The sequence below is a fragment of the Spirillospora sp. CA-128828 genome (assembly GCF_050945415.1).
GTDB lineage: Bacteria > Actinomycetota > Actinomycetes > Streptosporangiales > Streptosporangiaceae > Spirillospora.
The window spans coordinates 887,963-942,186 of sequence record NZ_CP191986.1 but is presented as its reverse complement, the minus strand read 5'-3'; the positions used below and the strand labels follow the sequence as shown (position 1 = coordinate 942,186).

The window sequence follows — 54,224 nt, the reverse complement described above, 5'->3', positions numbered from 1 at the left end:
ACTCCTTGGCCGGCGGAGCCGCGCGCGGAGGTTTGAAGGGGCTGGTGGGCAGATGCCGCCGCCCCGCAGGTCCAGAGGATTTCATTACCGCAGTATGCGCTGGAACCGGCCGTTGCAGAAAGCCTCACCGGCACCCGATATCAAAATCACAGCTGTGCTCGACCGGCCACCGCCCGAATCCGGTTCCGTGTGGTATTCTGCGAGGAGTTGCGGTTCCCTAAGACATGTGCGTGCGCCTGGTGGATCTGACCTCAGGCGCATTTTTGTTGTTCTGGATCTTCCGGATGGGCCATCGCGGCATCCCCGGCCGCACAGGGTGTGCGGCCGGGACCGACCGAGTAGGAGACGATCATGGCCACCGGCACCGTCAAGTGGTTCAACGCGGAAAAGGGCTTCGGCTTCATCGAGCAGGACGGCGGCGGCGCCGACGTCTTCGCCCACTACTCCAACATCGCGGCCCAGGGCTTCCGCGAGCTCCAGGAGGGGCAGAAGGTGTCGTTCGACATCACCCAGGGCCAGAAGGGCCCGCAGGCGGAGAACATCGTCTCCGCCTGATCGTTTGCGTGACGCGGCGGGCGCCTGAAGCCGCCCGCCGCGTGTGCTGCCCGAGCCTCCACCGCTCCGGCCCGCAGACCCCACGACCACCGATTCGTTTCCAATACGACCGCACCCGCCGGTCGTCACCGGTTCGTTCTTGAGAATCCCTCCACGCCCTCGGGTCAGCGACCCGGCGCGGCGGAGCACTTCCTCGACACGCGCCGTCTCGAGGAAGGCTTCACCATGCCCCGCGATCCCCACCAGACCGGCCGAAGGCGTCCCTCCAAGTCCCGTCCCGGCTCCGACCATCGTCGTCCCGCACAGGGCCACCGCCCCACCGCGGAGTTCACGCGGCCGGGGACGTCCGCCCCACCGCTGCCCGCCATCGAGTCGTTCTCCGACCTGCGAATGCCGGCACCGCTGCTGACGGCACTGACCCGCCGCGGCATGACGACCCCGTTCCCCATCCAGGCCGCGGCCCTGCCGAACGCCCTCGCCGGACGTGACGTCCTCGGCCGCGGCCGCACCGGCTCGGGCAAGACCCTCGCCTTCGGGCTGGCACTGCTCACCCGCACGGCCGGCCGCCGCGCCGAGCCTCGCCGGCCCCTCGCCCTCGTCCTGGTCCCCACCAGGGAACTCGCCCAGCAGGTCACCGACGCGCTCGCACCATACGCCGAAGCGGTCGGCCTCCGGCTGACCACCCTCGTCGGCGGCCTGCCGATCGCCCGCCAGGCGAACGCCCTCAAACGCGGCACGGACGTCCTGATCGCCACGCCCGGACGCCTCATCGACCTGATCGAACGCGACGAATGCCGGCTCACCGACGTGGGCGTCACGGTGCTGGACGAGGCCGACCAGATGACCGACATGGGATTCCTCCCCCAGGTCACCCGGCTCCTGGAACAGACCCCGCGCGGCGGACAGCGGATGCTGTTCTCCGCCACGCTCGACCGCAACATCGACCAGCTCGTCCGCCGATTCCTCAACGACCCGGTCACACATTCGGTCGACCCGCCGGCCGGCTCGGTCACCGCCATGGAACACCATCTGCTGCACGTCACCGACACCGACAAGCACGAGACGACCGTGCACATCGCGGGCCGCGACAGCCGCGTGATCATGTTCGTCGGCAAGAAGCACGCTGCGGACCGCCTTGTCCGCAAGCTCACCGCCCGCGGCATCAGCGCCGCCGCGCTGCACGGCGGCAAGACCCAATCGCAACGCAACCGCGCACTGGACGGCTTCCATAGCAAAGACGTCACAGTGCTCGTCGCCACCAACGTCGCCGCCCGCGGCATACACATCGACGACCTCGACCTCGTCGTCAACGTCGACCCGCCCGCCGACCACAAGGACTACCTCCACCGCGGCGGCCGCACCGCCCGCGCCGGACGGACGGGAACCGTCGTCACCCTCGTCCTCCCCGACCAGCGCCGCGAGATGAACGACCTCATGGCAAAGGCCGGCATCACCCCCAGCACCACCCGTGTCCGTCCCGGCGACCCCGACCTGACCCGCATCACCGGCGCCCGTCCACCGGCCCACGCCGCCCTCCCGAACAACGCCCCGCCCCGGCGACGGCGACCCGCCACCCCCGACTCTCAACGCGGGCATGCCCACGCCACCACCCCCGAACGCAGACCACGACGCCGGACGTCCCCCCTCAACACATGACCCAGGCCAAAATGCAGCTGAATCTCCTGCAAATGTAACCGCGTCCTGGTCGCACACCTTCGACACCGCGATCGTCTCGGCACCCGATGGCACCGTCCACGACGAACCGGCCTTCGCCCTCCTCGCCTCCCGCGAAATCATCGCCAACGCTAGCCGCCGCCCGCGAGCGGGAACGCATCCGCGAAGAAGCCCGCCACACCCCCACCGCCCAGGCCGTCCGCTGCGGGCTCACCGCCACCGGCCGCGTCATCACGACCGACGGACTCGTCCTGGCAGGCACCTTCGCCGCCCTGCAGATCCCCGACGTCACCGTCGCCGAAGTCGGCATCGCCGTGGCCCTCGGCGTCCTGATCGACACCCTCCTCGTCCGCGCCCTCCAAGTCCCAGCCCTGGTCACCCTCCTCGCCGAACGAACCTGGTGGCCCACCCGCCGCCGCACGACCCCACCACCGCCATGACCAATGCCAGCCAAGAACACCCTGTTCCACCGACGCACCTGAACCGGGCCGCCGAAGGGACACGAACCGACCGGCGCACCCGAGGAACACTCGAAGAAGCACAATCCAAACTCATGATGCGACGGCACCAAGCCGGCCAGCACGGCCAACTTGCTTCACGGCTGTGGACCGCCTGGCCGGTCCCGGTCGATGCGGCCGGGACCGGTGGAGGCGGCGTCAGGATGCCGCGATTCCCTCCATTCCGATGCCGTTGGCGAATTTCGGCAGGCCAGTCGCAATGGTGACCAGCCTCAGGGATCCGTCGTCATTCACGGCGTAGCCCTGCACGTTTCCTGCGGTCGCGTTCTGTACGTAGAGGAAGCGGCCGCTCGCGGTCATGTCGATCGTTCCGCCGCCAGGGATGGTCGCGGCCTTCCCGTTGAGCAGGACGAGCCTTCCGTTCTTGACGCGGTAGGAGCTGACCGTGGAGCTGCCGGTGTTGGAGACGTAGTAGAAGTTCCCCACGCGCTGGATCCAGCACGAGGCCTGCTGCCCGTTCGGCACGGGTGCGCCGATCTGGCGGAGCGAGCCGCGCCGGTCGAGTCGGTAGCGGGTCAGGGTGTTGGTGATGACCCCGACGAGGAGCAGCGTGCGCCGTGTGTCGAAGGTGAACGCGAACGGCCCGTTGGAGTCCGTCGTGCTGACCGGCTTCTTCGCCAGTTGGCCGCCGTGGCCGACCCGGAAGGCCAGTACGGTGTTGTTGGTCTTGGTGGTGACCAGCACGAACCGGCCGAGCGGGTCGACTCCCACCTGGGCCGGGGACAGCACGAAGCTCGGCCGGGCGGGATTGCCGAGGTCCAGCGACCGGTTGGCCCCTGCGATCCGGTGCAGCCGGTCGTGTTTGAGGCGGAATCCCTGTACGGCGCCGTCGCCGCCGGCGTTGAGCACGTAGACCAAGCCGTGGTGTGCCGCGACGCCGACCGGCAGCAGACCGCCCGACCGGATCACCTGGAGCCGCTTGAGTTTGGTGCCGTGTACGCGGAACAGGGTGATGGTGTTGCTGCCGGCGTTCACGGCGAACAGCAGCCTGCCGGCGAGGACGAGTGAGCCTTGGGACGCCAACGCATCGGTCGGCGCACCGGCAACGGCACCGCCGTTCCCGCCGGTCTTGAACTCCCCGGCCGCACTGAGCCTTCCGTTGCCGGCCCGCTTGAACACCCGGATCGTGTTGCCGCCGGCGGACTTGGGCTTGTTCGTCTGGACGAAGACCGCGTGCGTGCGGCCGGTGTCTCGGTGATGGCTTTCCTCGTCTGCGGTGGCCCGCCCAGTGCCGGCCAGCATCGTGGCGGCAGCCAGGACGAGCGCAATTATCCTTTTTCGCCGCATAACACTCCTTTGCTCCGTGAAATCTGGTGCGATCAGGATCGCGGTACCGCAGCAGCCTTGACCTAAACATCCCCCCGTCCGGTCAATGGAGACCCGACGGGCGAAATGTCATGATACGAGTTAAAAATGCAAATACATGGACCTTCAATGACCAAGGTCGCCACCACTACGCCGGACGGAGGCGCGGTTTCCGGACGGAATCACCAGCCCGCCAGAGCCCTTTAAAATGTCGGCAATGGATAGGTATCGCCCCAGTTAATTACACCGATGTGTTTTCGCAGTGCAACGGGTGTACGAGTTGCCAGCCTGAGGGTGGCGACTGTTCGGAGCGGGCATGTGCCAGGCGTGAGGAGATCCGGTTCGCTGCCGCTGATCTGTTCGCGGCGGGTGTCATCCCGGCCGAGGTGGCGCGGCGGTTGCGGATGACACCGTCGTCGGCGAGCGCCTGGCACAGGTCCTGGGTGCGAGGCGGTGGTCGCGATCTCGGCCGGGGCGGTGGCCTCCTCCGGGGCGCTGGTGGCGTTCGGGCTGGACTCGGTGATCGAGGCCGCCTCGGCCGCAGCGGTCGCCTGGCAGTTCTCCGCACGCAGCCCCGAGACCGTCGAGCGGCGGGAGCAACGAGCGCTGCGGATCATCGCGGTCTCGTTCTTCGCGCTCGCGGCCTATGTGAGCGTGGACGCGGCCCGCACGCTGCTGGGCGGCGGTGAGACCGGGCATTCGATGCCGGGGCTGGTGCTGGCCGCGCTCAGCCTGGCGGTCATGCCGTTCCTGTCGTTTGCGCAGCGCAGGGCGCTGGATCGGCCGGTCCGGCCGCCGGCGAGGGCGGCGCGTGCCGGACGTTCGGCCCCGGCTGCGGATGCTGCAGCTGAGGACGAGGTGCTGGTGAGCGCGATCGTCACGCTGCCGCGGCTGTGGCCTCGCCCGCACGGCAAGCCGATCCCGCCCGCTTCCCTCACCGGGGGGCTGCGAGAACTTGCGCGCCACCTGGCCTCCGGGCGGCAGCGCTGGACCGCCGAGAACCCGCGCGGCTTCACCGTCCTGTTCGACCGGCTCGAGCGCGTCAAACCGGCCGAGACCTCCTTCGACAGTGACCGGGTGGCCACGGCGAAGGCCGGGGGGCTCCTGCGTGCCTACAACAATGCAGGCGCAACCTTTCAATCCCCAATGACTTCCTAGTGGCCCGGGCCCCCTCTGGTCAGTTCACAGTGTCATTGGAAGTGGTGTTCGGGGTCCACGATGTACGTCAGGACACCGTGCCATCGCGACTTCGGGTTGCCCAGGGCAGCGGGGTCCACCGACATCATCGCCTCCCGGGTACGGGTTTGGGCGGCTTCGGGGTCGAACGGCACCTCGATCTCGCTTTCCCAGTGGATGTCGAAGTGCGGGCGCTCGACCTGAAGGATGTACAGGAAATTGACGAATGATCGCAGCGAGCTGTTGAACAGGTAGATCTCGTAGTCGTCGGGCAGGCAGTAGACCTTTCCAGTGACCGGATCAACCGCGAGCCCGTCGTACGGGATCATGCCCAGGCTGATCCACATGTCCGCTCCCGGCGGAACAACGGAGTAACGGTCCTCCAGCTTGTCGTCCCACTCCCCGACGCGCTCGAAGTGCTCCCCCATTCGGCCGTCGATGTCGAACCACGGATTGTCGCAGGACGGGAGGCCCAGCGTTCGCAGGACCTCCCTGGCGTCAGGGTCCGAGACCGCTGTGAGGTTACTCTCCGGGACCGTGATCAGTTCGTCCGGAGCGAACACGGTGTCGAGCATTTCACGGGTAAGTGCAGGGGTGCGGCTCATGCTCTGTTCCTGTTGCTGGGGGGCGGCGGTTGAAACCACGGAATCACCTGACTAGCGCTCGGCCCCCGCAGGAGCACCATCTCTTCCCGAAGCTTTGATGGCCGCGGTTCAGCAGGGTGTGGATCGGAGCCCAATTGTGGCGGTCGCCGGCCAAGCGGACCGGATTGGAGTTGCCGGCAGCTTCGGTGTCGGCCTTATCCACCAGGGAGCCCCGCAGGTGAAGCTGACCACACTCGCGGCGTTGCGCCCCGCGCGGGAGTGCACCCCCGACGATCTGTTCGAGCTCGGCACCACTGCGGTTGCCCACGAACAAGCGTCGCCGTGACCTGTCCTGGAAATGATCAAATCCGGCGCTGGAGCCTCCAGCACAACTCTCCCCACGTGCACGGACGTAGTTTCGGCAAATGCAACGTGATGTGGCAAGGGCACTGGTCACAGGCACGCGATGATCAGAGCGATGTCGTCGGCGCCGCCGTCGGCGACACCGAGTCGGGCCAGCAGGGTGTCGGCGAGTTGTTCGGTGCCGGGCTGCTCGCTGCCGCTCCGCTCGGTGTCCGGGTGGATGCAATCGGCGAGGGCTTCGGTGAGGCGATTCAGGCCGGTGTCGATGTCCTCATTGCGGCGCTCGATGAGCCCGTCGGTGTAGAGCAGCAGGGTGTCGCCGGGCTCGTAGTGGATGCTGGCCTGGCAGCGGGGCATGTGCCGGGCGCGCACGGCCAGTGGCGGGTCGGTGGCCTGGTCGAGCAACTCGAGACCCCCATCGGGGTGGCCGAGGATCGGTGGCGGGTGGCCGGCGCTGCTGTACATGATCAGGTGGCTGCGGGTGTCGACGATCGCCTTGACCGCGGTGGTCCCCAGCGCCCCCTCCATCGACCGGGCGTACAGCCCGAGGACCTCCAGGGCCTGCGCGGAGCGTTCCAATGCGCGGACGGCGGCGCTGAGCACGCTGCGCAGCATGCCCATGACCGCGGCCGCCTCCAGCCCGTGGCCCACCACGTCACCCACGGCCAGGGCCAGCCGGTCGGGTGGGATGTCGACCACGTCGTACCAGTCGCCGCACACGTTCAGCCCCTCGGCGGCGGGCAGGTACCGGACCGCGACATCGCCATGATGGCCCAGATCGGGAGTTTGCAGCATGGCCTCCTGCAACGCCAGGGCGACCTGGCGTTCGCGCGAGTGGGCCCGGCGCAGGTCCTCATTGAGCCGCTGCAGCTCCCGAGCCCGGGCGTACAGTTCGGCCTCCAGTTCCTGCGCGGCTTCCAGGTGGCTGCCCGCGCCGGCTCCCGGGGTGCGCGCTTTGGTGGGCTTTGACATAGGCGGTGACGTCCTCGACGCGGTGGATGATCCATGCCACCCGCCCGTCCGGGCCGAGTACCGGAGTGTTGACCGGAGACCACCAGCGCTCTTCGAACCTGCCAGGCCTGCCCGCCACGGGGATGTCGTACTTCTGCAGCGCCATGGTGTCCGGGTCTCCGGTGGCCAGCACCCGGTGCAGCGAGATCTTCAGGTTCCGCACCCCGTCCGCCTCAGGGTCGGCCGGGTTGTCGGGGAACGCCTGGAAGATGTACCGCCCGATCAGATCCTCGCGGGTACGCCCGGTTGCCTCCAGGTATGCCCGGTTGACGTCCACGATCACCAGATCGGGCCCGAGCACCAGGAGAGGGCTGGGCGTCGCGGCGAACAATGCCGCATGATCAACTTGCGTCGCCATGCAAGTGCCTCCCTCCCAATCCACCCGTCGAGCACGGTCTGCCCCGCACGGCCGTTCACATGCCGGCCCTTGACACCGCGTTGACGGCCCACGGTCTGGAGACGGCCTCAGGACCCGGTCTTGAGCTGCCGGCATGGGCGAGTTGAACCGCTCCGGGTTCGCTGGAGACTCCGGCCTCCATCGGAGCCGGGGCGCTTCGAATCACCTGGCGCGGGTGAGGGGGCGGCCGCGCGTCCGCTGTTAGACGTTTCATGAGTGCTATTCCCGTGGCTCCAGCAGACCAGCCACCTGATGTATCGCCCGATCCGCTCGGACGCCCAGGGCCGGAACCAGGGCGTCCGAGCGACCGCAGGCGCCGATCGGTTCGCTACAGCGCGATACAGACGACCACCGACGAAAGGAGCCCCACCCGTGAGCACGGTCACCATCGCCAAGGACGGTACGAACATCTACTACAAGGACTGGGGCGAGGGTCCTGTCGTGACGTTCTCGCACGGCTGGCCACTCAACGCCGACGCCTGGGACGGCCAGATGCTGTTCCTGGCTCAGCACGGCTACCGCGTCGTCGCACACGACCGGCGCGGCCACGGCCGGTCCGGCCAGGCCGCCTCGGGGAACGACATGGACGGCTACGCCGATGACCTTGCGGCAGTGATCGAAGCCCTCGACCTACGTGACGCCACCCTGATCGGTCACTCCACCGGCGGCGGCGAGGTCGCCCGCTACATCGGGCGGCACGGGACCGCCCGGGTCGCCAAGGTGGTCCTGATCGCAGCGGTCCCACCGCTCATGCTCAAGACCCCCGCCAACCCCGAAGGCCTGCCAATGGAGGTCTTCGACGACATGCGCGCCGCCCTGTTCAACGACCGATCCCAGTTCTACAGGGACCTGGCCCTCCAGTTCTACGGCGCGAACCGGCCCGATGCCCAGGTGTCCCAGGGGATCCTGGATCAATTCTGGCTGTGGAGCATGCAGGCCGGCCTCAAGCACGCCTACGACTCCATCAAGGCCTTCTCAGAGACCGACTTCACCCAAGATCTCAAGGATTTCGACGTGCCGACACTTGTCATGCACGGCGAGGACGACCAGATCGTCCCGGTCCACGACTCAGCCCGCAAATCGGCCCGGCTCATCGAGGGCGCGCAGGAGATCTACTACCCGGGCGCGCCGCACGGCCTCACCGCCACCCTTCACGACCAGGTCAACGCCGACCTGCTCGCCTTCCTGCAGAGCTAGACCGACCGGCAGCCAGGGTCGAACGTCCGGTCTGCAGATCCACCGTGCACCTCGTCCGGCCAGGGCCTGGGCGTGCGTGCCGGAGCCCGGCCCGCGCCCGCTCGAGGAGGCCCCACGGGTCGACGATTCCTCAGGCGGTACCGGTCTGTCGGGAAGACCGAGCTCGTCGCGGTAGTACAGGGACGGCGTGCCGCGGAGGGTGAGCAGGAGGACCAGCGCTGCCCGCGTCTGTTCCTCGCCGAAGCGCGTCGCCGCCGGCCGATGTGGCGGTCGCTGAGGACCCAGTCAGGCCAAGACCCGGGGCCCAGCGCGACGTCGTAGCCGGCGAGCAACGCGATGGGCAGTCTGTACTCGATTTCTCCGACAATGGCGGGGCCTGTACAAGTCGGCGACCTTGCGCAGCTTCCGTACCAGCAAGACCAGCGGACGCAGCAAACGCGCCGGATGAGCTGAGCTACCTCAGCGAGCCGACCGGCGAGACCGGTATCCCCTCAGCTGGGCACACCCACACGGCCGACCGGTCGCGCGTCGAGGCCTGTAGCGGATGACCGTCCGGATGATCAGGACACCGCGGCCAGTTCGTCGCCGCGTGACCCCATAGCTCTTGGATGACCCACTCCTGAATCTGGTCGGCCACTTGCGCAACGCGATCGGCCTCTGACGCAGCAAGATCGACCCGAACTCCGACACCGCTGCCATCCCGGCTCCACAAGAACGCCGACGCACTGTGCTCACCATCTGCCCAGTCGTCATCACGAACATCCGGCTCCGGCACACCCGTCGAGCGGATATCGCGCAGTACCAGGTCAAGCGCCTGTTCGAGTACCTCGTTCACGGCACCCAGCATTACAGCGCGATCGGACCAGATCACCTTATATGTCGCGGACGCCGCGTTTGCGCAGGTCGGTCAGCATCTGGGGCCAGAACCGCAAGCTCTCGGCGCCCGTGGCCGTATCAACCGGGGTGAAGGCGAGCCAGCCCAGCTCGTGCTGCTGCGGCGGTGGTCGCGGGTGGAGATGATGCCCGGCAGGACGACCGAACGTGCTTGCCAATGGCCACGCCGAGGAGAAATGCCGGCGAGACGCGCACCGGTTGCCAGGTGGTCCCAAAGATGATCGCCGACATGATCTGGGGCCCGGCCATCATGTCAGCCGCCCAGCTTCACGACCAGCGAGCGCAGGTGAGGTGTCGCGGCGTTCTCCTGCCCGCGCTGCACCCACGTTGCGATGTGTTCGCTGACCAACTCGGCGAGGCTCGCACGCTCGTCATCGCTGAGCTCAACCGTGGTCGTGGTGCTGGTCCGGCAGTCGTAAGCCGTGAAGAGAATGTGTCCGACTGCCTGTTCGGCCGCAGGAGGCTTGCGATTGCGCTGAGCATGCCAACCGGCGCTGCTGTTGACGACACCCCAACCATGCAGGGCTTCGTAGTTGGTGAGTTCGAGCCTCATGAGGCCGGCACCTCTCGCCGCAAAGGGGCGGGGCCGCACCCTACGCAGATACTTTACGCGGGTGTGGCGGCCCCACAGACCGACCGGACGACACGCCCACCACCGGCCGCGAACGGCAACCGATCCAGGCCCTGCGAACCAGGCCGACAAACTCACCGAAGCGATCGGCGCTTCTCATCGCCCCGCCCTTCCACCCAGCCAACCCCCGGCGGCAGAGGGGGTCAGGCGATGGCGGCAGGACGACGATCTTGCCGGCGAAGGTCCCTGCGGCCACCCGGGCGTGACTGATGCCGGGTCTGTCAGCGGGACGCGCTCGGCGACGTCGCCGCCAGAACTTCCGCGCCCTGGCCTCTTACCGCGCGAATGTGCTTGTCGGCACACGCAACGTCCGAACCGCGGCTCCACTGCCACGCGACGAGTATCGAAGCGGCACGAGCAGGGAACGTCCGACCTCCACACTATGGTGCCTCTTCATGAACACACTCCACACCATCCTCGATGAGAAGGCCCGGGCGTGAGCCGCTACAGGGGACCCGCCACCCTGATCAGCAGTGGGGGAGCCGAGGTCGAGGTCTACGTCGATCTGCGCGCCAAGCAGCGGGAGTGGTCCGGGACCGCGACCATCGCCGACTTCGATGCCGGCGACCCTCACGACCAGACGTTGAGACTTCCCGACGGCCGCGAGGCACAGATCACGCTCGGCGATTCAGAAACCTGGTCTGACGTCATCACGCTGGTCGGAAGCGGTCCGCCGCCTTTCGCCTGAGCAGATCGCCCAACCGGCGACCTGATGCGCCTTCGCCCGGGTAGGCAATCGCCGATGACCCGTGTCGGCTCGTAGTCGGCTCGGCGGTCCCGAAAGGAATTGGCACCCGGCGACATGAAGCAGCACAGAAATTGGGCTTCATGCGGACAGGTCGACACAGAGTGATACTGAGAACGCTCCTCTGATATGAGAGTTCCGGCCGCCGACACCTACACCTCCGTCCTTCCCGAGGTCGCCCACCGCGCCGCCGAGAAGACCGTCGCCCACGTGCTGAAAGCGCAGAGACACCGGTCGGCCGAGGACTTGTCCGGACGCGTCCGAGGCGACAAGGCGTACTCGTCCCGCGCTATACGCGCGCACCTGCGCTCGCGCGGGATCAAGGCCGTGATCCCCGAGCCCGACGATCAGAAGGGTCACCGCAAACGCCGCGGATTACGCGGAGGCCGCCCGGGGCCCGCTCGACGCCGCCGACTACCGGAATCGCAACGTGATCGAACGCCGCTACTGCCACATCAAGCAATGGCGAGGACTCGCGACCCGATACGACAAGCGCGCCACCGTCTACCGCGCCGCCGTCGTCCTCAACGCCGTCATCGCCTGGACCCGGCAGTTGTCAGACCCACCGTAGTTCCTGATTGCTCACCGGGCTTGTTCGATCGAGTCCCGGCTCGCCATCGGAGCTAATCGGCCCTGGCTCGGTAGCATGCAACACATGGCCATCAAACTTGAGAACGTCGGCATCACCGTTCGCGACCTCGAAGCAGCGATCTCCTTCTTCACAGACCTCGGTCTCACGGTCGTCGGCCGTGACACGGTCAGTGGTGAGTGGACCGACACTGCCGTCGGCCTTGATGGCAACCACGCCAACATTGCGATGCTCCAGACGCCAGACGGTCACGGTCGCCTTGAGCTCTTCGAGTACATCAACCCCAAAGCGATCGAGTCGAAGCCCACTCGTCCCAACGATATTGGTATGCACCGCGTCGCCTTCTCAGTCGACGACATCGACAAAGCCCTTGAGATAGCCGCGAAACACGGATGCCGTCCGCTTCGCGGCGTGGCCACCTATGAGGACATCTACAAGCTCACGTACGTCCGCGGTCCCAGCGGCATCATTGTGATGCTCGCCGAGGAGCTGAAGAAGAACTGACGTCCGATCGGCCCAATTAGGACGTGTTGCTAACCTCTTCAGGGCTGTAAGTCCGTCCAGTAGGCCATCACTATCGCGCCGTCGTGGTCCTCAAACCGGTTGTGCACAAGATCCCGGCCGCCGCCATCGCTGACGAGACGAAGAGCCACAGTTCAGACCTATATCCGTTGGATTATCGGTGATTGCTACCGGGACCACTGGCCGCGTCAGTGACTCGTGGCTTTTTCGTCAACGCGCGGGGCCGGGCTTGCCGGTCGTGACGATTCGGTGCTCCTGATCAGCCACAGGCCTGTGAACACGGCTGTGGCCAAAGTGACGATGCCGGCCACGACGAAGGCGCTCTTGAGCCCCTCCTCGAAGGAGGCGCCACCGGACTCCCGGGTGCGGACGACGGCTCCGAGCACCGCCACGCCGAGGACCGCGCCGATCTGCCGGGTGGTGCTGCTGACACCCGACGCCAGGCCGCCCTCCTGCGGGCTGACCGACTGGATGGCGGCGCCGGTCAGCGGGGACATGGTCAGGGCGAAACCGATACCGACGACGGCCAGCCGCCACCACACGTTCGTGTAGCCGGTGTCGGCGTGCACGAAGCCCAGGGCCAGCAGTCCCAGCCCGGCCAGCGTCAGGCCGATGGTGACCATGATCCGGAAGCCGTACCGGGCGGCGAACCGGCCCGCGAACGGGCTGATGATGACCATCGCGAGCGTGGCGGGCAGGGTCTGCACCCCGGCTCGCAGGATCGAGCTGCCCTGGACGTAGACGAAGAACTGGGAGAAGAAGAACGACGAGCCCATGAGCGCGAAACCGACCACGATCATCGCCGTGTTGGAGACCGTGAACAGCCGTTGCCGGAAGAGTCGCAATGGCAGCATCGGTGCCGGAACCCGCCCTTCGACGACCACGAAGACGGCGAGGATCACGGCGGCGGCGGCGAAGCTGCTCAGGATCACAGGCGAGGTCCAGCCACGGGAGCCGCCCTCGATCAGCCCGTAGGTGAGCGCCCCCACACCCAGGACGGACAGGACCGTTCCCGGGACGTCGATCGCCGGCGCGCTCGGGTTGCGGGACTCGCCCAGCGCGCGCAGGCCGGCGACCAGCAGGACCGCGCCGACGGGCACGTTGACGAGGAAGATGGCGGGCCAGCCGAAGGCCTCCACCAGAACGCCACCGGCCAATGGTCCGGCGGCCAGACCGATTCCGCTGAATCCGGCCCACAGCCCGATCGCCCTGACCCGCTCCTGCGGAACCGGATACGCGGCGGCGAGCAGGGTCAGGGAGGCGGGGCTCAGCGCCGCGGCCCCGATGCCCTGCAGCACCCGCCCGACGATCAGCCAGCCGATCGAGGGCGCGGCGGAGCACAGCACGGACGCGGCGGTGAACACCACGACGCCGGCAAGGAACATTCTCTTGCGGCCGAAGCGGTCGGCGAAGACGCCGCCGGACAGCAACAGCATGGCGACCAGCAGCACATAGGCGTCGACGATCCACTGCAGCCCGGTCAACTGGGTGTGCAGCCGCTCCTGCATGTCGGGCAGCGCCGCACCGACGATCGTGTTGTCGAGCAGCACCATGAACTGCCCCAGGCAGGTCACCGTGAGCAACGCCGCCCGGTTCGGCACGGCCACCGGCGGTGCAGACTGCATCATTCCTCCTAAAGCAGTTCTTTACTGCTTTAGGAATCTAGACTGCAGGCTCCGTAAACGCAACTACGAGCTGCGCTAAGGTGGAGGCATGGAGGAGCGAAGGCCGGTCCGGCGTCCCGGCGGGCGCAGCGCCCGTGTCCGGGCGGCGGTGCACCAGGCCGTCACGGACCTGGTCGGCGAGCGCGGCTACGGCGAATTCACGGTCGGTGACGTCGCGGCGCGCGCGGGCGTGGCCGATACCAGCGTCTACCGCCGGTGGGGCACCCTGGAGGCCCTGCTCACCGACGTGGTGCTCACGCGTCTGAACGCGCAGTCGCCGATGCCCGACACCGGGAGCCTGGCCGGTGACCTGCACGCCTACGCGGCTCAGGTGGCGCGCGAGATCACGGGACCCGACGGTCTTGCGGTGCTGCGCCTGACCGTCGCCCTGTCGAACAGGGGCGAACGGGGTCTGCGGGCGCGTGACGACTTTCTCGCCGAACGCACCCGGTTCGTGCAGGCCATGCTCGACCGCGCCGGCGAACGCGGTGAGCATCCGCCCGACGTGCTGGGCGTGCTCGACCACGTCATGGCCCCGATGTACATCCGCGTCCTGTTCGGCGCGGGTCCACTCACCCCGGACTACATCGCCGGGCTGGTCGACCGGTTGCTGAAGCACGGCTGATCTCTGCCTTTTGGCAGAGACGCGGATCGGCCGGGCGGTGCATTACCTTCGCGGTCCGCGGCGCCGGTCGGGGCGGATCCGGAGTTGCGCGACGAGGCCGTCCTCTCAGGCTGACCGCCGAGCACGACCGAGCCCGCGCCGCGCGACGCGGGCACGCTGCCCGGCCGATCAGACTGCCGTCCCGGAGCCGGACCTTGACCGCCTGGCCGACGCGTCCGGCGATGACGCGTCCGGACTGGCCGAGGCGGCGGCCGCGCTCGCGGCCTGCGTCACCCCGGCCGCGCTGTCGTCCGGCGAGGTAGCCGCCGTGCTGGCCCGCGCCGGTCAGGCAGCCACTCCTCGGATGATCGGCAGGAAGTTGCCGATCAGTGGATTGTCGGCCCGCCGATTCCACACTGCCCCGATCTGCCAGGCCGCTGCTTGGTGGTCCACGGGTGTGAGCGTGACCTGAGCGGGTGCGATGGATCCCGCGCTGGCCGGCACGAAGGCGGTCCCCACGCCCGCCGCCACCAAGGCGAGCACGGTCTGCAGGTCATGCGCCTCCTGCACCACCTCGACGTCCACGCCGAGGGCGGTGCACAATTCCTCGATCTGTGCGGCGAGCCCTGGTCCTCTCGCCTGTGCCAACGCCACGCACGGCCGCCCTGCCGCCCATCGCGCGACATGATCCGCGTTCTCCGGCGGCGCATCTTCGGCCGTGGCGATCGCGAGGCGGTCGGCATGCAGGGGCAGCCGTCCCCAGTCCGCATCGACCGGCATCCGGACGAATCCGACGTCCAGTTCCCCGGTTGCCAGCCTCTCCAACTGGACCTGTGAGGACATGTCGTCCAGGACGATGTCGGCGTCGGGGAACCGCCGCCGGAACGCTGCCACCGCTTGCGGCGCGACCCCGATGCTCGACAGGCCGAAACCCACCGACAGCCGGCTGACCTGCCCGCGCGCCATCCGGTTCATCCGCACGGCCAGCGCGTCGGCGCGCCGGACCAGATCCCGCGCCTCGGGAAGCAGGATCCCGCCCAGGTCGGTGAGCGTGGCGCCGTGCCGGCCGCGGTGGAACAACCGTCCGCCGGCCTGCGCCTCCAACGCCTGGATCTGCTTGGTCAGAGCCGGCTGAGTGATGGCCGATGCCAGCGCCGCCCGGCTGAAGGCGCGATGTTCAACGACGGCCAGGAAGGTGCGGAGCAGCCGAACATCCATTCCTTCAGGTTATGACATCCCACCAAAGATTCATTAGACGAATTGGTTTCCGGAGGATTCAGTAGCGGGCGACGGGATGAGGAGGAAGCATGCGTTGTGCGACCGTTCAGTTCGAGCACCGGCCCGACGACAAGGCCTACAACCTGGCCAGAGTCGAACACTTCGCCAGGCGGGCGTCCGAGGCGAGGGCTCAGGTCGTGGTCTTTCCCGAGATGTGCGTGCTGGGCTACTGGCACCTGCGCCGTCAGCCGGCCGAACGCCTACGGGAACTCGCCGAGTCGGTGACCGGCCCGTCGGTAGCACGCGTGCGCGGGCTGGCGGCCGGACTCGGCATGGCCGTGGGCGTGGGCTTCCTGGAGATCGATGATCACGGCAGCCTGTTCAACTCCTACGCCATGTGCCTGCCCGACGGGCGCGTCCACGTGCACCGCAAGCTGCACGCCTTCGAGCATGAGGCCATCTCCAGCGGAGACCGCTACACCGTTTTCGACACACCATGGGGTGTGCGCATGGGGGTGCTCATCTGCTGGGACAACAACCTGGTCGAGAACGTTCGGGCGACCGCACTGCTGGGCGCGACGGTCCTGGTCGCGCCACACCAGACCGGCGGCACCAACTCCCGAAGCCCGCACGGTATGCGCCCGATCCCGGTAAGGCTGTGGCGCGACCGACACCACGACCGCGAGTCGATCGAGGCGGAACTGCGCGGACCGAACGGGCGGGAATGGCTCATGCGCTGGCTGCCTTCCCGCGCCCACGACAACGGCCTCTTCGTCCTCTTCAGCAACGGGGTGGGCGAGGACGACGACGAGATACGGACCGGCAACGCGATGATCCTCGATCCGTACGGCAGAACCCTCGCCGAGACCTGGGCCGCCGAGGACGCCATGGTGATCGCCGATCTCGACCTCGACCTGCTCCCCATGTCGACCGGCCGTCGCTGGATCCAGGGGCGGCGGCCCGAACTCTATGGCGTCCTCACCCGCCGCTTCGGCGACGAACGCGACGCTCGCAGCGCCCGATTCTCAACCGACCCCGTGCCGATCCACCGGCCGACCTGACCCCGCAATCCTGCACGGACGGTACCGGACGATCGTCACACGGAGTCACACGAGGTCACACCGGGTCCTGCGGCCCTTCCTCGATCAGGTCATCGAGGGGGTTGTGAAGCGCGGTGAACGGAACGGCCGCCGCCAAGATCAGCGCCACCACCGCCACCAGCGCCGTCAGGTATGACCAATCCAGCTTGGATCGCATGTGCACAGGCCCTTCCCGGCTTCTTCTTCGGAGCGGATGGGCCGCCCCCGGCACTGTCTGCTACGCACGGGCGCCATCCCGGGTTGCCATCCGCCAGTGCATTTCGGCAGGACGCAGGTTTCACCCGGCGCCGTCTACGGGGGGCTGCAAGCACTCCCGCAAGATCACTCTGGCGGTCACGGCATCGCGGAGGTACAACGCACGGACGGCGTCCGCAAAAGCCTCGCCGTCTTTGTCACGGACCGCCGCATGGATCTGATCGGCCAAGGCGATCACATACGGCAGGCGCTGCTCGGGAGAACCGGTCACGGGGTTCCATTCTCCAACGCCCCGGGCAAAGCGCCGCCATGCCCGAGCCGAGAACAGACGGAAGATCAGACCCTTCACCGCGTGGCCATCAGATCGACACCCCGCCCGCGGCATCACCCCGACATACGCAGGCGACACCCCCTGAAGGACGTCGCCCCCCGGCATGTCGGTCCCGTGCCCCAAAGGGGACGGCAGGCGTCGCCCGGGAGTTCGCCGTCGCCGAGCGGGCCGAGAAGACGGCCCGCCCGCCGCCGATGCCGCGGTCATCGAGGCGTGCGAGGCCCTGGAGGAACTGGCGCCCTGCCGGGTTCGGGCGACGGTCTTAGACGTGGCGATCAAGGATCGCCACGCAAGCAAGACCAGTGCACAAACGAAAGGGAACAAAGATGCTCGAATTTTCGAGCGCGGGCGACGGCATGTTCGCCCTCAACCATGGCCTTCTCGACCCCGAGGAGGCGCGCGATGTGATCGAGGGACTCGTCGCGGCGGCGAGGCAGTGGCAGCCGCCGGAGCTCGACGGCAGCCCTACGGACGCGCAGTTCGTAGAGCTGTTCGGTGGCTTCATGAGCCCTGCGATGGTGAAGGCCCTCTGGGACTTCCGCAGGTACGTGCACCGTCACCCCGAGGTGGCGGAAAACGAGCGCAACACCACCCGGCTGGTGTTCGCGGTTCTCCGTGCCGTCGGGCTCAAGCCGAGGTACGTCCTCGACAACGAAAGGATCGGTGTGATCTGCGACATCGATCCCGAGCAGAGCCCGAAGTACCACGGGGAGCAACTCGCGGACTCGGGGAAGTGGCTCGTGCTGCGCACCGAGCTCGACGCCCTGCCCTACCAGGACGAAACGACGACGGACTACCGTTCCGTTCTGGAGGAGGCGGTCCATGCGTGTGGGCACGACGTGCACCTCACGATCATGCTGGCCGGAACCCTGTTCCTGAACCTGCTGAACATGGCCGGAATCCTTCGCAGGAGGGTCCGGTTCCTCGGACAGCATGGGGAAGAAACCGCAGTCGGCGCAGAGCTGGCGATCCTGGCTGGTGCGATCGACCTGGTGAGCCATGTCATCGCCCTGCATTGCGAGTCGGAGCGGCCGGCGGGCCAGATCGGTCTGCTGGCCGGGGAGATCACTTCGAGCTGCGACTTCATCGACCTGGAGGTCAGCGGTCCTGGTGGGCACACCGGCCACCCGGATCTGACCGTCAACACGGTGAAGGTCGCGGACGAGGCTGCGCTCAAGCTGGCTGAAGCGGCGTTCCAGCTCGTCGGGGGCCGCTACGAACCGCTTGTCTTCGGGACCGCGCACGGCGGAACGACGCGCAACGCGATCCCCAAGCTGGTGGTGAAAGCCGGGACTCTCCGCCTCCGTACGGAAGAGGAGTGGCTCCAAGCGTCGGCTGTGCTGGAGCAGGTGCGGCAGCAGTTGGCGGACAAGTACCCGCAGGCCACGGTGGTACTTACCATCAAGCCTGTCGTGTCGCCCACGGTGAATCACGAATCCACTGTCCGGCTGGTCAAGAAGTTCGCTGCTGTGGCGGGGTTCGAGACCGGCGACGCCGAGCAGTCCGGCGGGGGCGAGGACCTCTGCCACTACCTGCGCGAGGTTCCGGGAGCTCTGATCCGGCTCGGGGTGCTCCCGCCAGACATGGCGGAGTGGCCCCCCTTGCACGACAGCAAGTTCGACGTCATCAAGACGGTCTTCGAGGAGATCGTCCCCAAGGGCGCCGGACTGGTATCGGCCGTGGCGGTACTCGGCTAGCCACAGCCGCACGACGGACGGGCGATCGCCGGCTCAATGACCGCCCCCAACCAGGGGCCCGGCTGACGCCGGGCCCCTCCACCCTTGGTAGCCCTTAGCCCGGTCTCACCTGGGCCTTTGCCGGGTCTCTGTTGGTACCGTGTTGGTACCGTGAAGTCGTGCAATTTGGCACATATGACCTAATTCCGGCAGAACCACCCGGGGTGTGATGCCATGCCTCGTCGCCGCGCAGCGTCCTCCAGTGGCACCGGAGAGCTGCTGCAGACGCTCGAAGACCTCACCAGCCGGATACTGGAGGGGATCAAACTCCAACAGGCCCGTGTCGAGCTCGCCGCCGCGTTGCAGCGCCAGGTCCTCTCCGCCGAAATGCCGGTCCTGGCCGGCCTGCAGGTGGCGGGACGGTACGCGCCCGCGCGGGCCGGGCTGGACATCGGGGGCGACTGGTACGACGGCTTCCTCATGCCGGACGGCTCCGTGGGGTTCGTGATCGGAGACGTCCAGGGGCACGACGTCGAGGCCGCGGCCCTCATGGGGCAGGTGCGCACCTGTCTGCGCGCCGTCGCGATCGCCACCACGGACCCGGCGGAGGTGCTTCAGCGCACCAACGACCTGCTCGTCTCCATGGACTCCGAGCTGTTCGTGACCTGCTCGTTCCTTCGCTTCGACCCGATCACGAACGAGCTCGCCGAGGCCCGCGCCGGGCACGTGCCCGCCGTCTGGGCCACCGGCGACGGCCGCTGCGACATCATCCTGAACGACGGCGGTCTGCCACTGGGCATCAACGCCGGCGAGAGCTACCCGTCGACCCGCCGGATGCTGACCGGGGTGGGGGCGTTCGTGCTGCTCACCGACGGCGTGGTGGAAGGCCCCGGCTACCCCATCGAGGAAGGGCTCGCGCAGGTGGCGAACCTGGCCGTCGGGGCACACCGGACCGACCCGAACGAGCTGGCCGCACGGGTGATCAAGGTCGCGGATCTCACCGGCCACAGCGACGACGCCGCGGTTCTCGTCATCCGTTACGGAGGGCTCCAGCAGCAGTCGCAGGGCGAAGGGTGAGCGACGGTGGGTCGCGCGGACGAGCGACTTCGGCCGTACGCCGCCGACGGCCTGCGGCTGGCTGCCATCGTGGTCACCTATTACGTCGCCGCCAAGGTCGGACTGCAGCAGCAACTGGTGCGAGGGCAGGTCACGCCGTTCTGGCCGCCGACCGGAATCGCTCTCGTCGCCCTGATGTTCTGGGGCCCGCGCATGTGGCCGGGCATCGCTCTCGGGGCATTCCTAGTGAACGTTACGCTCGGGCCGGGGATCGTCCCCGTGCTCGCCATCACGGCCGGCAACACGCTCGCTCCCGTCTGCGCCTACCTCCTCCTGCGGCGAGCGGGGTTCCGTCTCGCTCTCGACCGGCTGCAGGACGCCCTGGCGCTGGTCTTCCTCGGCGCGCTGGGCGGCATGCTGATCAGCGCGACGGTCGGCACCGGCGTCCTGCTGGCCTCCGGCGCGGTGTCGGCCCACGACTTCTGGCCGACCTGGTCGGTGTGGTGGACGGGCGACGCGATGGGGGTCTTGATCATCGCGCCGTTCCTGCTGGCCGCGCGCACCGCCCGATGGCCACGCGGCGTCCCCGTCCTGCGCTGGGCCGAGGCGGTGGCCCTGCTGGGCGGCACGGCGGCGGTCACCGCGGAGGCCACCAACGCCTCGCTCAACCTTCTCTTCCTCGTCGTCCCGTTCCTGATCTGGGCGGCGTTCCGCTTCCAACTGGTCGGCGCCGCGCCCTGCGCGCTGATCGCCTCCGTGATCGCCATCTACGCGGGGGCCGTCGAGTCGGGCCCGTTCTCGGGCAAGGACCTGCTCGCCATGATGATCATCCTGCAGGCCTTCAACGGCACTGTTGCCCTGACGGCCCTGCTGCTCTCGGCGGCCGTCACCGAACGGAACCACACCCTCGAGGAGATCGAGAAGGTCTGCGACCACCTGAGGGAGGCGCTGTCCCGGCTCGCGCTGGAAGAGAAGTTCGACGGGGCGCCCGGCGTGTGGCCGCCCTCCCATCCGAAGGGACACGATCACCGAAGGCAGCGCCGCCCTTAACGCCGGTCATTCTTGTGCACCCAGCACCCTCGGGCCGGCGCCAGAGGCCCGGGCCCAGGGACGACGCCGCCATGGCGGTGGTGGACGAGCGGGGCATCGTCGTGTCCTGGAGCGGCGCCGCCCAGCGGCTGCCGGGGCTGGCGCATGGCACGGAGGCGGTCCGGGCCGTGGGAGCGCGGGTTCAGGTGAGGGGTTGGTTGAGTCGGTGTTGGAGGAGGGTTTGCTGGGCGGGGTTGTGGGTCTGGGCCAGGGCGCGCTGGTCGGCGGTACGGGCGGCGTCGGGGTCGCCGAGGGCGCGCAGCAGTTCGGCACGGGTGGCGTGGTAGAGGGGGTAGCGCTCCAGGGTGCGCCGGTCGGCCGCAGGCAGGGCGTCGAGGGTGGCCAGTGCGCTTGCCGGGCCGCCGCGGGGTGGCGGGGCATGGTGGAGGGCGATGGCGCGGTGCAGGCGGTGGATCGGGGACGGGGCCAGCGCGAAGAGGATGTCGTAGAGCACCAGGATCTGGGGCCAGTCGGTGTCGTCCCAGGTGGGGGCCTCGGCGTGGCAGGCGATGATGGCGGCCTGCAGCTGGTAGGGGCCGGGGCGCTTGGCGGTGGCGGCGCGCTCCAGGAGAGCGATGGCCTCACCGATGGCGGTGTGGTCCCAGCGGGTGCGGTCCTGGTCGCGTAGCGGGATCAGGTCGCCGGCGGGGGTGAAGCGGGCGGCGGCGCGGGCCTGGTGCAGGCGGATGAGGGCGAGCAGGCCGAGGACCTCGGGCTGCTTGGGCATGAGCCAGGCGAGCTGGGCGGCGAGCCATTCGGCGTCATCCGCCAGGTGCGCGGCCTGGGGGCGGTCGCCGGAGCTGGTCAGGTAGCCCTCGTTGAACAGCAGGTACACCACGGTCAGCACCTGGCCGAGCCGGTCGGGCAGTTCGGCGTCGCTGGGGATGCGGTAGGGGATGCCGGCTGCGGCGATCTTGCGTTTGGCGCGGGTGATGCGCTGGGCGACCGCGGATTCCGCGACCACGAACGCGACGGCGATCTGGGCGGTGGTCAGCCCGCACACGGTCCGCAGGGTCAGCGCGATCTGCGCCTCCCGTGGCAGGGCGGGATGGCAGCAGGTGAAGATCAGCTTCAGCCGGTCGTCGGGGTCGGGCGGCGGCGGCCAGCGTAGCCGGGCGAGCTTGTCGCGGTGGGCGGCCTGGCGGCGCAGCACGTCGATTCCGCGCCGCCGCGCGACCGTCAGCAGCCATGCGTCCGGGTGGTCGGGGACGCCCTCGGCGGGCCAGCGGCGCAGCGCGCTCTCCACGGCGTCGGCGACGACGTCCTCGGCGGCGGCGAAGTCGCCCAAGACCCGCACCAGGCAGGCGGTGAGCCGGCCCGCGTGCTCGCGCACCACGCGGGCCAGTTCGCCGTGCACGTCATCGCGCGCGGCGCCGTCCGGGCCGCCGGGCGCCGGGCCGTGCGGATCGGGGTGGTGGTCGGGCACGGCCGTCAGTCGATGGGACGGATCTCGACGACGGGGCAGGCCGGCCAGTCGCGGGCGATGGCCAGGGCCTGGTCCAGGTCCTCGACGTCGATCTCGGCGTAGCCGGAGACGACCTCCTTGCCCTCCACGAACGGCCCGTCGGTGACGATCGGCCCACCGCCTTCGAGTCGCACCGTGGTCGCGGTCTCGGCGGGTTGCAGGTGGGCGTGGTGGGTGATGTGGGCGCCGTGATCGGCGAACCACTGCCCGACCCGCTCGAACGACGCCTGCCGCTCGCTCTCGCTCATCGCCTCCAGGTCACGCGCGAACTGCTCGGTCTCGACGAACATCAGCACATACTTCACGGTCTTGGTCCTTCCCGGTCGTCGCTGATCCTTGCCACCGCTGGTCGTCCAGCGACTACTGGTCGGCGGACAGCGGACAGTACAGGTCGACGCCGTTGCCGTCGGGGTCGGTGACGGTGGCGTACCGCATCCCCCAGAACGCGTCCCAAGGCTCCTGGGTCCCGTGGTGACCGGCGCCGGTCAGCTCGGCGTACTTGGCGTCGACACCGGCGGGAGTGGGGAACTGGAAGGCCAGGAAGGTGCGGGGGTCGCCCTCGGGACGCGTCCAGCCGGCGGTCTGGGCCGACCCGCGGAACTTCTCGGTGTCCAGCATGACGTGCAGCCCGTTCGGCAGGTCGCAGCCCGCGTGGTCGGGGTAGGCGGGGTCGACGGTGAAGTCCAGGCCGAGGTGGCGGTAGAAGGCGATCGCCGCGTCGATGTCGGACACGATGATGTCGATCGTGTTCAGCGTCGGGGTCATCTCCGGCTCCCTTGCGTAGGCGGTTCTCCTCGCGGCCTGGCCCGGAACCGGATGGGCGGGCATCCGGGCCGTACCGCTTGTCACCACCAAGACGAACGGCGACGCCGCCGATCCGACACTTCCCGGAAGAAATGCTGGAGATTCTTCAGGCAAATCGACCGGCCGCAGCCGCGATGCGACCGCGGGAGCGTCGAAGCCGGAGACGTGCTGGTCCTGGACGTGCGGTCGGCGGAGGAGTGTCGGGCCGGTCACATCCCCGGCGCCGTCGGCATCCCCGCCACCGAACTCGCCGACCGCATCGACGAGTTGCCCGACGACACCGAGCTGGTGGTGTACTGCCGCGGCGAACACTGCATCCTCGCCTACGACACGGTTCGCCTGCCCACCGGAAAGCTGGAATGGCGCCTGGCCGACCTACCCGTCCACGCTGGGGACCCGGTATGACCGCCGGCGCATCCGCGCCCGTGCCGTCTCAGCTTGTCGGCCTGGGACGGGTCGGGCTCTTGAGCCACGAGACGATCTCGTGCGCGATATCGCCGGCACATGCAATGGCGTCGTCCCCAGGCTCTGCCTTTGTTTTTGCTGTGAAGGAACGGTCAATTGTCGGTGATCCGTCGGTGGGTGCCGTCCGGCGACCATGGGCCTCCGTGCACGGTAACCTTGATCGGCATCGCAGTCGGTTCGAGCGCGTGATCCGCCGACGGTGCGACGCCGTGGCCGGCTCCTGCCCGGGGGTCGCTCCGCATCCGGGCCGGGTACGGAACTCGCGATCATGCTGTGGCCAAGGTCATGGTCCGAGGAGGACAGGCTTACTGATCCCTGAGTATGTGCAGGTCACACGCGGGTGAATGATTTTCACATTCACTACGGTAAGCATTATGTTCCTTGCGCTTGGTGATCGACCGACTGACCATGACGTATGCCCTAGAACCGGACGATTCGGAAGGTGGTCCGTGGCCTGCTGTTACAGCTGAAACGAACATCAGCGTGCTCTTGATCGCCGGAACCTGGCAGCTTCCCCCTTGCCCCTGGCAGGCCGACCCCTGAGAGCGGACACCATGACGAATGATCTACTGCCGACAAATGATCTGCAGTCCCTGTCGACGGACGAGTTCCTCGCCGGCATTGACGCGGTCGCATCCAAGTTCGATTCTGCAACCTTTCCGCAGCAGATCCTTCCCCCCGACAGCTGGGCGCTCCTGGTGAGGGCCGGAGTCCGGCTTCCGACTTTGCCCAAGGAGTACGGAGGCCGCGACAGCAACGTTGAAATGTGCCGGATCGTCGAGACCGCATCTGAGTGGAACCTGGCGCTCGGCGTATACGTGATAGTCAACACCGCGTTGGCGCTTCTACCTGTCGTGAAGTGGGCCGGAGAAGAGGTCAAACAGGAGATGCTGCCGCTGTTCGCCGGTGGCGATCCGCTGATGGCCGGGCTCGCCGCCACCGAACCTGGCGCAGGCTCGGCCCTGTCCGCCATGACGACCACATTCGAGGAGGTCGACGGAGGCTATCGAATCCGTGGCCGCAAGCATTGGCAGGCTCTCAGTTCCTCCGCACACTGGTGGCTGGTTCTTGCGAGGAACGTACACCGGCGCGAGTACGGCTACTTCGTCGTCAAGCGCAGCGAGGGATTCCGCACCGTCGAGTTGTACGAGGCACTCGGCCTGAAGCTGCTCGACTACGGAGTCAACGACATCGATGCGACCGTCCCCCGGCACCGGCGGATCAATGCCGAGGAAACGGGCCTGGACTCGGTGGACATGTTCCTGGCGTCGCGGGCGCTGCTGGCGGCCGCGGGAGCCGGATTCCTGCGCCGCATCAGCCGCGAGGCGCACGCGTACGCGGAGGGCCGCCAGATCGGGCGGAAGCCGCAATCCAAGATCGGGTTCGTCAGGTACAGGCTCGCGGCCATCGACACCTCCGCCACCATCTGCGAGGCGCTCAGCCACTATCTGCAGACGACGCTGGACGTCACGGGCGACATGACTCCCGGGTTTCCGGCCGTACAGGCCCTCAAGACCGTCGCCACCGAGCGGATGATCAGCGCGGCGCAGCATTACCAGCAGCTGACCGGCGCCGAAGGGTACCGCTGTGGATCGCCCACCAACATCGCCGGTCAGGCGTTCCTGGACACACGGGTCTTCAGCGTTTTCGACGGCAACAACGACATGCTCAACCAGCAGCTCACCGCATACTGCCTGACCCGGCGGTCCGGCCGGTCCCTCAGCGGATTCCTGGCCGACTGGCCGCTCACGGCGCCCGCCGTCGCGACGCTCCAGGCGGACCTGGGCTTCCTCGATCAGCGTCTGAGCCAGGCACATCAGGTATTGGCCGGCCGCGTCATCGGCTACCTGTTCGCGATCACCCAGGTCCTCACGTGGGCCGCCGAGACCGGCGCCGATCCGGGAAGGGCCCGGCCCGCCATCGAGTTCCTCAGAAATGACATCGTCGGTGTCGCCGCGGAATTCCGCCTGCTGGCCACCGGAATACTCGACACCTACGGCGCGCCGCGGCGGGCCGCCACCGGGTCTGGCGATCCATCCCCCTCGCCATTCCGACATGACCAGGACGGGGGGGCGAAGCGCCGAGGCGCCGTCGGCGACCGGCTGATGTCCAGCGCGGCTAGCCCGACAGGCCCTCGCGGCGGTGTATCCGGTCGACCAGGTCGGCCGCCCTCCGCTTCATGAGTTCCAGTCCGGGCTTACCCCACGGGCGCGGTTCGCTGTCCACAACGCAGACCGTGCCGAGAACCGTGCCCGTGCGGTCCGTCAACGGAGCTCCGGCGTAGCTCCGGACCATGAGCTTGTCGACGATCGGATTGCCGGCGAAACGCGGATAGGCGAGGACATCGTCGAGAATCAGCGCCTTGCGCCGGACGACGACATGCGGGCAGTAGCCGGCGTTGAGGGGTATTCTCGCCCCGAGGATGCCGCCCACGATCTCGGCGGCGGCCGGCGGCGTGTAGACCCCCGCAACGAACTGATCGTCGCCGACGAGATTCACGAATGCCACCGGCGTGCTGGGAAGCCCGATGAGCTTCTGTGCGTCCAGCGCGACCTGATGGGCGAACTCATCGAATTCGCTCTCCCGTGCCTGCCCCAGGCCGAGCTGTCGCAGTCGCGTCACGCGCTGGGATGCTTCGTGGTCGGGCGGCGTCAAGGGACGGGTCGGGAGTTCAAATGCCTGATCATTGGGCGGATACGTCACGGTACCTCCGTATGTGGCCGAGCGTGAAGGTGGGCATGAGGATTTATTGGATCCGGGTCCTAAGCCAAAGCGGCTGCGGCACGGAATGGAGTGACAAGGTGTTCCTCGATTTCTCCTGAAGTCGAGGGAGGCCTCACGGAAGTGTGGCCTGAGGGTTCAAAGAGCGGATTCAGAGTCATTGGAGTCCTCCCTGCTGCAGTTCTGTCAGACGGAGGCGGAAGGGGTGGCTGTGAGCAGATGCTGGATCAGGGCCCGCAGCGCCGAAATGGCGGAGGAGTGGTCCCGTGCGTCGCACTGCACGATCGGCACGCGCGGGCCGAGTTTGAGGGCGGCCCGCACCTCCTCGGACCCGTAACGGAACGCGTTGTCGAACTCGTTGACCGCGACGAGGAACCGGGTTCCCCGGGTCTCGAAGAAGTCGACGGCCTCGAAGCAGTCCTCCAGGCGGCGGGTGTCGGCGAGCACCACGGCACCCAGCGCCCCGGCGCACAGCTCGTCCCACAGGAACCAGAACCGCCGCTGCCCCGGCGTCCCGAACAGGTAGAGGACGAGATCGTGCTGGTCGATCGTGATTCTGCCGAAGTCCAGCGCGACGGTGGTGGTGGACTTGCGCTCCACCGCATCCAGGTCGTCGATGCCGACGCTGGCCGAAGTGATGAGTTCCTCGGTGCTGAGCGGCTCGATCTCGCTCACAGCACCGACGAACGTCGTCTTCCCCACGCCGAAACCGCCCGCTATGAGGATCTTGACCTGGGTGGGGAGCACCTCAGACTCGTTGTAGGCCATCGAGCAGCTTCTCCAAAAGGGCTCGGTCGGTGGGATCGGCCGCGGTTCGCGGCGCGTGTGCGGTCATCGCGCGGCTGTCCACCAGGTCGGAGATGAGGACCTTGGTGACCACCACGGGAAGCCGCAGATGCGCCGCGACCTCCGCGACCGAGGTCGGCGTGCGGCACAGGTCGAGCGCCCTCGCATGTTCCAGATCCACGGCCGGGGGACGCGGGCCGACCGCCACCACCAAGGACAGCAGGTCCAGGTCGACGGTCGGATGGGTACGGCCGGCGGTCACCGTGTACGGGCGCACCAGCAGCCCGGCCTCGTCGTCGAGCCAGAGCTCATCTTCTCCGGATGTCAAAACGCTCGGTTTCGCTCGCTCGGCGCGGCCGCCGACCGCGCCGCGGTGTCCAGGAAGGGCCGGACGGCCTTGATCAGCCGGGCCATCTCGAAACCGACCACGGCAGGGTCGGCCTCCGCCCGCGCCAGCACCGCCAGCACGGAATTGAAACCTGCCCAGGAAATGTACAGCTGGCTGGACCTGAGTTCCGCAATGACCTGCCGCACCTCATTGCTCTCGTCGAACTTCGTTCCGGCGCTACGCGCGATGGAGAAAAGCCCCGACGCGAGCGCAGCGAGCTGTTCCGCACTGGCGCGGTCGAAGCCGTCGGCGGCTTTCATCATGCCGTCGGACGACAGCAGCACGCTGCCGCGAATGACCGGAACCTCCTCGCCCAGCCCCCGCAACAGCCAAGCAAGATCCTGAGCCTGGTTCGGGGAGACACCACTCAACGGACTCTCCTTGTCATTTGAAATTATCGTCAGTTCACACTGTCGGGATCATCAGTGGAGCCGTCGTTCTCCTGGGCGCTGCGCATTCCCTTCTGGAATGCGGCCATGAACCCGGGATTGTAATTGACTTCCTGATCGTCCTGCTGAGGCGCGGGCGCACTGCCCAGTTCGGGCGCCAGGCTGGCCTGGGCCTGGCGTTGCGGCAATGGCGGCCGCTCACCGGCGCCGCCCGGAAAGCCCGGCCCCGTTCCGTAGTCCGGAGCGGCCGCCGGGGGGCCCGACGGAGGCGGGGGCGGCGCGGGCCGGGGCTGGGAAACCTCGGCCGCAGAGGGCGGCTGGGCGGACACGCGGGCGCCGAGGACATCACGGTCGTCCAGTGGCAGACTCGGCCGGGCCGGCGCCGGGACGCTCACGGCCGGTGGTGGTGCCGCGGCGGCGTCCACCGGTTCCGCCTGGAGCCGCGCCTCGGCCTCCTCGGCCTCCTGGCCGTCCAGTTCCTCCGGTACGACGACGATGGCCTGCGTACCGCCGTAGACATTGCTCTGGAGCTGAACACGGACCTTGTGACGGCGCGCGAGCGCGGAGACCACGAGGAGCCCGATGCGCCCGTCCTTCAGCAGTTCCTCGGTGTCGGCCTGCTCGTTGTCGGCGAGCAACTCGTTCAGCCGCCGCTGGCTTTCCCGCGGGATTCCGAGGCCGCGATCTTCGACCTCGATGGCCATGCCCGCGGTGACCCTCTCGAAGCGAATCAACACCTGCGTTTGCGGCGGGGAGAACTTGGTGGCGTTCTCGATGAGCTCGGCCAGTAGATGGACGATGTCCGCGACCGCGCCTCCGCGCAGGCTCCCGTCGACCGGCGGCACCACCTTGACCCGGTCGTAGTGCTCCACCTCGGCGATGGCCGAGCGCAGCACCTCGTACACCGTCACCGGCTTGGTCCACCCGCGGCGCGACGCGGCGCCGCCGATCACGGCCAGGCTCTCGGCCTGGCGGCGCATGCGGGTGCTGAGGTGGTCGACCCTGAACAGCCCCTTGAGCAGGTCCGGATCCTCGACCTGGTTCTCCAGCTCGTCGAGCCCTTGGATGGCCCGATGGGACAGTGACTGCATCCGCCGGGCCAGGTTGACGAAAACGGCGACCCGCTGGCTGCTGCCACCGGCGGCTTCGCGGCCGGCCGCGCCGATCACGGCATTCCAGGCCGTGCCCTGCGCCTTCCGCACTTCATGCTCAAGTTGCAAGTAAGGGTCGGCGGTGTCAGGGGCCGGGAAGTCCTCGCTGCTCGGGGCGGCCGTCTTACCGGCGTTGAGCCCCTCTGCCAGCCGCTGCAGCTCCCGCCGGCCGTGGTCGATCACGAATCCGAGCTCGCCGAGACGCCGCTGCATGTTCTGCTGATCGTGGATGGCCGACTCGGTACGCTCCCGATGCATCCGGCGTGTCGCCGCCTCCGCCGCCATGATGGCGGCTCCGAGGGTGATCACGGCCCCCAAGGCCGCCATGGTCAGCACCAGCCGCGTCCCCTGAGTCCTGGTGGCGCCACCGTAGAGGACCGCCGCGGCGGCGAACCCGAGAACTATCGCAATGGCCGCGGGGAGCACGGAAATGGACAGGTGAAGAGCGCGCATATTGCTCTGCCGATGCGTACCACGGGTCACTGACCTGCTGGTTCGCCGAACGTCCTGGTGCTCGGCGCCGGCAGCGGATTTGAAGGTCATTGAGAATCGGCGTCCTCAGTGCGTCGACAGCAGATCACGATAGTGAGCAAAATTCGTACTTCCGTGTGGGCACAGCCCGTATCTAGGCTGTCACAACGCCTCAATACGGATACACGGATCGGCGAGATTGCGGAGACCTTGGCACGCCATCGAGGCGTCTGTACCAAGATGTCCACTTCTTCCGAAAAATACCTAAATGGGAGCTCGCCATGCTTCACCAGGGCAGATGGCGCACTTCCACGGAGTGGACGACCGAAAAGCCCAAAACGGCGTGGCCAACCTCACGCTTTCACGGGGTGGTCCTGCCCATCCTGACCCTGACTGTGAGAAGTGCTTCCAACCTGCAACGATAGGGCTTGTCGAGAGTCCTGCCCCGCAAGAGCGGATTGGACGGTGCGCAGTCGGCGGCGCCGTCCTAGCTGTACTTGGTCATGATCTTGGTGTCAGTCGTGTGATGGGTGGGTGGCCGCCCAGGGCCGAGTGGGGGCGTTGGGTGTTGTAGTGCTCGAGCCAGGATTCGAGGGCTTGGGTGCGCTGGTCGTTGCTGGTGTAGGGCTGGCGGTAGGCCCATTCGGTGGTCAGGGTGCGGTTGAGGCGTTCGGCTTTGCCGTTGGTCCACGGGCAGCGCGGGCGGGTGAATTTCTGGCGGGCGCCCAGGTCGGTGCAGGCCTGCTGGAAGGCGTGGCTGGTCCGGTAGTTCTTGGCGTTGTCGGTCATGACCCGGTGGATGCGGGTGATGCCGTGGGCGGCGAAGAACGCCGCGGCGCGGGTGAGGAACGCCGCGCAGGTGGTGCCCTTCTCGTCAGGCAGGACCTCGGCGTAGGCCAGCCGTGTGTGGTCGTCGATGGCGGTGTGGACGTGGTCGTAGCCGATGCCGCGGCCGCGGACGGGTTCGCTGCGGCCGTGGACGCGCCATCCGCCGCCGTCGGGGATCCGGCCGAGTTTCTTGACGTCGATGTGGATCATGTCGCCGGGTGCCGGGTGCTCGTAACGCCGGTCGCTGTTGCGGGACGCCCGGATCTGCTGGCCGGTCAGCGGGTCGCAGGCCGCCAGCACCGGAACGCCGTGGCGGCGCAGGATGCGGGTGACGGTGCGGGCCGGCACCCCGGTCGCGGCGGCGATGTGGTCGGGGCCGGCACGAAGGCGTTCGCGGGCGGCCAGCACCCGCTCCTCCACCACGGCCGGGGTCCGCGACGGGCACGAGCGGGGACCGCTGCGAGCACGAGCGGGGACCGCTGCGGCGGTCGGCCAGCCCGTCCCAGCCCTGGCCGCGGAACCGTCCCACCCACCGGTGCGCGCACTGCCGCGAGATCCCCAACTCGGACGCCACATGCGCGACCGGGCGGCCATCGAAGACGACGCGGCGAACCAGCAGGCATCTGCCATGAAACGTCAGCCGCGCGTTAGCGTGACCCATCAAGACCTCCGGGCGTCGGTGAAGTCGGTGAAACCCCACTACGCCCGGAGGTCTTCTTGCTGATCAAACACCTACCGGTCAGGTGTCACCAAGATCATGACCAAGTACACCTAGCGCAGGCCGCGGGCGTGCACGACCCGAGCGCGGGATCGCGCTGACGCCGTAGATGGCGGCTTGGCGGCTGGCGTGGTTGGGCAGGGTGTTGCGACGTGCACCAAGTTGCTGGACAACTGGGTCAGCGTGAGCATCGGCACCGCGGCACGCAGTGAGCCGGGCCAGGCGCGTCACATTCGCCGTGTCTGAGGGTTCACCTCTGTGAACCCTGGCGATGGGATGGTGTGACCGATTGGACGAGAACGAGTGGCTGGCCGCGCGCTTCGAGCAGCACCGACCCCGGCTGCGGGCGGTGGCCTATCGAATGCTCGGCTCGCCGGCTGACGCGGACGACGCCGTTCAGGATGCCTGGCTGCGGCTGAGCCGGTCCGACGCGGAGCAGATCGACAACCTCGGCGGATGGCTGACCACCGTCGTCGCCCGGGAGTGCCTGCATATGTTGCGCTCCCGCCGGCGCCGCCGGGAGGATCCCTTCGCCGCGCACCTGCCCGACCTGGTCGTCATCCCGGACGGGGACCTCGACCCCGAGCAGGAGGCGTTGCTGGCCGACTCGGTGAGCTTGGCCCTGCTCGTCGTGCTCGACCAGCTCACTCCTGCTGAACGGTTGGCGTTCGTGCTGCACGACATGTTCGAACTGTCGTTTGAGGAGATCGCCGACATCGCGGGCCGCACCCCGGTCGCCGCACGGCAACTCGCCAGTCGTGCGCGGCGCCGGGTGCGCGGCGCCGAGATCCCATCACCCGATCCGGATCTGGCGCGCCAGCGGCGGGTCGTCCGTGCCTTCTTCGCAGCTGCGTGGACCGGCGACTTCGACGCCCTCGTCCAGGTCCTTGACCCCGATGTCGTCCTGCGCACCGACTTCGGCACCACCCGGCCGCCCACCGTCGTGCGCGGCGCGCCGGCCGTGGCCAAGCAGGCCCGCGCCCCACGCGGCGGCGACCTGCGCCCCGCGCTGGTCAACGGCGCGATCGGAGCGTTGACCATCCGCGACGGGCGGCCGTTCTCGGTCATGGCATTCACCGTCGCGGGCGACAAGATCGTCAGGATCGACGTTGTCCGCGACCCCGACCGCGTCCACCGCCTCCCGTCCGCCCTCCTCAACCGGCCGAAGCGAACAGGACGGTGAGTGCCGAGCGGGATGGCGAGCCCTGTTTCGACGAGTCGAGGGCCCGATGCCGCGCGACCGGACGGCTCGGCATCAGGCCAGGGATTCGAGATATTTCTGGGTTTCCGGCTTCTTGAAGTACTGTGCCCAGCCCGCCGGCTGCGCGTTGAACTCGGGTTCGCGAGCAGTGTGGTCGGCGCCATGCTCGACCAGCAGGCGCGCGATCGACAACTCGCCCGCTGCCGCTGCATAGTGCAGGGCGGTGGCGCCGGCGGCGGTGACAGCGTTGACGCCGAAGCCAAGATCGATCAGCAGCCGGACCGTTGACCAGTTGCGCGCCTCGGCCATCCGCGTAACCAAATCCGCCTGCCGATCGCGCAGCCCGGGATCGGCGGCCAGCATCGACCGCATCGTCGCTTCGTCGGCAGCCTCAACGGCTTCTACGAACTGCATTGTGCCCTCCTCGCGTGGTTGCACTCGTACCTATGAGCCCAGACGAGGAGCCGATGTGACAGGGATGTAGCTCGGGAGGGGTCCCAACCGACCACTGCCACAATGTCGCGCGTGAAGATGACCATCAGGCCAATCGTTGTCCCGGTGCTCGGGCTGGCGTTCGCGTGCGCGGGCTGTGGGGATTCCGGGGAACCCGCGCGGAGTCAACCGCGGCCCAATGGGGCCGACCGCACCACTCCTCCTCCGGCGAGCACCGTCACGCCAGGTCAGAGCCCAGCGACCAAGCCCGGCTTCCCGGTACCCGCGGACGGCGATGACGTGAAGGCCTGCCGGGACGGGAAGTGCGAGATCCTTGTCACCGAGCGGACGACAATCCCCCTGGACCGGCGGTTCGGCTTCAAGAAATTCTCGTTCGACCCCGCCGACTCGACCTGGCGATACACCTATCCCGAGGGTGGAGGCGGCCGGCTGCGGTTCCTGGAGCCGCCTTACTCCGGATCATGGGCCGCGCCGCGTGGCGAACAATCCATCGACCTGAGAGTCGTGGCGACCCAGGGTTCCAAGGCGGTCATCTCGCTGAGCCCCGCCGCCAGCTAGCGGATCGTGGCCCCCTCAGGGCTAGCCTCAGCCCGGCCTCCCCCGCGCTCGCCCGGCGTCACAGACTGAGGCGTATGACTTTCACCGCCAACGAGATCGACTATCTGAACGGCCAGTTGCTCGGGCGGCTGGCCACGGTCGGCCCGGACGGACGGCCGCATATCGTGCCGGTCGGGGTGTTCTGCGACCCGGAGACCGGGACCATCGTGATCGGGGGCCACGCGGGCACCGGCATGGCCGCCAGCAAGAAGTTCCGCGACGCCCGGCGCCAAACCGACTCCTTCGAACTGTCCGCCAGGGACGTGAAGTGATGCGCTACTGGCTGCTCGGCCCGACCGGGCTGCGCGTCTCGGAGCTGTTCCTGGGCGCGATGACCTTCACCGGCCCGGATGAGGCCCGCAAGATGATCGACCTGTACGCCGACGCCGGCGGCAACGTCATCGACACCGCCTCCGCCTACGGCGACAGCGAGAAGATCCTCGGTGACCTGCTGCGGCACCGCCGGGACCGCTTCGTGCTGAGCACCAAGTACACGCTGTCCCGGGACGCCACCGATCCCAACGCGGGCGGAAGCCACCGCAAGAACCTCGCCCTCTCCCTGGAGGCGAGCCTGCGGCGGCTGCGCACCGACTACATCGATCTGTTCTGGGTGCACACCTGGGACCAGCACACGCCGATCGAGGAGACCATGCGGGCGCTGGACGACGCCGTCCGCGACGGGAAGGTCCTCCACGTCGGCGCGTCCAACCTGCCCGCCTGGCTCGTCTCCAGGGCGAACACTCTGGCCGAGTGGCGCGAATGGACGTCGTTCGCCGCCGTGCAGGTGCGCTACAGCCTGCTCAAACGTGACATCGAGCGGGAACTGCTCCCCATGGCCGAGGCCTACGGGATGAGCGTGGCCGCCTACGGGGCACTGGCCGGTGGGGTGCTGTCGGGCAAGTTCTCCGGCAGCGGCCAAGCCCCGACCGGCACCAGGGTCGCCCCCGAGTCCCTCACTCCGCACGACCACCAGGCCGCACGCGCCGTACGGGAGGTCGCCCAGGAACTGGGGGTGACCCCATCCCAGGTAGCGATCGCCTGGACACGAGCCCGTTCCCAAGCGGTGCACCCGATCATCGGCGCGCGCACCGTCGAGCAGCTCCAGGACAACCTGGGCGCCCTGGACGTCGCCCTCCCGGCGGACGCCGTAGAACGCCTGGATTCGGCCGTGGAGTTCGACATCGGCTACCCGACCGACATCAACACCGGCCCCCGCCCGTGGCTGTTCGGGGACTACCAATCCCGATTGAAGGGCGCGATACGTCCTGCCGGACGGCTCTTCCCAAGGTAGCCCGCGCGAGGCGACGTCGTCGTAAGCCGGTAGCGCCCCATGGCCTGGCCGAGACGCCCGTTCGCCAAAACTACATATCCGGCTGCGTTGCTGCTGGCCGCACAAGAACTGGCCGATGCCCCCCTCCAAGTGGAGGCCTGGGACGGCAACGCCGAGGTACCCCGCGTCAACGACCATGGGGCGTCCGTTCCCGCCGGTCGTCGCGACCTTGCGAGACCGGGTCGCGGCGGCTGATGTGCTGCTGTTGGTGACGCCCGAGCTGAACCGCGGCATTCCCGGCAACATGAAGGACGTCGTCGACTGGCTGGGGATTCTCGCACCGCCTCGCCCGCTGGCCGGCAAGCCCGTCGTGCTGATGAGCGCCTCACCGAACCGGTTCGGCGGCGCGTTCGCCCAACTGCAGCTCGCCGACCTGCTCCGGCGGTCCGGCGCCGAGATCCTTTCTGACCTCGACGTCGCGATCGGCCACGCCCAACGTCACCTCGACGACCACGGTGTCCTGGTGGGCGAGGACCCGCGACGCGAAATCGCCGAACTGTGGCAGCGCGTTCTCACCCGAGTTCAAACCGATCGGCAGGTGGTCCCGGCATGACCACCGGGCGTCAGATCGCCGCGGACAACGGGCCCGTCGGTTACGCGCTCGCCCACGCCACCCGGGCGCACCGTGCGGTGTTGCAACGCCGTATGGCACAACTCGGCTTGCATCTGGGCCAGGAACTCCTCATCGTCGACATCCACCACAACCCCGACACGACCCAAGCGGAACTCGTCCAGCGGATCGGCTTCGAACAACCCACGATCGCCAAGGCACTCACCAGGATGGAACGGACCGGGTTCATCCAACGCACCACCGACCCCGGCGATCGACGCGTGACACGCCTGCGGCTGACCGAACGCGGCGAGGCCGTCGTGGACGCCGTGACGGCCGCATGGGCGGAGACGGAAGCCCAGGCCACCGCCGGGCTCACCGACACCGAGGCCCAGCAGTTCGTCCGCCTGCTGACCGCAATCCGCGACAACCTCGAATAGCCCGCACTCGTAGCTGGGGCGGGGCTCCTCCCAGCCTGATCAAGACCTCTTCCGCTGGAAGGGATGGCGATGACTCCAGAGAGACCACCGAGAGTGACGGTGTGACATCCCCGCAAGATGGGGCGCTCTAAAGGAAAGGGTGACGAACCCAAGCAAAGCACCATGTCGGCCGATTGCGGGCCGGCGGGTGACGGGGATTGGGGTTATGGGCAGGCATGGGCGCGCGGCCGAAGCCTCGGTGGTGCTGGCCGGGCGGTACCGGCTGATCGAGCCGGTCGGCCGGGGTGGAATGGCCGAGGTGTGGGCCGCCGAGGACGCGGCGCTGAGGCGCATGGTGGCGGTCAAGCTGCTGGACCCCGCACCCGCCCCCGACCAGCCCGCGAGCACGACCCGCGCGGACGTGATGGGCACGGTGAGCGAACGGGTATGGCGGGAGGCCCGTGGCGCCGCGCGCCTGGTACACCCCAACGTGGTGCGAATCTACGACGTGGCCACCGACGGAGACCGGATGTTCCTGGTGATGGAACTTGTCACCGGCCCGAACCTGGCGGAGATCCTGCACAGGCAAGGTCCACGACCACCAGCACAAGTGGCGGCGCTGGGGGCGCAGACGGCCCGCGCACTGGCCGCCGCGCACGACGCCGACCTGGTGCACGGCGATGTCAAACCCGGCAACCTGCTGCTGGCCGACGACGGCACCCTCAAGCTCACCGACTTCGGCATCGCCAGCCCCATGGACACGCCCGCCCCCACGCAGGCCACCGGGCAGACGGCGGGCCTGATCATCGGAACCGCGGGCTACCTGGCTCCCGAACTGGCCCACAGGTTCCCGCCTAGCCCGGCCGGCGACCTGTACGCGCTGGGCTGCATGCTGTACGAGCTGTGCACCGGGCAGCCGCCCTTCACCGCCGACACCCAGGTGGACGTGCTCCAACGGCACATGCACGACGCTCCCGTCCCGCCCGCCCGGCTATGCCCTGACGTGCCCGTGGAACTTGAGCAGGCGATCCTGCGGCTCCTGGCCAAGGACCCCGCAGCGCGTCCCGCCGACGCCACCCGCGTCGCCGAGGCCCTTGAGCTCATCAGCCGCATCAGTCGCGACAACGCCACGGTGGACGAACCGACCACCGCCACACAGATCCTGCCGCCCCTAGCCCCGACAGGCCGACACGCCCGCACCGCCGAGCAGCCGTCCCCGTCCCCGGGCCAGCCGCCCTCACCGGTGTCGTGGTCGGCGCATCACCCGCTGCTGACCGCCGCCCTGGGCGCGTTGATCGTCGCCGTGATCGCCCTGGCCATCATCGCCATCACCCGATCCGGCGACCGGCGCACCGCCCCGCCACCCCCGGCCGGCTCCCCCACCGCCCAGCGATCGAATCCCACCGCACTCCTCAAGCCCAGGTGAGCCCGGGCCGTCCAAGACCGGGTCCGGCGGGCCACAGCGGATCCGGCCATTCGGCCGCCGCGCTCCCGCGCCTGCGGGCCCGTGGAGGCGACCTGGCGGCGACCCCTCAGGCGATCTGCGTTCTGTCGTCGTCGCCGGTGTCCTGGGCGGGGGCCGCGCGGCGGGCCTCGAACTCTTCGAGGGCCTTCTTGCGTGCCTTGGCCGGGAGCCGGTCTATGTAGAGGCGACCGTCGAGATGGTCGGTCTCGTGCTGGAGGCAGCGGGCGAGCAGGCCGGTGCCCTCGACGGTGATCGGGTCGCCGGACTGGTCGAAGCCATCGCAGACGGCGGTGTCCGGGCGCGGCAGGGACACGTACGGGCCGGGCACCGACAGGCAGCCCTCCTCGCTGTCGTCGAGGGTTCTGCCCGGTCCGGCGGGTGTCCGGACGGTGGGGTTGACCACGAGGCCCTTGCGTCTCTCGCCGTCCAGGTCGGGGCAGTCGTAGACGAACACCCGGAGATCGACACCGATCTGGTTGGCGGCCAGCCCGACGCCGCGGGCCGCGTACATGCTGGCGAACATGTCCTCGACAAGCTGAGCGAGCTCGTCGTCGAAGCGTTCGACCGGCCGGCAGGGGTGGTGCAGCACAGGAGTGCCCACGAGCGTGATGGGGTGAGCTGTGCCTGTCATGCGGGGACCTTTCTGACTGGTTAAACGGGTCGAGCGCAGCTTGGTGAAGCGGAGCCGAGGGGTCGGTCGCCAGGGTAAGGCCGGCGAGCGGGGGGCGGGGACCTGCTGCACGCATCCGGCTGAGGGCCCAGGAGCGGCGCCGCGTGTGGTCCGGGCGGGGGGTTCGGGGGGCGACATGGCTGCATTCTTGATGCAGTTGCAATATATTTGCAATAGTGGTGATCATGACGTACTCACTGCCGGACCTTCCTTACGACTACGCCGCCCTGGAGCCCGCCATCACCGGGGAGATCCTGGAGCTTCACCACGCCAAGCACCACGCCGCCTACGTCAAGGGCGCCAACGACACGCTGGAGAAGCTGGACGAGGCGCGCGACAAGGACCAGCTCGGCGGGCTGGTCGGCCTGGAGAAGACGCTGGCGTTCAACCTGTCCGGGCACGTCCTGCACACGATCTTCTGGGACAACCTGTCCCCCGACGGCGGTGACCGCCCCGACGGCGAGCTCGGCTCGGCCATCGACGAGCATTTCGGCTCGTTCGAGGCGTTCAAGAAGCAGCTCACCTCCGCGACCGCGACCGTCCAGGGCTCCGGCTGGGGCGTGCTCGGCTGGGAGCCGCTCGGGCAGCGGCTGATCGTCCAGCAGGTCTACGACCACCACGGCAACGTGGGCATGGGCTCCATGCCGCTGCTGGTGTTCGACGCCTGGGAGCACGCCTACTACCTGCAGTACCGCAACGTGCGGCCCGACTACGTCCAGAAGCTGTGGGACCTGGTGAACTGGAACGACGTCGCCAATCGCCTCACCGCCGCCAAGAACGCCTGACCCGCTTCAGGCCCGCGGACCGCGGCGCCCGCCGGACCCCGGATCATGCTCAGAACACGTTCCCCGGGTCCGGCGGGCGCCGCTCCGCATTCTCCACCCGCCGCCGCCCATGGCGTTCAGGTCGCCCCAGGGAGGTGCGCAGGGGCTCGATCGAGCATGGCCCAGGCGAGATGTGTCGGCCGCCGAGTGCGCGCCCTGTTCAACGACGACCTCTTATTGCATGATGTTCGCAACAGCAAGTTGATCGCGTTAAGGGGTCCGGGTGGAAGATGTGATGCGGCTGGACGGGCCGGCGGCCCGGCGGATCGGAGAAGAGATCGCCGGTCTCTACCGGCGGTGCTACGCGGCTCCGCCCTGGTCGGAGACGTCCGCGCGGCTCGCCGACTATCCGGGCAAGCTGGCCGCGTCCACGGAGCGTCCGGGATTCGGGGCGTGGATCGTCCGGGACGGCGGCAGGCTGGCCGGTGTCTGCTACGGCTGGCCCACGCCGTCCGATCTGTCCGGCAACCGGATCTACACGACGCTCGTCCGGGCGGCCGGAGCGGAGGACGCGGCCGCGTTGACGCGCGGCGCCTTCGAGGTCGCCGAGCTGTTCGTCCACCCCGCCCATCAGGGCCGGGGCCTGGGGAGGACGTTGCTGACCGGGGCCGTCGCGGGCTGGGACACCGCCTGGCTGATCACCCATCCCGGCGCGCCGGCCGCGCGCCTGTACCAGCGGCTGGGCTGGCGCCGGGCCGTCGCACTGCCCGCCGACTTCTACCCGCAGCTGCCGATGTCGGTCTACACCCTCGGCCGCACGGGCCCGTCAACCGCGGCGCGGGAGACGCAGGCGGAGCTCGATCCGCTCTGATCGGCTTCTACCGCGATGCGGGAGCGAGAGCGGAGGCTTCCAGCAGCCGCCGGGTGGCCGGTTGCCGTGCGTTGTCGTTCGGCCGCGGGCAGGTCCTAGGCGGTGCGGCCTTCGTCCAGGACGACGACGCGGTCGGCGACGCGGCGGGCAACGCGCAGATCGTGGGCCGGTCAGGTGCCGATCCCCTTGAGTAGCGACTGAACGATGAGGTCGGCGCCCTGGGCGGGGGTGAGCTCCGGCATCTCGTGGGCGGCGAGGTTGGTCAGGTGTATGAGCTGGGATCGGGCCCAGCGGCGGGGCAGATCAGGCCTGATCACGCCTTCGCGTGTGGCCCGGTCCATGAAGGTGTCGAGGCGTCCGATCAGCTCGTGCAGGCGGAGGGCCGACTCTTCGTCATCTTGTAGCCGGCTCAGGTCGATGGGCCAGCGTCGGCTGACGTCGATGATGCCCTCGGCGTAGCGGTGCAGCGCGATGGGCACCGGCGCCTCGTCCAACCGCGCTTGGTCGACGACCTCCTGGCAGGCGTCGAGCTTGGCGCGGTGGATGGCGGCCACCAGCGACTCGCGGTCGACGAACCGGCGGTAGACGGTGCGCCGATCAACGCCCGCCTCCGCGGCGATCGTCGCGATGCTCGTGGCCGGGTCCTGATGTAGCAGGCGCGCGCCGGTCTGGAGGACCGCGTCGAGATTGCGTACAGCGTCGGCTCTCATGGCGACCACGATCCTACCCACCAGGCTGACGGCTCACCGGCAAGCCGCCTCACTACAGTGGAACTTGAATCAGTAAATGCTACAGTTATGTGACACAACTGATGAGGAGGTCATCGCGTGGCTTTCGGTATCGCGATCGAGAAGGTGAGGGAGATGCTCGACTCTCCCGTGTTCGCCACCGTGGCGACGATCCGTCCGGACGGCTGTCCGCAGCAGTCGGTCGTCTGGATCGGGCGCGACGGCGACGAGCCGCTCTTCGTGACGGCCGCCGAAAACGTCAAGGGCCGGCACCTGCGGCGGGACCCGAGGGTGAGCGTGCTCCTGAATCCCTCCGGGAGGCCCTACACCTACGCGGCGATCCGCGGCACCGCGACGCTCGAGCGCGACACGGGGCGCGAGTTGATCGACGCGCTGTCGGTCAAGTACACCGGCCTGCCCTTCGCCGAGCACAACCCCGAGGCCGCGGCCCGCGCCACCGACCTGATCACTGTCCGCGTCACCCCTGAGGAGATCCTCGGAAGGACGTTCTAGTGAAAACCTTCGTCATCACAGGCGGCACGGACGGCATCGGCCGGGCGGTGGGGCTCGCCTGCCTGGAGAGCGGCCACAACGTCGCGATCATCGGGCGTAATGCCGACAAGGGAGCCGGCTTCCTCGATGCGGCCGGGCGGCTCGGCGCCGCGGACCGGGCCCGCTTCGTCCGCGCCGACCTGAGCCTGATGGACGAGACCCGCCAAGCCATCCAAGAGCTCAGAACGCACTTCCCGAAGGTGGACGCACTGATCCTGTGCGCCCGGCACTTTCGCACCACCCGCCTTGTCACGGCCGAGGGGCTCGAGAACACCTTCGCGCACTTCTACCTGAGCCGGTTCGTCATGAGCTATGAGATGACCGACCTGCTCGACGCCGCCGACGAGCCGGTCATCCTCAACGTCGCGGGTCCTGGGCCCAACCCCGAAGAGATCCGCTGGGACGACCTCGGCCGCGAGCGGGACTACGACGGCGAGGGTGCGCTCATGCAGGGCGGTCTGCTGAACGACCTGCTCGGCACCGGATACGCCCGGATCCGGCCCTCACGCAAGGTCCGGTACGTGCTGTACAACCCAGGCAGCACCGCGACGGCACTCTCCGGCGAGTACGACCCGCACGTCGCGGCCCAGATCGAAGCAATGCGCAGGACCGCACAACCGGTCGAGAAGGCCATCGTGCCGATCCTCGACCTGCTGAACAATCCACCCGCCGAGCCGCTTACCGCTTCGATCATGGGCCGCCCGATCCCCATGGACGGCCCGGGATTCGATCCCAAGGCCGCCCAGCGGCTCTATGACCGGACCCGCGAGCTCATCGCCTGAAACGGCCCGCTTGAGAGCTCATGGAGACGTCCAGCAGACGGGTTGCGGCGTGGGCGAGGGGAATCGCTTCCTGTTCGATCCGGCGGAACGGGGTGGGGCCTGCGGTTGCGACGGTGTCGTAGGCGGTCGCCTCGGCTTCGGTGAGGTGCGGCAGGATCGCCGGGGACGGGTTGATGGGGCGACCGGCCTTGTCATGGTTCACCCCGTGCTGGGCGTAGCGGTGCAGGTCGGTGGCGTCCATCAGGATCGAGGGAATCGGTTTCGGTGGTGCGTCGTCCGGTGCGGGCTCGGCCAGCGTGGCGCGGAACCGGTCGAGGATCGCGTATCCGTCCGCGTCGATGTCTCCCCAGTAGACGACGTGGTCCGCAGCGCGGATCCAGGGCACGTTCGCGAGCAGGGCCGCGGCCGCCTTGCCGCCGCCCTCGACCACGATCGTGTCCGGCACCGGTGGAAACCAGAGCCGGGAGTCGCGGTTCTCGACGACGAGGACGATCCGCGGCCGGTAGGCGATGTCGTGCGTGTCGCCGGTGGTCCAGGCGTCGTGCCTGCGGCGACCCGACGCGGTGTGGTCGGGGTCGACGTAGGTCAGGTGCAGCACGGTCGGACGGGACCGGACCTCATCCCGGACGTCGCGTCCGGCGACGTCGCGCAGCAATGCACCATGGGTGTCGAGCCACTTGGTGTGCATGCCCGGGACCGGGAGTTGACGTGCGCTCCATGCGCCCGCGTCCGGGTTGCGGCGCAGCCAGGTCACCGCGCTGAGCAGCACCTCGGCGTCGTCGGCTCCGAGCCGGCAGGCGGCCCGGACGGTGGCCGGGGTGAGGACCGCGCCGGTGGACCGCAGCGACGACGCGAGCGCGCGGGCGCGGGCGATGTCGAGAGTCGGCGGTTCGGTTCCGGAGACGAGGGCGACGGCGGCGTCCAGGCCCGCGACGAGCGTGGTGGGGTAGTCCTCCGTCACGCCTTGGACGGACACCGGCTTGCGGACGATCAGCACGCCCGCGGGCTGCCGGTCGGCGAACTCACGCCAGCCCATGTGCCACTCGTGCCAGGCGGCGTGCCCGATCCGCGCCACCGCGCTACCGGTCGACACGCCGGGGCGGAGCGGGACTGAGAACGTGACCGGGTCTCCGACGCCGAGGTCGGCGCACACGGCTGCCGCCCACTTCTGGTGGACCTTGCGGCGCAGCGACTCGACCGCGTCGGCCGGGGTGATCAGTCGGGGGGTCATGCGTCGGGAACCGCCACGATGGGTTTCGCCCATGACCGCCCCTCGGTGTTCTTGAGGATCAGGTATTCGGCGTCCACGTGGGGTTCGATCGCACTGTGCTTGTCGTTGGGGGCGCCGATGACGAGTTGGAAGCCCAGCCCGCGCCATGCGCCGATGGCTCGGCCGGTGAAGTGCGCGTCCGCCTTGATCAGCGCCTCGTCGAGGAAGACGGGGGCGTAGCGTGGCCGTTCGGCGCCCGCGTCGCCCAGCTGGTAGCGCAGCGCGGCGCCGACGATGAACGCGACCAGTTCCTGCGACTCGCCGCCGGACTTCTCCCCGATGTGGTCGTAGACCGCGACATGCTCGCCGGCGAGGTCGCATTTCTCCGCGCTGATCCGGACGTGGTTGCGCACGTCGACCAGGTCGGCGAAATCAGGCGCGGTGCGGCGGATGCGGTCGATCACCTTGGCCATGCGGTGGTAGGCGCGTTCCCGGTCGGCGTCCGTGGCCGACTTGTCGATGACGGCGCGCACGTCGCGCAGCTCCTTGCGGAACCGGGCGCGCACCGCCGAGTGGCTTTCCTGCGGGTCGATGCGCAGCCGGTGGCCGTCGTCGGCGAACGGCAGTCCGGCGAGGATGCGGTTGACCGGGTCGATCCGGTCGCGGATCTCCCGGACCGCGGCGGCGAGCTCGCTGTCCAGGCTGGTCAGGTCGTTGCCGGAGAGTTTGAGCAGGCTGTCGCGCCACTCGGTCTCCAGCTCGTGCAGACCGCTGGTCTCCAGGTCGGTGAGCAGGCGGTCGAAGTCGCGGTAGGAGGCGTCCGGGTCGGTGCCGAGGTTCGGGTTCGGCCAGCGCTCGACGAACGTCGAGAACGTCTCCTGCAGCGCCTTGCGTGACCGGCTGATCGATTCCTCCGCCGACTTTCGGTCGTCGTGCATCCGTTCGACACCGCGCCGGTGCGCGGCGTCGAACTCCGCCAGCGCCCTCGCCGGGTCGGCGCCGTCCGGAGCGTCGTCGAACAGCCCCGCGAGGTACTCCCGGTGTTCCCGGCTCACCTGGGTGCCGGTCGCCGCGGCGGTGTCGAGCGCCCGCTGGGCGCCGTCCACCTCGTCGACGATCGATTCCCAGGACCTCCCGAGCCGCTCGACCTCCTGCTTCTGCCCACCGATGCGCTCGGTCAGCCCGGTGACCCGCTGCTTGAGCTCCTCCGCCTCCCGCTGCAGCCGGTCGATCTCCGGGTTGCCCGCGCGGACCTCGGTGATGACCCGCTCCCAGCGGTCCCGTTCGGCGACGACCGAATCAACGTCCACCTGGTCCCAGGACAGTTCGGTCACCGTCTGGTAGGCGGTGCGCCTCTCCTCGAACGAGTTGAGGTCCTGCTCCGCCTTCGCCGCCCGTGCGACGGCGTCGTCATGGCGTTCCCGGCCGTGGTCGATCCGGGTGTCGAGGTCGGCGAGCAGCCTGGTGTTGGTGAATCCCAGCAGGTTCGCCCGGCCGTGACCGCCGTGCGCGCCCCGGCCGCGCTGCGACGTCTGGCCGGTGATGGTGAGCGCCTTGGGGTACTGCACCAGCAGTTTGGGCGTCTCGACGCACACGAAGTCGAACCTGCGGGCGAGTTCGCTCTTGAGCCAGGCGGTGAACGGCGACGGCCGGTAGTCGAGCCGGCCGGGAAGTGTCTTGTCGTCCAGCCCGACCTCGTCGCGCATGCCGGTGCGGACGCCTTCGAACTGGATGCGCCGGGCGACGGGCACCATGTTGATCGCCTCCTGAAACGCGTTCAGGCGGCCGATGTCGATCAGCATCCGGGTGGCGAACCCGCCGAGCGCCAGGTTGAACGCCTCCCGCCACGGTTCGAACTCCGTGCGCACCTCGATCAGCTCACCGACGAACGGCAGGTCGTCCGGGGTGAGGCCGGCCGCATCGGCCAAGAGGTCGCGGGCGGCGTGCAGGTCGGTGGGGATGTTGCCGCGGCGGGCCTTGACCGCGCTGTGCTCCGCGCACAACCCGGCCAGGTCGCGTTCGGCGGCCTTGCGCTCCGCGATCGCATCGGCGAATTCGTTCTGGGCGATCCTCCTGGCGTCGGAGTCGGCCAGCGCCCGGTGCGCCGTGTCGACCAACGCGGCGAAGTCCTGACCGGTCGACACGGTGGCGCCGATCGTGCCCAGGACGTGGTCCAATCGCTTCCGCGCGCGTTCGACGTCGGCCAGCCGCAGTTCCACACCACGGATCTCCCGTTGCGCGGTGTCCAGCCGGTCGCCGCCGGAGGCGCGCAAGGTGTCGAGCACCGCGTCCCGCTGGGACTCCGCCGCCTTGATCAGCGCGGCCGTCTCCTGCGCCTCCTCCTCGGCCCGGCGGCGCCGTCCGGTCAGGTCCCGCTCGGCCGCCCGCAACAGGTCGAGCCGGCGCTCGTGCCGCCACAACGTCGCGGGCGACCCCGGGTCGGTGAACGATCCGACATCGTCGATCACCTGCAACCGTGTCACCGCGCCGTCGATGGCCTCCCGGTGGTCGCGGATCGGGGTCAGCGCCCGCACCTGCCGGCGGGCATTGATCATCCGGTCCCGGGTGCCGGACAGCTCGTCGAACTGCTGCACCACCTCGTCGGCAGTGGCGAGGGTGGACGGCTCCTCCAAGACCATCGTCTTGTACAGCGCGTCGACGGTGGTGATCTGCTGACCGGCCTGGATCCGGCCGAGCAGCCCGACCGCCTTGTGCCCGTCCCCGGCGGCACCGATGCCCAGCGCCGTGTGCAGCCGGGCGGTGAAGTCCCGGTCGGTGTCGAAGCAGGTCAGGCCCGTCGCGGTGACCGCGGCGCGGGCGAACCTGCTGCCCGCGGGGCCGTCCAGCTCGCGCAGGTCGTAGCCGTCGTCCCGGGTGGCGCGGACCACGACGACGTCGTCGAGGGTGCGCGCGGACGACGGCACGTACCAGGCCCGGAGCGCGGTGAACACCGCACCGCTCTGGTCGGCCCAGTTCATCGCGATCGCCGACCAGGTGTCGCGGCCGTCCCCGCGCAGCACCCGCAGCCTCGTCTCACCGTCCGCCCGTGACTCGTCGAGTTTCCCGCGCGCGTAGGAGAGGATGTTGCGCTGGTCCTTGCCGCGCGGCCGGCCGACCACCCCGCCGTTGGACGCCCCGTTGAAAGGCGTGGTGTGCGGCATCAGCAACGCGATGTAGGAGTCCATCAGCGTCGACTTGCCCGACCCGGAACCGCCACTGAACAGGGTCGCGCCGGGAGCGAACCGGACGCGGTGATACCCGTCGTAGCCGCCCCAGTTGACCAGTTGCAGGTCCCGCGCCACCCACTGCTGCCCCCGCGACGCCGCCGGGATCAACCCGAACAGCGTGTCGATCATGCTCATGAAGCGACCTCGTTCTGCTCCCGCAGCCACCGGTTCAGCTCGGTGAGCTTCTCGGTGCTCAGCACGACCTCGACCAGCGGCGTGATCCGGTACCGGCCCGCGGACTCCTCCGCGAGCAGGCCCTCGGTGACCAGCCGCTGCACCGCGTTGCGGATCTCGCGCTGGCCGCGGGCGAGGTTGTGGTCGTCCGGATCGAAATAGGTCAGCACGGTCTGTTCGAGCTCTTCGATGTCGACCCGCGCGGACGTCTCGCCGGTACCGCGTTCCCGCTGGAAGACGGTCCGCAGGTGGACCAGTACCAGGGTCTCGGCCCGGTTGTAAGGGTCGTCCCTCAACAGGATCGGGACGTCCGACTCCGCCGAGCGCACCTGCTGCTTGTAGGCGATGCCCCGGTCGTGATCGACCACGAGCCGGACGAACAGGTCGTGCAGCCGCGACTCGATGATCTGCTGGTTCTCCAGCAGCGTGCGCCACTGGGCCGGGCTCTTCTCCGCGAGCAGGAACCTGCGTTGCAGCAGCCGTACCAGGACCCGCCGCACGTCCACGTCCAGCGTGCCGGTGTCGCCGGCGAACAGTTCGGCCGGGTCGTCCTCCATCGCCACCGGCTCGATGAACCCGGCGGCCGCGCCGCTCGGCAGGTCGTCCGCGCCGTCGTCCGGTTCACTCATCGTCGTTTCCCGGCCTCTCGTCTGCGGTGCGGGTCGTTGCCGGGTTCGCCGCCAGCACGCCGCCGAACGCGAGCCGTCGCCGGGTCTGGTCCGGCCGGACCGCGTCGACCACCGCGATCTCAGCCGTGTCGGTCATTCCGAAGTCGTGCGCGATTTCCAGCAGACCGAGCAGATCCACAGGCCGCCGTATCTGCTCGGCCGCCGCACGGAACGCGGCCGCGACGTCAGCACTGTCCGCGTCGCCCGCGAACGCCGCCAGATGCGCGCGCAGTTCGGCGTACTGCGGACCACCCCATGCCCGGGTGTCCGCGGCCGGCACGTCCTCCGCCTCGTCCCATTCCCGCAGCGGAGTGGGTGGCTGGGGCGGCCGCAGGTCGCTCATGGTCTGACGCAGCTGCCCGACATCGGCCACCGGCAGGCGGCGGAGCGGGGCGACGACCGTGCCGCGGCGCGATCCGGGCACCCAGGTGTGGAATCCGGCCATCACGTCCCGCAGCAGCTCGTCCACCTGGCGGTCGCGCATCGGGTCGTGGTTGCGCACCTGGGTGGTGATGACGTGCGACGCCTGCCGCTGCGCGGCCAGCACCTCCTTGACGCCCTGCTCGATCCGCCGTGCGATCTCGGCGAGTTCCCGCCGCTGTGGTTCCGGCATCAGGTCGGTGAACCCGTGCCGCAGCACGGTGCGCAGCAGGTTCCACAGGTCGTCGATCTGTGCCGGGTCGCCGATCAGGCGCAACGCCCCGGCGAACGCGCGGCCCTCCGGCGTCGCGTCCATGATCTGCCGGCCGCGCTCCAGGTACTCGCGCAGCACCTCCCCGGTCGGCCGCACATCCTGCCGCAGGTCGGCGACGACGTCTCGCTGCATGGCCTTGATCGACTCGGCGACGCGGGCGAAGTCGGCGGGCAGCTCCCGTGCCAGATGCAGCACGTTCTCGGCCGCCTCGAGCAGCTGGTCGTCGGCGACGGTTTCGACGACGCCGCCCCGTTCGAGCCGGTCGAGTTCTCGCCTGCGCTGATCGATCTCCGTCTGGAGGCGCGCCATCCGGGCCATCACGTCCGGGTCCGCGTCCTGCGCGAGCCGCTCGACCGCCTCCAGCAGCGTCCGGACCCGGGACTCCGACACCCTGGTCCGCGCCCCGCCGACCCGGCCGGCCACTTCGAGCGCGCCGACGCCGTGTGCGGACAGCCGGTACACCTCGACGTCGTCGGAGACCTGCCGCACCAGCCAGCCCGCGTGCACCCACTGCCTGCACAGGTCACGGGCATTCCCCGCGGGCAACGGCTGGTCGCCCTCGTCGCCGTAGCCCGCGGCCCGCAACTGGTCGAGGGCGTCGGCGATCTCCGCATGGGCATCCGCCACCGCCACCGTCGACCGCTCCGGCGTGAACATCATCGCCAGCACCGTCACCACGAACGGCGCGTAGGTCCGGTGGAGCAGATCGAGCATCGGGTTCTGGAACGCCCGAAGCGCACCCTGATATGCGCCCTCCACACCTCGTGTACCCATCGCCGACAAGAGTACGACCTGTCGCTCAACCCCACGCATCCGTGACCGCAACTTGCTTCAGGTGTGAGGTCCAGGCCGGCGGCGCCCCGCGACCGCTACCGGCAGACCCTGCGAGCCGTGATCGGCTGGAGCCACGGACTGTGCACCGGTGTTAGATCACGTCGCCGGTCGCTCTTCGCCGTGCCAGTCCTTGTTGAACCCGTCCAGATGCGGGTGATACATGTCGTCGCCGTTGTGCTGGGTGAACTCGACCTTCAACCACAGAGCGTCGAGTTCGAAGGTCTCCGCACAGGCGTCGATGAGAGATCGCGCCAGCAGAGCGCGGGTTTCGGCCGGGCGGCCCCTCCGGATGTCGCACATGATCAGCGCAGAGGGTGTGGGCGGGCCTGACTCATGGCACCGCCACACCCCTCCGCGTCCGAGGTCGTGGATCGAGACGGTGAGCAGATCCATGCCGACCTGCATGATCTCTCCGTAGATGACGCCGATGCGATGTGCGAACGCCCGCTTGGTGTCCTCGTCGGCGACCAGCGGCAGGTCGACCTGGATCGATGGCATGAGAGTCCCTTCGGGCTATTCGGCTGGGTGCCGGGTGGTTTCGAGCGCTCGGGCGGCGGCGAAGAGAAGCCCTTCGTTGCCCGGCGCCGTGACGAGTTGGACGGCGATCGGCAGCCCGTCCAGCCGGCCCGCGGGCACGCTGATCGCAGGCGAACCTGTCAGGTTCCACGGACTGGTCAGTGACAGCAGTGCCCTGCGGACCTCAAGGTCGGTGCCGTCGACGGAGAAGATGCGATCGCCGACGGGCGGCGCCACGATCGGCACGGTCGGCAGGGCCAGTACGTCGTACACCGACAACAATTCGTCGACCATGGCCCGGAGCTCGCGGCGGGCCTCGTCGGCCTCGGCATAGAGACGGTCAGAGATCTCACGACCCTTGTGGAGTCGGGCGAGCACCTCTGGATCGATGAGGTCCTCGTCCGCGGCCAGGTGGTGCTCGTGCACCTGGAACGCCTCCCTGCCCTGAATGGTGGAGAGGACGTCGAACAGTTCCCATTTGGAGAACCTTTCGACGACCTCGGTGTCGAATGCTCTCCCCACGAGCCGTCGCGTCACCTCCTCGATCCGCCGATCCGTCACGGCGATGGACTCGGGCGGGATCCAGCCGACGGCGATGCGGTCATCGACGGCGGCCGGGGAGATCACGGGCCGGTCGCTCAGGGCCTGGTAGCCGATCAGCGCGTCCTCGGACGTGGCGGCGAAGAGCCCGACGTGGTCCAGGGACGGAGCCAACGGGTACACGCCCGCGCTGGAGACGGCGTCGTACGCGGGCTTGAACCCGACGGCACCGCAGAGCGCCGCGGGCACCCGGACCGACCCGGCCGTGTCGGTGCCCAGGGTGAGGGGCGTCATGCCGGCGGCCACCGCGACGGCGCTGCCTCCGCTGCTGCCGCCGGACATCCGGCCGGGGTCGTTCGGGTTGCGCGAGGCGCCGTGGAAGGATCGGTCGCCGGTCGCGCCATACGCGAACTCGTGCAGGGTCGTCTTCCCGACGATGACGGCCCCGGCATCGCGCAGGCGCCGTACGGCCTCCGCGTCCTCCGGCGCCGGGCCTCCGAACGCTGTGGCCGATCCACAGCTGGTGGGCAGACCGGCCATGTCGATGAGGTCTTTCACCGCCACCGGGATGCCGTGCAGCGGCCCCCGGTCGATGCCCGCGGCGAGTTCTTCGTCGGCCGTGCGCGCCGCGGCGCGAGCTCCTTCGTCGTCGATGAGAACGAACGCGTTCAGCTCGGGATCCAGCTCGCGCGTGCGGCGCAACGCCGTCTCGGTCAGCTCGCGGGAGGTGATCTCCCGTCGGCGAAGGGCTTGGGCGAATTCTGCGAGGGTCATGAGGCGAATCCAGGGATGAGACGGAGTACGGCGACGGTCAGCGCCGTAGAGACGGTCATTGAGGCGACGTTGCCGATGAAGGGATGGAAGGTCGTTGGCAGACGGGCCGATGTCGCCGCTGCCAGCGGTGGGGCGATCAGCGCGCCGACCAGCCCGGCACCCGGGTGGGCGATCCTGCGCGGGGCGGCGACGCCGGTCTTACCGCGGACCGTCGTCATCGCGTCACCTCGGCAGCGGAGCGCGGTCGCGGTAGCCGAGCATCTGGTCGTACAGGTCGGTGCGGCGGTCCCGATGGAGATCGTTCAGCTGGTTCCAGATCGGAGCCGTTCGGGCGGCCGTCAGATCGACGTCCGCGTAGATGACGGTGTCCTCGTCCGGACCGGCGATCCGGTCGATCGGCCAGCCGTTCGTCCCGGCGACCAGCGAGTTGCCCATGAATCCCGCGCCGCGTTCCTGGCCGATCCGGTCCGCGGTGGCGATGAAGACGTTGTTGGCGTGTGCCGCCGTGATGGTCAGGTACGCCGCCATGCACACACCGCTCGCGTCGTAGAGAGGTGGTGGCGTCCACACCCAGCCCGTGGGCACGCAGATGATGTCCGCGCCCATCTGAGCCACGATGCGCGCCGTCTCCGGGAACCAGATGTCCCAGCACACGAGCAGCCCGATCCGGCCGATCCTTGTGTCGAACACCGAGAAGCCTTCGTCACCTGGGGTGAACCACAGCTTCTCGGTGTTCCACAGGTGGGTCTTGCGGTAGCGGCCGATGTAGCCCTCCGGGCCGACCAGTACGGCGGTGTCGTAGAGCTTCACGCCGTCGCGTTCGGCCACGCAGCCGACGATGTACACGTTCCGCGCGGCGGCGATCCGCGCGAACGACTCCACGGTGGGCCCGTCCGGAACCGGTTCGGCGTGAGCGAACGCCTCTTCGCGGCTCTCGAAGACGTACCCGGTGGTCGCGAGCTCGGGAAGCACGATCAGGTCGGCTCCCGCGTCCGCCGCCGCCGTCAGCCGCCGCTCGACCGCCAGGGCGTTGGCCTTGAGGTTCTCGACTCCGACCCGCGGTTCGAACTGAACGACCGCGACCCGCACCGGACTCACCCTCGGATCCGCGCTCCCCTGCGCCTGTGTCGTCATGGCGTGGCCTCCTTCGCCGTCCACCGAATCTAGTTTCAAGTTGAAACCAGCTTGAGCGGGAGCATAGGAGATCTGGTTTATACTTGCAACCACTTGGCGCGGAGCGATCCGGTCGCATCACCGAAGGGGACGTCGATGCCGCAGCGCGTGACTCACGAGCGAGCAGAGTGCCCGGTCGCGCGGGCGGTCGACGTCATCGGGGACCGCTGGTCGCTGCTCATCGTCCGGGACGCGTTCGACGGCATCACCCGGTTCAGCGAGTTCCAGAGGAACCTCGGTCTGGCGAAGAACATCCTGTCGTCGCGCCTGCGCGAACTCGTCGCGCACGACATCCTCGAGGTCGTCCCGGCCGCGGACGGGAGCGCGTATCACGAGTACGCGTTGACCCAGAAGGGCCGGGACCTCTTCGTCATCCTGGTCAGCCTGCGCCAGTGGGGCGAGGACCACCTCTTCGAAGAGGCCGAGCCGCACTCGGTCCTCCTCGACACCAAGACCGAGAAACCCCTCCGGAAGCTAGAGGTCACCGACAAGACCGGGCGTGTCCTGAACTCCACCGAAGCCTTCGTCCGCAAGGTCGGAACGGGGTCCTGAAGACAGGCGACGATCTGTCCGCCGCTCACGGCCGGGACACTGGGTGTTCGGGCGCGGGGCGAGCGGGTGATGGGGAGAGGTACAGGCGGGGTCCGTCGCCCACTACGGTGACGGCCTGCCATGGCCCGGGAAGTGCGGGGCGGCGGCTGGTGACCAGGGCGACGCGCAGTCCCCGGGTCCGCAGTCTCTCGACGTTGGCGGCGGTGATCGCGGCGGACGCGTCGCGCGCACCGAAGCCGTCGCGCATGTCCGGGGCATGGCACCGGCGCAGGAAGGCGATCTGCGGCGCGAACCCGCCGAGCACGGCACACTCGCCGCCCACGCCGCGGGCGGCCAGGGCGTCGGCGGCCTGTACGGGCCAGGAGAGAGCCAGCTTGGCCCGATGCGAAGCACGGTCGGCCTCCGCGACCTGCAACCCGGTGTGTACGAGAGCCGTCGCGAGAACGGCGGCGGCAAGGATCTGGCCCGCACGCCGCCTTCGCGCGGCGCGCAGGATCGCGGTGAGGCCCGCGCCGGCCGGCAGGGACAGTAGGGCGAACACGGGAAGCAGGTATCGGGGGACGGCGAGGTCCGACAACACCACATACGCACCCCCGAAGACGACGGCGGTCGCGGCGGAGACCAGCAGGGCACGGCGGGCCTCTCCCCTGGTCGCCCACAACCCCGCCCCGACCAGCGCGAGGCCCCCGGCGCACCACAGTGCCGTGGCGAATCCCACCGTGCCGCAGTCCACCGTCGTGGGCGGGCACGACTCCCGCCCGTCCAGCGTCGCCAGGTAGCGCGGCAGGACGAAACGCAGCCCGCTCGCGCCGTTGACCGACTGGATCGCCCGCAGGCGCGTGATCGGATCACCGAACCGGACGAACGACTCGACCAGCCACACGCCCCACCCGGCGGCGACCCCGCCCGCGATCCCCGCCGCCGACCACCGCCATCCCGGCACCACGACCGCCGCCGCGAACAGCGGCAGCGCGAGCCACAGGGCGTCCGTCGGCCGCAGCAACCCGACGCCGGTGATGATCAGCAGTAGCGGGACCCACGCGCGGCGCCCGCCCACGACCAGGACGCCCGCGGCCCCGACGGCCCCCAGCGCGACCGGCATGTTCGGCAGCACGGTGGCGCCGAACCGCAGGGACACCCACGGCACCGCGAACAGGGCGGCCGCGGCCGGCGCGGCCGCACGGTCGAGCACCTTCGTCCATGGCCAGAAGGCGAGCAGGAGCAGGGCCGCCGAGAGCGCGGCGAAATAGACGCGGATCACCGTCACATCCGAGGTCCAGGAGGTGACCGGCGCGGCCAGCAGCCCCTCGCCCAACGACCGATGCACCGCGAACGGGATCCGCGGCGTGTCGCCCGAGAACTGGCTCGCGTACACGGCCTCGTCCAGATCCAGCGGAACCCACAGGCCGCCCGTCACCGCCTGCAGTACCGCATACCCCAGCGCAACGCAGCCGAGCGCCACCCTGGCCGACATAGATCCCCCGGTCGCCGTCAGCGTTTCCCCAGGCCAGGCTAGATCATCTGCTCTCCCGGCCGACCGTGACGGGCCGGTGTGCTTGCCGGCTCTCGTCGACCATTTCCTCGGAGCCTTCGACGGACAGATGCGGGAGGCGCCTTTCAAGCCAGGCGGGAAGCCACCAGTTCGCCTTTCCGAACAGGTGCATCGCGGCCGGCACCAGGACCGTCCGCAGGACGAACGCGTCGATCGCCACGGCGGCGGCCAGGCCCACCCCGAACTCGGCGATGACCCGCTGGCCGCCGAAGGCGAAGGCGATGAACACCGCGATCATGATGGTGGCCGCGGCGGTGATGACGCGTCCCGTCTCGGCCTGGCCGACCTTGATGGCCCGCTTGTTGTCGCCGGTGTGGACCCATTCCTCGTGCATCCGGCTGACGAGGAACACCTGGTAGTCCATCGACAGGCCGAAGAGAATCGACAGCATGATGACCGGCAGGAACGCCTCGACGGGACCGGCCGCGCCGAGCCCGAGCGGTTCTGAGCCCCAGCCGTACTGGAAGAACGCCACGACCACGCCGAACGAGGCGGCGGTGGCGAACACGTTCATGACGGCGGCGGTGAGCGGCACGAGCAGGCTGCGGAACGCGACGAGCAGCAGCAGGCAGCCCAGCGCGATGATCACCGTGAGGAACAGCGGGATCTTGCCCGTCAGCACGTCGGCGAAGTCGTCGAAGATCGCTG

General features: G+C 68.9%; 59 protein-coding genes and 3 pseudogenes (2 of these 62 running past the window's edge). 29 read left to right on the top strand and 33 right to left on the bottom strand.

All coding sequences use genetic code 11. The features are described 5' to 3' along the window. Window positions 1-85: the 5' end (the start) of a hypothetical protein gene (locus tag ACQPXG_RS04920; RefSeq protein ID WP_433466418.1), read on the bottom strand. Its footprint begins 143 nt before the window's first position; the window shows 85 of its 228 coding nt (coding positions 1-85); its start codon is at window positions 83-85; the stop codon falls past the left edge of the window. Between the two features lie 266 nt (window positions 86-351). On the opposite strand from ACQPXG_RS04920, the gene ACQPXG_RS04915 reads away from it, so the two are divergent. The 3 genes from ACQPXG_RS04915 to ACQPXG_RS04905 all read left to right on the top strand — a co-directional run bounded on the left by ACQPXG_RS04915 (window position 352) and on the right by ACQPXG_RS04905 (window position 2,669). Further along, a complete protein-coding gene (locus tag ACQPXG_RS04915) occupies window positions 352-555 on the top strand; it encodes a cold-shock protein (RefSeq protein WP_433466417.1) in 204 nt (67 codons plus the stop codon). A gap of 225 nt (window positions 556-780) precedes the next feature. After that, window positions 781-2,211, top strand: coding sequence for a DEAD/DEAH box helicase (locus ACQPXG_RS04910; RefSeq protein ID WP_433466416.1), 1,431 nt, complete (start codon window positions 781-783; stop codon window positions 2,209-2,211). A gap of 86 nt (window positions 2,212-2,297) precedes the next feature. Then, window positions 2,298-2,669 (top strand): MMPL family transporter, encoded by a 372-nt coding sequence (locus ACQPXG_RS04905; protein WP_433466415.1) that lies wholly within the window; start codon window positions 2,298-2,300, stop codon window positions 2,667-2,669. 216 nt (window positions 2,670-2,885) lie between these two features. Here ACQPXG_RS04905 and ACQPXG_RS04900 read toward each other — a convergent pair whose 3' ends face one another. Further along, window positions 2,886-4,034 (bottom strand): lactonase family protein, encoded by a 1,149-nt coding sequence (locus ACQPXG_RS04900; protein ID WP_433466414.1) that lies wholly within the window; start codon window positions 4,032-4,034, stop codon window positions 2,886-2,888. A 110-nt stretch (window positions 4,035-4,144) separates the two neighbouring features. Between ACQPXG_RS04900 and ACQPXG_RS04895 the strand changes: the two are divergent. Next, window positions 4,145-4,447: pseudogene (locus ACQPXG_RS04895) on the top strand (hypothetical protein); the annotation flags it as partial. A 58-nt stretch (window positions 4,448-4,505) separates the two neighbouring features. Then, entirely contained in the window at window positions 4,506-5,210 is a 705-nt protein-coding gene (locus tag ACQPXG_RS04890) for a hypothetical protein (RefSeq protein ID WP_433470191.1), read from the top strand. A gap of 32 nt (window positions 5,211-5,242) precedes the next feature. Here the strand turns inward: ACQPXG_RS04890 and ACQPXG_RS04885 are convergent, their stop codons facing one another. From ACQPXG_RS04885 to ACQPXG_RS04875, 3 genes are all read right to left on the bottom strand, one after another. Beyond that, the gene (locus ACQPXG_RS04885) at window positions 5,243-5,833 is read right to left on the bottom strand and encodes an SUKH-4 family immunity protein (protein WP_433466413.1); all 591 of its coding nucleotides are present in this window, start codon (window positions 5,831-5,833) and stop codon (window positions 5,243-5,245) included. 432 nt (window positions 5,834-6,265) lie between these two features. Beyond that, window positions 6,266-7,147, bottom strand: coding sequence for a PP2C family protein-serine/threonine phosphatase (locus ACQPXG_RS04880; protein WP_433466412.1), 882 nt, complete (start codon window positions 7,145-7,147; stop codon window positions 6,266-6,268). Next, window positions 7,029-7,544, bottom strand: a complete 516-nt coding sequence (locus tag ACQPXG_RS04875) for a PAS domain-containing protein (protein WP_433466411.1) — start codon at window positions 7,542-7,544, stop codon at window positions 7,029-7,031. The genes ACQPXG_RS04880 and ACQPXG_RS04875 overlap by 119 nt, the downstream gene beginning before the upstream one ends. A gap of 411 nt (window positions 7,545-7,955) precedes the next feature. Between ACQPXG_RS04875 and ACQPXG_RS04870 the strand changes: the two genes are divergently transcribed. Further along, window positions 7,956-8,780, top strand: a complete 825-nt coding sequence (locus ACQPXG_RS04870; RefSeq protein ID WP_433466410.1) for an alpha/beta fold hydrolase — start codon at window positions 7,956-7,958, stop codon at window positions 8,778-8,780. A 454-nt stretch (window positions 8,781-9,234) separates the two neighbouring features. On the opposite strand, the gene ACQPXG_RS04865 is transcribed toward ACQPXG_RS04870, so the two are convergent. Beyond that, window positions 9,235-9,615 carry a hypothetical protein gene (locus ACQPXG_RS04865; protein ID WP_433466409.1) on the bottom strand — a complete coding sequence of 127 codons (381 nt, stop codon included), beginning with the start codon at window positions 9,613-9,615 and terminating at the stop codon, window positions 9,235-9,237. Between the two features lie 312 nt (window positions 9,616-9,927). Next, window positions 9,928-10,227: a hypothetical protein gene (locus tag ACQPXG_RS04860; RefSeq protein ID WP_433466408.1), complete on the bottom strand. Its 300-nt coding sequence runs from the start codon at window positions 10,225-10,227 to the stop codon at window positions 9,928-9,930. A 514-nt stretch (window positions 10,228-10,741) separates the two neighbouring features. Here ACQPXG_RS04860 and ACQPXG_RS04855 point away from each other — a divergent pair. The 4 genes and pseudogenes from ACQPXG_RS04855 to ACQPXG_RS04840 all read left to right on the top strand — a co-directional run bounded on the left by ACQPXG_RS04855 (window position 10,742) and on the right by ACQPXG_RS04840 (window position 12,143). Then, window positions 10,742-10,993, top strand: coding sequence for a DUF4873 domain-containing protein (locus tag ACQPXG_RS04855; RefSeq protein ID WP_433466407.1), 252 nt, complete (start codon window positions 10,742-10,744; stop codon window positions 10,991-10,993). Between the two features lie 186 nt (window positions 10,994-11,179). Next, window positions 11,180-11,434 (top strand): annotated as a pseudogene (locus tag ACQPXG_RS04850) (hypothetical protein); the annotation flags it as partial. A 46-nt stretch (window positions 11,435-11,480) separates the two neighbouring features. Next, window positions 11,481-11,621: a hypothetical protein gene (locus tag ACQPXG_RS04845; protein ID WP_433470190.1), complete on the top strand. Its 141-nt coding sequence runs from the start codon at window positions 11,481-11,483 to the stop codon at window positions 11,619-11,621. A gap of 84 nt (window positions 11,622-11,705) precedes the next feature. Next, on the top strand, window positions 11,706-12,143 hold the full coding sequence (locus ACQPXG_RS04840) for a VOC family protein (RefSeq protein WP_433466406.1): 438 nt from the start codon (window positions 11,706-11,708) through the stop codon (window positions 12,141-12,143). A gap of 206 nt (window positions 12,144-12,349) precedes the next feature. On the opposite strand, the gene ACQPXG_RS04835 is transcribed toward ACQPXG_RS04840, so the two are convergent. Next, the gene (locus ACQPXG_RS04835) at window positions 12,350-13,789 is read right to left on the bottom strand and encodes an MFS transporter (RefSeq protein WP_433466405.1); all 1,440 of its coding nucleotides are present in this window, start codon (window positions 13,787-13,789) and stop codon (window positions 12,350-12,352) included. A gap of 85 nt (window positions 13,790-13,874) precedes the next feature. On the opposite strand from ACQPXG_RS04835, the gene ACQPXG_RS04830 reads away from it, so the two are divergent. Further along, window positions 13,875-14,450: a TetR/AcrR family transcriptional regulator gene (locus ACQPXG_RS04830; RefSeq protein WP_433466404.1), complete on the top strand. Its 576-nt coding sequence runs from the start codon at window positions 13,875-13,877 to the stop codon at window positions 14,448-14,450. A gap of 324 nt (window positions 14,451-14,774) precedes the next feature. Here the strand turns inward: ACQPXG_RS04830 and ACQPXG_RS04825 are convergent, their stop codons facing one another. Then, the gene (locus ACQPXG_RS04825) at window positions 14,775-15,647 is read right to left on the bottom strand and encodes a LysR family transcriptional regulator (RefSeq protein ID WP_433466403.1); all 873 of its coding nucleotides are present in this window, start codon (window positions 15,645-15,647) and stop codon (window positions 14,775-14,777) included. A gap of 89 nt (window positions 15,648-15,736) precedes the next feature. Here ACQPXG_RS04825 and ACQPXG_RS04820 point away from each other — a divergent pair, with 89 nt between their 5' ends. Further along, a complete protein-coding gene (locus ACQPXG_RS04820; RefSeq protein ID WP_433466402.1) occupies window positions 15,737-16,708 on the top strand; it encodes a nitrilase family protein in 972 nt (323 codons plus the stop codon). Window positions 16,709-16,763: 55 nt separating this feature from the next. Here ACQPXG_RS04820 and ACQPXG_RS04815 read toward each other — a convergent pair whose 3' ends face one another. Beyond that, window positions 16,764-16,904, bottom strand: coding sequence for a hypothetical protein (locus ACQPXG_RS04815; RefSeq protein WP_433466401.1), 141 nt, complete (start codon window positions 16,902-16,904; stop codon window positions 16,764-16,766). 120 nt (window positions 16,905-17,024) lie between these two features. Then, window positions 17,025-17,291, bottom strand: a complete 267-nt coding sequence (locus ACQPXG_RS04810) for a hypothetical protein (RefSeq protein ID WP_433466400.1) — start codon at window positions 17,289-17,291, stop codon at window positions 17,025-17,027. A 338-nt stretch (window positions 17,292-17,629) separates the two neighbouring features. Between ACQPXG_RS04810 and ACQPXG_RS04805 the strand changes: the two genes are divergently transcribed. The 3 genes from ACQPXG_RS04805 (at window position 17,630) to ACQPXG_RS04795 (ending at window position 21,055) form a co-directional block, all read left to right on the top strand. Then, window positions 17,630-18,970, top strand: a complete 1,341-nt coding sequence (locus tag ACQPXG_RS04805; protein ID WP_433466399.1) for an amidohydrolase — start codon at window positions 17,630-17,632, stop codon at window positions 18,968-18,970. A gap of 213 nt (window positions 18,971-19,183) precedes the next feature. Beyond that, window positions 19,184-20,026 (top strand): PP2C family protein-serine/threonine phosphatase, encoded by an 843-nt coding sequence (locus ACQPXG_RS04800; protein WP_433466398.1) that lies wholly within the window; start codon window positions 19,184-19,186, stop codon window positions 20,024-20,026. Between the two features lie 6 nt (window positions 20,027-20,032). Beyond that, entirely contained in the window at window positions 20,033-21,055 is a 1,023-nt protein-coding gene (locus ACQPXG_RS04795; RefSeq protein WP_433466397.1) for an MASE1 domain-containing protein, read from the top strand. Between the two features lie 181 nt (window positions 21,056-21,236). Here ACQPXG_RS04795 and ACQPXG_RS04790 read toward each other — a convergent pair whose 3' ends face one another. Genes ACQPXG_RS04790 through ACQPXG_RS04780 form a run of 3 tightly spaced genes read right to left on the bottom strand, consistent with a single transcriptional unit; the run spans window position 21,237 to window position 23,324 of the window. Next, window positions 21,237-22,520, bottom strand: coding sequence for an RNA polymerase sigma factor (locus tag ACQPXG_RS04790; RefSeq protein WP_433466396.1), 1,284 nt, complete (start codon window positions 22,518-22,520; stop codon window positions 21,237-21,239). Window positions 22,521-22,525: 5 nt separating this feature from the next. Next, window positions 22,526-22,864, bottom strand: a complete 339-nt coding sequence (locus ACQPXG_RS04785; RefSeq protein WP_433466395.1) for a YciI family protein — start codon at window positions 22,862-22,864, stop codon at window positions 22,526-22,528. Between the two features lie 55 nt (window positions 22,865-22,919). After that, complete coding sequence (locus ACQPXG_RS04780) at window positions 22,920-23,324, bottom strand: VOC family protein (protein ID WP_433466394.1); 405 nt, start codon at window positions 23,322-23,324, stop codon at window positions 22,920-22,922. A 204-nt stretch (window positions 23,325-23,528) separates the two neighbouring features. On the opposite strand from ACQPXG_RS04780, the gene ACQPXG_RS04775 reads away from it, so the two are divergent. Next, entirely contained in the window at window positions 23,529-23,768 is a 240-nt protein-coding gene (locus tag ACQPXG_RS04775) for a rhodanese-like domain-containing protein (protein ID WP_433466393.1), read from the top strand. Between the two features lie 614 nt (window positions 23,769-24,382). After that, the gene (locus ACQPXG_RS04770; protein WP_433466392.1) at window positions 24,383-26,011 is read left to right on the top strand and encodes an acyl-CoA dehydrogenase family protein; all 1,629 of its coding nucleotides are present in this window, start codon (window positions 24,383-24,385) and stop codon (window positions 26,009-26,011) included. Here the strand turns inward: ACQPXG_RS04770 and ACQPXG_RS04765 are convergent. The 6 genes and pseudogenes from ACQPXG_RS04765 to ACQPXG_RS04740 form a co-directional block, all read right to left on the bottom strand. Further along, the gene (locus ACQPXG_RS04765; protein WP_433466391.1) at window positions 25,947-26,531 is read right to left on the bottom strand and encodes a GAF domain-containing protein; all 585 of its coding nucleotides are present in this window, start codon (window positions 26,529-26,531) and stop codon (window positions 25,947-25,949) included. The genes ACQPXG_RS04770 and ACQPXG_RS04765 overlap by 65 nt on opposite strands. Window positions 26,532-26,735: 204 nt before the next feature. Beyond that, a complete protein-coding gene (locus tag ACQPXG_RS04760; protein WP_433466390.1) occupies window positions 26,736-27,317 on the bottom strand; it encodes a GTP-binding protein in 582 nt (193 codons plus the stop codon). After that, window positions 27,298-27,663 (bottom strand): DUF742 domain-containing protein, encoded by a 366-nt coding sequence (locus tag ACQPXG_RS04755; RefSeq protein WP_433466389.1) that lies wholly within the window; start codon window positions 27,661-27,663, stop codon window positions 27,298-27,300. The genes ACQPXG_RS04760 and ACQPXG_RS04755 overlap by 20 nt, the downstream gene beginning before the upstream one ends. Further along, window positions 27,660-28,094, bottom strand: coding sequence for a roadblock/LC7 domain-containing protein (locus tag ACQPXG_RS04750; RefSeq protein WP_433466388.1), 435 nt, complete (start codon window positions 28,092-28,094; stop codon window positions 27,660-27,662). Before ACQPXG_RS04750 ends, ACQPXG_RS04755 begins: the two co-directional genes overlap by 4 nt. Window positions 28,095-28,123: 29 nt before the next feature. Continuing rightward, complete coding sequence (locus ACQPXG_RS04745) at window positions 28,124-29,806, bottom strand: sensor histidine kinase (protein WP_433466387.1); 1,683 nt, start codon at window positions 29,804-29,806, stop codon at window positions 28,124-28,126. Window positions 29,807-30,235: 429 nt separating this feature from the next. Then, window positions 30,236-31,223, bottom strand: a pseudogene (locus ACQPXG_RS04740) (IS481 family transposase). Window positions 31,224-31,569: 346 nt separating this feature from the next. On the opposite strand from ACQPXG_RS04740, the gene ACQPXG_RS04735 reads away from it, so the two are divergent. Next, on the top strand, window positions 31,570-32,463 hold the full coding sequence (locus tag ACQPXG_RS04735; protein WP_433466386.1) for a sigma-70 family RNA polymerase sigma factor: 894 nt from the start codon (window positions 31,570-31,572) through the stop codon (window positions 32,461-32,463). 72 nt (window positions 32,464-32,535) lie between these two features. Here the strand turns inward: ACQPXG_RS04735 and ACQPXG_RS04730 are convergent, their stop codons facing one another. After that, window positions 32,536-32,895 carry an ankyrin repeat domain-containing protein gene (locus tag ACQPXG_RS04730; protein ID WP_433466385.1) on the bottom strand — a complete coding sequence of 120 codons (360 nt, stop codon included), beginning with the start codon at window positions 32,893-32,895 and terminating at the stop codon, window positions 32,536-32,538. Between the two features lie 111 nt (window positions 32,896-33,006). Here ACQPXG_RS04730 and ACQPXG_RS04725 point away from each other — a divergent pair, with 111 nt between their 5' ends. The 6 genes from ACQPXG_RS04725 to ACQPXG_RS04700 all read left to right on the top strand — a co-directional run bounded on the left by ACQPXG_RS04725 (window position 33,007) and on the right by ACQPXG_RS04700 (window position 37,256). Further along, window positions 33,007-33,492, top strand: a complete 486-nt coding sequence (locus ACQPXG_RS04725; protein ID WP_433466384.1) for a hypothetical protein — start codon at window positions 33,007-33,009, stop codon at window positions 33,490-33,492. Window positions 33,493-33,566: 74 nt separating this feature from the next. Further along, on the top strand, window positions 33,567-33,803 hold the full coding sequence (locus ACQPXG_RS04720) for a pyridoxamine 5'-phosphate oxidase family protein (RefSeq protein WP_433466383.1): 237 nt from the start codon (window positions 33,567-33,569) through the stop codon (window positions 33,801-33,803). Beyond that, a complete protein-coding gene (locus ACQPXG_RS04715) occupies window positions 33,803-34,822 on the top strand; it encodes an aldo/keto reductase (protein WP_433469895.1) in 1,020 nt (339 codons plus the stop codon). The genes ACQPXG_RS04720 and ACQPXG_RS04715 overlap by 1 nt, the downstream gene beginning before the upstream one ends. 175 nt (window positions 34,823-34,997) lie before the next feature. Next, on the top strand, window positions 34,998-35,414 hold the full coding sequence (locus ACQPXG_RS04710; protein WP_433466382.1) for an NADPH-dependent FMN reductase: 417 nt from the start codon (window positions 34,998-35,000) through the stop codon (window positions 35,412-35,414). Further along, a complete protein-coding gene (locus tag ACQPXG_RS04705; RefSeq protein WP_433466381.1) occupies window positions 35,411-35,851 on the top strand; it encodes a MarR family winged helix-turn-helix transcriptional regulator in 441 nt (146 codons plus the stop codon). Before ACQPXG_RS04710 ends, ACQPXG_RS04705 begins: the two co-directional genes overlap by 4 nt. Window positions 35,852-36,056: 205 nt before the next feature. Beyond that, window positions 36,057-37,256, top strand: coding sequence for a serine/threonine-protein kinase (locus ACQPXG_RS04700; RefSeq protein WP_433466380.1), 1,200 nt, complete (start codon window positions 36,057-36,059; stop codon window positions 37,254-37,256). 106 nt (window positions 37,257-37,362) lie between these two features. Here ACQPXG_RS04700 and def read toward each other — a convergent pair whose 3' ends face one another. Further along, complete coding sequence (gene def, locus ACQPXG_RS04695; RefSeq protein ID WP_433466379.1) at window positions 37,363-37,926, bottom strand: peptide deformylase; 564 nt, start codon at window positions 37,924-37,926, stop codon at window positions 37,363-37,365. Between the two features lie 218 nt (window positions 37,927-38,144). On the opposite strand from def, the gene ACQPXG_RS04690 reads away from it, so the two are divergent. Both ACQPXG_RS04690 and ACQPXG_RS04685 read left to right on the top strand, forming a co-directional pair. Beyond that, window positions 38,145-38,750 carry a superoxide dismutase gene (locus ACQPXG_RS04690; protein WP_433469894.1) on the top strand — a complete coding sequence of 202 codons (606 nt, stop codon included), beginning with the start codon at window positions 38,145-38,147 and terminating at the stop codon, window positions 38,748-38,750. 262 nt (window positions 38,751-39,012) lie between these two features. After that, complete coding sequence (locus ACQPXG_RS04685) at window positions 39,013-39,600, top strand: GNAT family N-acetyltransferase (protein WP_433466378.1); 588 nt, start codon at window positions 39,013-39,015, stop codon at window positions 39,598-39,600. Between the two features lie 170 nt (window positions 39,601-39,770). Here ACQPXG_RS04685 and ACQPXG_RS04680 read toward each other — a convergent pair whose 3' ends face one another. After that, a complete protein-coding gene (locus tag ACQPXG_RS04680; protein WP_433466377.1) occupies window positions 39,771-40,310 on the bottom strand; it encodes a TetR/AcrR family transcriptional regulator in 540 nt (179 codons plus the stop codon). Window positions 40,311-40,427: 117 nt separating this feature from the next. On the opposite strand from ACQPXG_RS04680, the gene ACQPXG_RS04675 reads away from it, so the two are divergent. Together ACQPXG_RS04675 and ACQPXG_RS04670 are read left to right on the top strand one after the other, a co-directional pair. Then, a complete protein-coding gene (locus tag ACQPXG_RS04675) occupies window positions 40,428-40,841 on the top strand; it encodes a PPOX class F420-dependent oxidoreductase (protein WP_433466376.1) in 414 nt (137 codons plus the stop codon). Beyond that, on the top strand, window positions 40,841-41,662 hold the full coding sequence (locus ACQPXG_RS04670) for an SDR family NAD(P)-dependent oxidoreductase (RefSeq protein WP_433466375.1): 822 nt from the start codon (window positions 40,841-40,843) through the stop codon (window positions 41,660-41,662). Before ACQPXG_RS04675 ends, ACQPXG_RS04670 begins: the two co-directional genes overlap by 1 nt. Here ACQPXG_RS04670 and ACQPXG_RS04665 read toward each other — a convergent pair. The 8 genes from ACQPXG_RS04665 to ACQPXG_RS04630 all read right to left on the bottom strand — a co-directional run bounded on the left by ACQPXG_RS04665 (window position 41,652) and on the right by ACQPXG_RS04630 (window position 51,433). Next, the gene (locus tag ACQPXG_RS04665; RefSeq protein WP_433466374.1) at window positions 41,652-42,893 is read right to left on the bottom strand and encodes a Wadjet anti-phage system protein JetD domain-containing protein; all 1,242 of its coding nucleotides are present in this window, start codon (window positions 42,891-42,893) and stop codon (window positions 41,652-41,654) included. The genes ACQPXG_RS04670 and ACQPXG_RS04665 overlap by 11 nt on opposite strands. Continuing rightward, complete coding sequence (locus ACQPXG_RS04660; protein WP_433466373.1) at window positions 42,890-46,234, bottom strand: ATP-binding protein; 3,345 nt, start codon at window positions 46,232-46,234, stop codon at window positions 42,890-42,892. The genes ACQPXG_RS04665 and ACQPXG_RS04660 overlap by 4 nt, the downstream gene beginning before the upstream one ends. Beyond that, complete coding sequence (locus tag ACQPXG_RS04655; RefSeq protein ID WP_433466372.1) at window positions 46,231-46,902, bottom strand: DUF4194 domain-containing protein; 672 nt, start codon at window positions 46,900-46,902, stop codon at window positions 46,231-46,233. Before ACQPXG_RS04655 ends, ACQPXG_RS04660 begins: the two co-directional genes overlap by 4 nt. Continuing rightward, window positions 46,895-48,409, bottom strand: a complete 1,515-nt coding sequence (locus tag ACQPXG_RS04650; RefSeq protein ID WP_433466371.1) for a DUF3375 domain-containing protein — start codon at window positions 48,407-48,409, stop codon at window positions 46,895-46,897. Before ACQPXG_RS04650 ends, ACQPXG_RS04655 begins: the two co-directional genes overlap by 8 nt. A 156-nt stretch (window positions 48,410-48,565) precedes the next feature. Further along, complete coding sequence (locus ACQPXG_RS04645) at window positions 48,566-48,967, bottom strand: hypothetical protein (protein ID WP_433466370.1); 402 nt, start codon at window positions 48,965-48,967, stop codon at window positions 48,566-48,568. A gap of 15 nt (window positions 48,968-48,982) precedes the next feature. Further along, window positions 48,983-50,299, bottom strand: coding sequence for an amidase (locus tag ACQPXG_RS04640; RefSeq protein WP_433466369.1), 1,317 nt, complete (start codon window positions 50,297-50,299; stop codon window positions 48,983-48,985). Further along, window positions 50,296-50,517, bottom strand: coding sequence for a hypothetical protein (locus ACQPXG_RS04635; protein WP_433466368.1), 222 nt, complete (start codon window positions 50,515-50,517; stop codon window positions 50,296-50,298). Before ACQPXG_RS04635 ends, ACQPXG_RS04640 begins: the two co-directional genes overlap by 4 nt. Before the next feature lie 4 nt (window positions 50,518-50,521). Continuing rightward, window positions 50,522-51,433, bottom strand: a complete 912-nt coding sequence (locus tag ACQPXG_RS04630; protein ID WP_433466367.1) for a nitrilase family protein — start codon at window positions 51,431-51,433, stop codon at window positions 50,522-50,524. Window positions 51,434-51,568: 135 nt separating this feature from the next. On the opposite strand from ACQPXG_RS04630, the gene ACQPXG_RS04625 reads away from it, so the two are divergent. After that, window positions 51,569-52,024, top strand: a complete 456-nt coding sequence (locus ACQPXG_RS04625; RefSeq protein ID WP_433466366.1) for a winged helix-turn-helix transcriptional regulator — start codon at window positions 51,569-51,571, stop codon at window positions 52,022-52,024. A gap of 25 nt (window positions 52,025-52,049) precedes the next feature. Here the strand turns inward: ACQPXG_RS04625 and ACQPXG_RS04620 are convergent, their stop codons facing one another. Both ACQPXG_RS04620 and ACQPXG_RS04615 read right to left on the bottom strand, forming a co-directional pair. Further along, window positions 52,050-53,498, bottom strand: coding sequence for a hypothetical protein (locus tag ACQPXG_RS04620; protein WP_433466365.1), 1,449 nt, complete (start codon window positions 53,496-53,498; stop codon window positions 52,050-52,052). A 43-nt stretch (window positions 53,499-53,541) separates the two neighbouring features. Continuing rightward, a protein-coding gene (locus ACQPXG_RS04615) for an MMPL family transporter (protein WP_433466364.1) crosses the window boundary here: on the bottom strand, window positions 53,542-54,224 show its end. 1,510 nt of this gene lie beyond the right edge of the window; the window shows 683 of its 2,193 coding nt (coding positions 1,511-2,193); the start codon falls outside the window, past its right edge; its stop codon occupies window positions 53,542-53,544.

What these genes read in the sequence shown, in the direction of transcription:
- ACQPXG_RS04915 (WP_433466417.1), top strand. Translation starts at nt 352, where the DNA reads ATGGCCACCGGCACCGTCAAGTGGTTCAACGCGGAAAAGGGCTTCGGC.
- ACQPXG_RS04910 (WP_433466416.1), top strand. Translation starts at nt 781, where the DNA reads ATGCCCCGCGATCCCCACCAGACCGGCCGAAGGCGTCCCTCCAAGTCC.
- ACQPXG_RS04905 (WP_433466415.1), top strand. Translation starts at nt 2,298, where the DNA reads ATGGCACCGTCCACGACGAACCGGCCTTCGCCCTCCTCGCCTCCCGCG.
- ACQPXG_RS04900 (WP_433466414.1), bottom strand. Translation starts at nt 4,034, where the DNA reads ATGCGGCGAAAAAGGATAATTGCGCTCGTCCTGGCTGCCGCCACGATG.
- ACQPXG_RS04885 (WP_433466413.1), bottom strand. Translation starts at nt 5,833, where the DNA reads ATGAGCCGCACCCCTGCACTTACCCGTGAAATGCTCGACACCGTGTTC.
- ACQPXG_RS04880 (WP_433466412.1), bottom strand. Translation starts at nt 7,147, where the DNA reads ATGTCAAAGCCCACCAAAGCGCGCACCCCGGGAGCCGGCGCGGGCAGC.
- ACQPXG_RS04875 (WP_433466411.1), bottom strand. Translation starts at nt 7,544, where the DNA reads ATGGCGACGCAAGTTGATCATGCGGCATTGTTCGCCGCGACGCCCAGC.
- ACQPXG_RS04860 (WP_433466408.1), bottom strand. Translation starts at nt 10,227, where the DNA reads ATGAGGCTCGAACTCACCAACTACGAAGCCCTGCATGGTTGGGGTGTC.
- ACQPXG_RS04840 (WP_433466406.1), top strand. Translation starts at nt 11,706, where the DNA reads ATGGCCATCAAACTTGAGAACGTCGGCATCACCGTTCGCGACCTCGAA.
- ACQPXG_RS04835 (WP_433466405.1), bottom strand. Translation starts at nt 13,789, where the DNA reads ATGATGCAGTCTGCACCGCCGGTGGCCGTGCCGAACCGGGCGGCGTTG.
- ACQPXG_RS04830 (WP_433466404.1), top strand. Translation starts at nt 13,875, where the DNA reads ATGGAGGAGCGAAGGCCGGTCCGGCGTCCCGGCGGGCGCAGCGCCCGT.
- ACQPXG_RS04825 (WP_433466403.1), bottom strand. Translation starts at nt 15,647, where the DNA reads ATGGATGTTCGGCTGCTCCGCACCTTCCTGGCCGTCGTTGAACATCGC.
- ACQPXG_RS04820 (WP_433466402.1), top strand. Translation starts at nt 15,737, where the DNA reads ATGCGTTGTGCGACCGTTCAGTTCGAGCACCGGCCCGACGACAAGGCC.
- ACQPXG_RS04815 (WP_433466401.1), bottom strand. Translation starts at nt 16,904, where the DNA reads ATGCGATCCAAGCTGGATTGGTCATACCTGACGGCGCTGGTGGCGGTG.
- ACQPXG_RS04805 (WP_433466399.1), top strand. Translation starts at nt 17,630, where the DNA reads ATGTTCGCCCTCAACCATGGCCTTCTCGACCCCGAGGAGGCGCGCGAT.
- ACQPXG_RS04800 (WP_433466398.1), top strand. Translation starts at nt 19,184, where the DNA reads ATGCCTCGTCGCCGCGCAGCGTCCTCCAGTGGCACCGGAGAGCTGCTG.
- ACQPXG_RS04780 (WP_433466394.1), bottom strand. Translation starts at nt 23,324, where the DNA reads ATGACCCCGACGCTGAACACGATCGACATCATCGTGTCCGACATCGAC.
- ACQPXG_RS04770 (WP_433466392.1), top strand. Translation starts at nt 24,383, where the DNA reads ATGACGAATGATCTACTGCCGACAAATGATCTGCAGTCCCTGTCGACG.
- ACQPXG_RS04760 (WP_433466390.1), bottom strand. Translation starts at nt 27,317, where the DNA reads ATGGCCTACAACGAGTCTGAGGTGCTCCCCACCCAGGTCAAGATCCTC.
- ACQPXG_RS04745 (WP_433466387.1), bottom strand. Translation starts at nt 29,806, where the DNA reads ATGACCTTCAAATCCGCTGCCGGCGCCGAGCACCAGGACGTTCGGCGA.
- ACQPXG_RS04730 (WP_433466385.1), bottom strand. Translation starts at nt 32,895, where the DNA reads ATGCAGTTCGTAGAAGCCGTTGAGGCTGCCGACGAAGCGACGATGCGG.
- ACQPXG_RS04720 (WP_433466383.1), top strand. Translation starts at nt 33,567, where the DNA reads ATGACTTTCACCGCCAACGAGATCGACTATCTGAACGGCCAGTTGCTC.
- ACQPXG_RS04715 (WP_433469895.1), top strand. Translation starts at nt 33,803, where the DNA reads ATGCGCTACTGGCTGCTCGGCCCGACCGGGCTGCGCGTCTCGGAGCTG.
- ACQPXG_RS04710 (WP_433466382.1), top strand. Translation starts at nt 34,998, where the DNA reads ATGGGGCGTCCGTTCCCGCCGGTCGTCGCGACCTTGCGAGACCGGGTC.
- ACQPXG_RS04705 (WP_433466381.1), top strand. Translation starts at nt 35,411, where the DNA reads ATGACCACCGGGCGTCAGATCGCCGCGGACAACGGGCCCGTCGGTTAC.
- ACQPXG_RS04700 (WP_433466380.1), top strand. Translation starts at nt 36,057, where the DNA reads ATGGGCAGGCATGGGCGCGCGGCCGAAGCCTCGGTGGTGCTGGCCGGG.
- def (WP_433466379.1), bottom strand. Translation starts at nt 37,926, where the DNA reads ATGACAGGCACAGCTCACCCCATCACGCTCGTGGGCACTCCTGTGCTG.
- ACQPXG_RS04680 (WP_433466377.1), bottom strand. Translation starts at nt 40,310, where the DNA reads ATGAGAGCCGACGCTGTACGCAATCTCGACGCGGTCCTCCAGACCGGC.
- ACQPXG_RS04665 (WP_433466374.1), bottom strand. Translation starts at nt 42,893, where the DNA reads ATGACCCCCCGACTGATCACCCCGGCCGACGCGGTCGAGTCGCTGCGC.
- ACQPXG_RS04660 (WP_433466373.1), bottom strand. Translation starts at nt 46,234, where the DNA reads ATGAGCATGATCGACACGCTGTTCGGGTTGATCCCGGCGGCGTCGCGG.
- ACQPXG_RS04655 (WP_433466372.1), bottom strand. Translation starts at nt 46,902, where the DNA reads ATGAGTGAACCGGACGACGGCGCGGACGACCTGCCGAGCGGCGCGGCC.
- ACQPXG_RS04650 (WP_433466371.1), bottom strand. Translation starts at nt 48,409, where the DNA reads ATGGGTACACGAGGTGTGGAGGGCGCATATCAGGGTGCGCTTCGGGCG.
- ACQPXG_RS04645 (WP_433466370.1), bottom strand. Translation starts at nt 48,967, where the DNA reads ATGCCATCGATCCAGGTCGACCTGCCGCTGGTCGCCGACGAGGACACC.
- ACQPXG_RS04640 (WP_433466369.1), bottom strand. Translation starts at nt 50,299, where the DNA reads ATGACCCTCGCAGAATTCGCCCAAGCCCTTCGCCGACGGGAGATCACC.
- ACQPXG_RS04635 (WP_433466368.1), bottom strand. Translation starts at nt 50,517, where the DNA reads ATGACGACGGTCCGCGGTAAGACCGGCGTCGCCGCCCCGCGCAGGATC.
- ACQPXG_RS04630 (WP_433466367.1), bottom strand. Translation starts at nt 51,433, where the DNA reads ATGACGACACAGGCGCAGGGGAGCGCGGATCCGAGGGTGAGTCCGGTG.
- ACQPXG_RS04625 (WP_433466366.1), top strand. Translation starts at nt 51,569, where the DNA reads ATGCCGCAGCGCGTGACTCACGAGCGAGCAGAGTGCCCGGTCGCGCGG.
- ACQPXG_RS04620 (WP_433466365.1), bottom strand. Translation starts at nt 53,498, where the DNA reads ATGTCGGCCAGGGTGGCGCTCGGCTGCGTTGCGCTGGGGTATGCGGTA.